This is a genomic window from Streptomyces sp. NPDC016677, assembly GCF_055562815.1.
In genome coordinates, this window is sequence record NZ_JBVHEO010000001.1 from 1 (window position 1) to 57,671 (window position 57,671).

38 protein-coding genes, 1 rRNA gene and 1 pseudogene (1 of these 40 running past the window's edge) are annotated in these 57,671 nt (G+C 73.2%); 16 read left to right on the forward strand and 24 right to left on the reverse strand.

The genetic code is table 11. The features are described 5' to 3' along the window. Positions 1 to 147: 147 nt before the first annotated feature. Positions 148 to 264 (forward strand): 5S ribosomal RNA (gene rrf, locus ACZ3IG_RS00005). Between the two features lie 107 nt (positions 265 to 371). On the opposite strand, the gene ACZ3IG_RS00010 is transcribed toward rrf, so the two are convergent. From ACZ3IG_RS00010 to ACZ3IG_RS00030, 5 genes are read right to left on the reverse strand one after another with little or no spacing between them, the layout of a single operon-like run. Further along, a complete protein-coding gene (locus tag ACZ3IG_RS00010; RefSeq protein ID WP_467427538.1) occupies positions 372 to 1,682 on the reverse strand; it encodes a DUF58 domain-containing protein in 1,311 nt (436 codons plus the stop codon). Beyond that, positions 1,682 to 2,671, reverse strand: coding sequence for an AAA family ATPase (locus ACZ3IG_RS00015; RefSeq protein WP_467427540.1), 990 nt, complete (start codon positions 2,669 to 2,671; stop codon positions 1,682 to 1,684). The genes ACZ3IG_RS00010 and ACZ3IG_RS00015 overlap by 1 nt, the downstream gene beginning before the upstream one ends. Further along, the gene (locus tag ACZ3IG_RS00020; protein WP_467427542.1) at positions 2,671 to 3,957 is read right to left on the reverse strand and encodes a DUF4350 domain-containing protein; all 1,287 of its coding nucleotides are present in this window, start codon (positions 3,955 to 3,957) and stop codon (positions 2,671 to 2,673) included. Before ACZ3IG_RS00020 ends, ACZ3IG_RS00015 begins: the two co-directional genes overlap by 1 nt. Further along, on the reverse strand, positions 3,954 to 4,727 hold the full coding sequence (locus ACZ3IG_RS00025) for a DUF4129 domain-containing protein (RefSeq protein ID WP_467427544.1): 774 nt from the start codon (positions 4,725 to 4,727) through the stop codon (positions 3,954 to 3,956). The genes ACZ3IG_RS00020 and ACZ3IG_RS00025 overlap by 4 nt, the downstream gene beginning before the upstream one ends. 4 nt (positions 4,728 to 4,731) lie before the next feature. Further along, on the reverse strand, positions 4,732 to 6,114 hold the full coding sequence (locus tag ACZ3IG_RS00030) for a DUF7847 domain-containing protein (protein WP_467427546.1): 1,383 nt from the start codon (positions 6,112 to 6,114) through the stop codon (positions 4,732 to 4,734). Between the two features lie 140 nt (positions 6,115 to 6,254). On the opposite strand from ACZ3IG_RS00030, the gene mtnA reads away from it, so the two are divergent. The 8 genes from mtnA to ACZ3IG_RS00070 all read left to right on the forward strand — a co-directional run bounded on the left by mtnA (position 6,255) and on the right by ACZ3IG_RS00070 (position 16,241). Then, positions 6,255 to 7,397 (forward strand): S-methyl-5-thioribose-1-phosphate isomerase, encoded by a 1,143-nt coding sequence (gene mtnA, locus ACZ3IG_RS00035; RefSeq protein WP_467427548.1) that lies wholly within the window; start codon positions 6,255 to 6,257, stop codon positions 7,395 to 7,397. 545 nt (positions 7,398 to 7,942) lie between these two features. Continuing rightward, positions 7,943 to 8,320, forward strand: coding sequence for a DUF6083 domain-containing protein (locus ACZ3IG_RS00040; protein ID WP_467429123.1), 378 nt, complete (start codon positions 7,943 to 7,945; stop codon positions 8,318 to 8,320). 105 nt (positions 8,321 to 8,425) lie between these two features. Further along, positions 8,426 to 9,115 carry a two-component system response regulator MtrA gene (gene mtrA, locus ACZ3IG_RS00045; RefSeq protein ID WP_003990656.1) on the forward strand — a complete coding sequence of 230 codons (690 nt, stop codon included), beginning with the start codon at positions 8,426 to 8,428 and terminating at the stop codon, positions 9,113 to 9,115. A 1-nt stretch (position 9,116) separates the two neighbouring features. Continuing rightward, positions 9,117 to 11,159 (forward strand): MtrAB system histidine kinase MtrB, encoded by a 2,043-nt coding sequence (gene mtrB / locus ACZ3IG_RS00050; protein WP_467427549.1) that lies wholly within the window; start codon positions 9,117 to 9,119, stop codon positions 11,157 to 11,159. Next, positions 11,149 to 12,984: an LpqB family beta-propeller domain-containing protein gene (locus ACZ3IG_RS00055; protein WP_467427552.1), complete on the forward strand. Its 1,836-nt coding sequence runs from the start codon at positions 11,149 to 11,151 to the stop codon at positions 12,982 to 12,984. Before mtrB ends, ACZ3IG_RS00055 begins: the two co-directional genes overlap by 11 nt. A gap of 165 nt (positions 12,985 to 13,149) precedes the next feature. After that, positions 13,150 to 14,283 (forward strand): ComF family protein, encoded by a 1,134-nt coding sequence (locus ACZ3IG_RS00060; protein ID WP_467427553.1) that lies wholly within the window; start codon positions 13,150 to 13,152, stop codon positions 14,281 to 14,283. 315 nt (positions 14,284 to 14,598) lie between these two features. Beyond that, a complete protein-coding gene (gene hpf, locus ACZ3IG_RS00065; protein WP_467427556.1) occupies positions 14,599 to 15,288 on the forward strand; it encodes a ribosome hibernation-promoting factor, HPF/YfiA family in 690 nt (229 codons plus the stop codon). 206 nt (positions 15,289 to 15,494) lie between these two features. Then, a complete protein-coding gene (locus ACZ3IG_RS00070; protein ID WP_467427557.1) occupies positions 15,495 to 16,241 on the forward strand; it encodes a response regulator in 747 nt (248 codons plus the stop codon). A gap of 122 nt (positions 16,242 to 16,363) precedes the next feature. Here the strand turns inward: ACZ3IG_RS00070 and ACZ3IG_RS00075 are convergent, their stop codons facing one another. Beyond that, positions 16,364 to 17,539 carry a winged helix-turn-helix domain-containing protein gene (locus ACZ3IG_RS00075; RefSeq protein ID WP_467427558.1) on the reverse strand — a complete coding sequence of 392 codons (1,176 nt, stop codon included), beginning with the start codon at positions 17,537 to 17,539 and terminating at the stop codon, positions 16,364 to 16,366. A 92-nt stretch (positions 17,540 to 17,631) separates the two neighbouring features. Next, entirely contained in the window at positions 17,632 to 18,201 is a 570-nt protein-coding gene (locus ACZ3IG_RS00080; protein WP_467427560.1) for a GNAT family N-acetyltransferase, read from the reverse strand. 288 nt (positions 18,202 to 18,489) lie between these two features. Here ACZ3IG_RS00080 and secA point away from each other — a divergent pair, with 288 nt between their 5' ends. Further along, positions 18,490 to 21,309, forward strand: coding sequence for a preprotein translocase subunit SecA (secA, locus tag ACZ3IG_RS00085; protein ID WP_467427561.1), 2,820 nt, complete (start codon positions 18,490 to 18,492; stop codon positions 21,307 to 21,309). Positions 21,310 to 21,431: 122 nt separating this feature from the next. On the opposite strand, the gene ACZ3IG_RS00090 is transcribed toward secA, so the two are convergent. Further along, complete coding sequence (locus tag ACZ3IG_RS00090) at positions 21,432 to 21,893, reverse strand: Rv3235 family protein (RefSeq protein WP_467427563.1); 462 nt, start codon at positions 21,891 to 21,893, stop codon at positions 21,432 to 21,434. 773 nt (positions 21,894 to 22,666) lie between these two features. On the opposite strand from ACZ3IG_RS00090, the gene ACZ3IG_RS00095 reads away from it, so the two are divergent. The 4 genes from ACZ3IG_RS00095 (at position 22,667) to ACZ3IG_RS00110 (ending at position 30,933) form a co-directional block, all read left to right on the forward strand. Next, a complete protein-coding gene (locus ACZ3IG_RS00095) occupies positions 22,667 to 23,182 on the forward strand; it encodes a DUF6912 family protein (protein WP_467427565.1) in 516 nt (171 codons plus the stop codon). 76 nt (positions 23,183 to 23,258) lie between these two features. After that, positions 23,259 to 23,933, forward strand: a complete 675-nt coding sequence (locus ACZ3IG_RS00100) for an HAD family hydrolase (protein WP_467429125.1) — start codon at positions 23,259 to 23,261, stop codon at positions 23,931 to 23,933. A gap of 467 nt (positions 23,934 to 24,400) precedes the next feature. Then, the gene (locus tag ACZ3IG_RS00105) at positions 24,401 to 29,344 is read left to right on the forward strand and encodes an NAD-glutamate dehydrogenase (protein WP_467427567.1); all 4,944 of its coding nucleotides are present in this window, start codon (positions 24,401 to 24,403) and stop codon (positions 29,342 to 29,344) included. A 53-nt stretch (positions 29,345 to 29,397) separates the two neighbouring features. Next, complete coding sequence (locus ACZ3IG_RS00110) at positions 29,398 to 30,933, forward strand: hypothetical protein (protein WP_467427569.1); 1,536 nt, start codon at positions 29,398 to 29,400, stop codon at positions 30,931 to 30,933. A gap of 77 nt (positions 30,934 to 31,010) precedes the next feature. Here the strand turns inward: ACZ3IG_RS00110 and ACZ3IG_RS00115 are convergent, their stop codons facing one another. The 4 genes and pseudogenes from ACZ3IG_RS00115 to ACZ3IG_RS00130 all read right to left on the reverse strand — a co-directional run bounded on the left by ACZ3IG_RS00115 (position 31,011) and on the right by ACZ3IG_RS00130 (position 36,911). Beyond that, positions 31,011 to 32,627: a glycosyltransferase family 2 protein gene (locus ACZ3IG_RS00115; RefSeq protein WP_467427571.1), complete on the reverse strand. Its 1,617-nt coding sequence runs from the start codon at positions 32,625 to 32,627 to the stop codon at positions 31,011 to 31,013. After that, a complete protein-coding gene (locus ACZ3IG_RS00120) occupies positions 32,624 to 34,846 on the reverse strand; it encodes a CDP-glycerol glycerophosphotransferase family protein (RefSeq protein ID WP_467427572.1) in 2,223 nt (740 codons plus the stop codon). The genes ACZ3IG_RS00115 and ACZ3IG_RS00120 overlap by 4 nt, the downstream gene beginning before the upstream one ends. Positions 34,847 to 35,140: 294 nt before the next feature. Next, positions 35,141 to 36,010 (reverse strand): annotated as a pseudogene (locus ACZ3IG_RS00125) (ABC transporter ATP-binding protein); the annotation flags it as partial. Continuing rightward, positions 35,985 to 36,911, reverse strand: a complete 927-nt coding sequence (locus ACZ3IG_RS00130; protein ID WP_467427573.1) for an ABC transporter permease — start codon at positions 36,909 to 36,911, stop codon at positions 35,985 to 35,987. The pseudogene ACZ3IG_RS00125 and the gene ACZ3IG_RS00130, both read right to left, overlap by 26 nt. 140 nt (positions 36,912 to 37,051) lie before the next feature. Here ACZ3IG_RS00130 and ACZ3IG_RS00135 point away from each other — a divergent pair, with 140 nt between their 5' ends. Next, complete coding sequence (locus ACZ3IG_RS00135; protein ID WP_403538388.1) at positions 37,052 to 37,678, forward strand: TetR/AcrR family transcriptional regulator; 627 nt, start codon at positions 37,052 to 37,054, stop codon at positions 37,676 to 37,678. A 163-nt stretch (positions 37,679 to 37,841) separates the two neighbouring features. Here ACZ3IG_RS00135 and galE read toward each other — a convergent pair whose 3' ends face one another. The 3 genes from galE to ACZ3IG_RS00150 are packed head-to-tail and all read right to left on the reverse strand — an operon-like array spanning position 37,842 to position 41,057. Further along, positions 37,842 to 38,858, reverse strand: coding sequence for a UDP-glucose 4-epimerase GalE (gene galE / locus ACZ3IG_RS00140; RefSeq protein ID WP_467427575.1), 1,017 nt, complete (start codon positions 38,856 to 38,858; stop codon positions 37,842 to 37,844). Between the two features lie 60 nt (positions 38,859 to 38,918). After that, positions 38,919 to 40,547: a glycosyltransferase family 2 protein gene (locus tag ACZ3IG_RS00145; protein ID WP_467427576.1), complete on the reverse strand. Its 1,629-nt coding sequence runs from the start codon at positions 40,545 to 40,547 to the stop codon at positions 38,919 to 38,921. A 45-nt stretch (positions 40,548 to 40,592) separates the two neighbouring features. Then, a complete protein-coding gene (locus ACZ3IG_RS00150; RefSeq protein ID WP_467427577.1) occupies positions 40,593 to 41,057 on the reverse strand; it encodes a MarR family winged helix-turn-helix transcriptional regulator in 465 nt (154 codons plus the stop codon). A gap of 121 nt (positions 41,058 to 41,178) precedes the next feature. Here ACZ3IG_RS00150 and ACZ3IG_RS00155 point away from each other — a divergent pair, with 121 nt between their 5' ends. Further along, positions 41,179 to 41,592, forward strand: coding sequence for an organic hydroperoxide resistance protein (locus ACZ3IG_RS00155; protein WP_467427580.1), 414 nt, complete (start codon positions 41,179 to 41,181; stop codon positions 41,590 to 41,592). Here the strand turns inward: ACZ3IG_RS00155 and ACZ3IG_RS00160 are convergent. The 9 genes from ACZ3IG_RS00160 to ACZ3IG_RS00200 all read right to left on the reverse strand — a co-directional run. Next, a complete protein-coding gene (locus tag ACZ3IG_RS00160; protein WP_467427582.1) occupies positions 41,582 to 43,165 on the reverse strand; it encodes a hypothetical protein in 1,584 nt (527 codons plus the stop codon). The two genes, ACZ3IG_RS00155 and ACZ3IG_RS00160, sit on opposite strands and share 11 nt — an antisense overlap. Before the next feature lie 92 nt (positions 43,166 to 43,257). Then, positions 43,258 to 44,517 carry a hypothetical protein gene (locus ACZ3IG_RS00165; protein ID WP_467427584.1) on the reverse strand — a complete coding sequence of 420 codons (1,260 nt, stop codon included), beginning with the start codon at positions 44,515 to 44,517 and terminating at the stop codon, positions 43,258 to 43,260. A gap of 26 nt (positions 44,518 to 44,543) precedes the next feature. Continuing rightward, positions 44,544 to 46,769: a bifunctional glycosyltransferase/CDP-glycerol:glycerophosphate glycerophosphotransferase gene (locus tag ACZ3IG_RS00170; protein ID WP_467427585.1), complete on the reverse strand. Its 2,226-nt coding sequence runs from the start codon at positions 46,767 to 46,769 to the stop codon at positions 44,544 to 44,546. 9 nt (positions 46,770 to 46,778) lie between these two features. Continuing rightward, positions 46,779 to 49,013 (reverse strand): CDP-glycerol glycerophosphotransferase family protein, encoded by a 2,235-nt coding sequence (locus ACZ3IG_RS00175; RefSeq protein WP_467427587.1) that lies wholly within the window; start codon positions 49,011 to 49,013, stop codon positions 46,779 to 46,781. A 286-nt stretch (positions 49,014 to 49,299) separates the two neighbouring features. After that, positions 49,300 to 51,702 carry a bifunctional glycosyltransferase/CDP-glycerol:glycerophosphate glycerophosphotransferase gene (locus ACZ3IG_RS00180; RefSeq protein ID WP_467427588.1) on the reverse strand — a complete coding sequence of 801 codons (2,403 nt, stop codon included), beginning with the start codon at positions 51,700 to 51,702 and terminating at the stop codon, positions 49,300 to 49,302. A 186-nt stretch (positions 51,703 to 51,888) separates the two neighbouring features. After that, entirely contained in the window at positions 51,889 to 52,767 is an 879-nt protein-coding gene (locus tag ACZ3IG_RS00185; RefSeq protein ID WP_467427590.1) for a carbohydrate ABC transporter permease, read from the reverse strand. Further along, complete coding sequence (locus ACZ3IG_RS00190) at positions 52,764 to 54,110, reverse strand: carbohydrate ABC transporter permease (RefSeq protein WP_467427592.1); 1,347 nt, start codon at positions 54,108 to 54,110, stop codon at positions 52,764 to 52,766. Before ACZ3IG_RS00190 ends, ACZ3IG_RS00185 begins: the two co-directional genes overlap by 4 nt. Positions 54,111 to 54,114: 4 nt before the next feature. Further along, the gene (locus tag ACZ3IG_RS00195; RefSeq protein ID WP_467427593.1) at positions 54,115 to 55,503 is read right to left on the reverse strand and encodes an ABC transporter substrate-binding protein; all 1,389 of its coding nucleotides are present in this window, start codon (positions 55,501 to 55,503) and stop codon (positions 54,115 to 54,117) included. Positions 55,504 to 55,747: 244 nt separating this feature from the next. Next, positions 55,748 to 57,671: the 3' portion of an FHA domain-containing protein gene (locus ACZ3IG_RS00200; RefSeq protein ID WP_467429127.1), read on the reverse strand. Its footprint extends 1,742 nt past the window's final position; the window shows 1,924 of its 3,666 coding nt (coding positions 1,743-3,666); its start codon lies off the right edge, out of view — the gene reads right to left on this strand; it ends in the stop codon at positions 55,748 to 55,750.

Here is a 57,671-nt window from a genome sequence, read left to right on the forward strand (position 1 = left end):
GTTGATAGGCCAGATATGGAAGCCTGGTAACGGGTGGAGTTGACTGGTACTAATAGGCCGAGGGCTTGTCCTCAGTTGCTCGCGTCCACTGTGTTGGTTCTGAAACCACGAACAGCCGTGTAGTGCCGGTTGTGTGTTTCGTAGTGTTTCGGTGGTCATAGCGTAGGGGAAACGCCCGGTTACATTCCGAACCCGGAAGCTAAGCCTTACAGCGCCGATGGTACTGCAGGGGGGACCCTGTGGGAGAGTAGGACGCCGCCGAACAATTTTTGGAATAGAGGGGAACCCCCGCACCTTTCGGTGCGGGGGTTTTCTGCGTTGTTCGGAAGATTTGAGTGAAGGGGCCCTTGGGGCCCCTTTTTTATTAGGTGCTAGAGACGGCCTGCGGACTTGAGTGCGAGGTAGGCGTCGGAGAGGGCCGGTGGCAGTTCCTCGGGGGTCGCGTCGACGACCGTGACGCCGTGGTGGCGGAGTTGGTCTGCGGTGCGATGACGTTCGGCCTGGGAGTGGGCGGCGGCTGCGGCCTCGTAAACGGAATCCGTGGTGCCGCGTGAAGTGGCCATTCGGGCTACGTGCGGGTCCGCCACCGAGGCGAGCAGGACCGTATGGCGCTGGGTGAGTTGCGACAGTACGGGGAGGAGGCCCTCCTCGATGGGGGCCGCGTCCAGAGTGGTGAGCAGGACGATCAGAGATCGGCGGGGTGTGGTGCGGAGGATCGTGGCGGTGAGGCCGCGGGCGTCGGTCTCGACCAGTTCGGGTTCCAGCGTCGCCATGGCGTTGACCAGGGACGGCAGGACGTCGCCCGCGGTGCGGCCCTGGACCAGGGCGCGTACGCGGCGGTCGTAGGCGAGGAGGTCCACGCGGTCGCCGGCGCGGGTGGCCAGGGCGGCCAGGAGTAGCGCCGCGTCCATGGAGGAGTCCAGGCGGGGAGCGTCGCCCACGCGGCCGGCGGAGGTTCGTCCGGTGTCGAGGACGATGAGTACGTGGCGGTCGCGTTCGGGACGCCAGGTGCGTACGGCGACCGCGGTCTGGCGGGCTGTGGCGCGCCAGTCGATGGACCGGGTGTCGTCGCCGGGGACGTACTCACGCAGGCTGTCGAACTCTGTGCCCTCGCCTCGGGTGAGGACACTGGTGCGGCCGTCGAGTTCGCGCAGGCGCGCGAGTTTGGAGGGGAGGTGCTTGCGGCTGGTGAACGGGGGGAGGACGCGTACCGTCCAGGGGACCTTGTGGGTGGCCTGGCGGGTGAAGAGGCCCAGCGGGCCGTAGGAACGGATCGTCACACGGTCTGCCTGGCGGTCGCCGCGGCGGGTCGGGCGGAGACGGGTGGTGGCGCGTCGGCGTTCGCCGGGTGGGACGGTCAGCCGGTGGCGGGAGGCGGTGATTTCCGTGTCCGGTTGCCAGCTGCTGGGGGGCCAGGCGTCGCGGAGGCGGGCGCGGAGTGGCCTGTTGGAGGGGTTGGTGACCGTGAGGGTGACGTCGGCGCTGTCGCCCAGGCGCACGGAGGTGTCGCCGGAGCGGGAGAGGCGCAGGCGGCGCACCGGGGCGGCCAGGGCGTAGTCGCAGGCGCAAGCCAGGGTGATCGGGCCGTTGACCGCGAGGATGCCGGTCCAGCCGGGATCCCAGATGCCGACGGGGAGGGAGCCCAGGGCCGCGAGGAGCGCGGCGCGTCCGGTGGGTGCCATCAGCGGGGGACGGGGACGTTGGCGAGGATCGCGTTGATGACGGAGTCGGCGGTCACGCCCTCCATCTCGGCCTCGGGCCGGAGCTGTACGCGGTGCCGGAGCGTGGGGAGGGACAGGGCCTTCACGTCGTCCGGGGTGACGTAGTCGCGGCCGGTCAGCCAGGCCCAGGCGCGGGCGGTGGCGAGGAGGGCCGTGGCGCCGCGCGGGGAGACGCCCAGGGAGAGGGACGGTGACTCGCGGGTGGCGCGGCAGATGTCGACGACGTAGGCCGTGATCTCGGGGGAGACGGTGGTCTTGGCGACGGCGGCGCGGGCGGATTCCAGGTCGGCGGCGCTAGCAACGGGGCGTACGCCGGCGGCGTGCAGGTCGCGGGGGTTGAAGCCCGAGGCGTGGCGGGTGAGGACGTCGATCTCGTTCTGGCGGGACGGGAGGGGGATCGTGAGTTTGAGGAGGAAGCGGTCCAGCTGGGCTTCGGGGAGGGGGTAGGTGCCCTCGTACTCGACCGGGTTCTGGGTGGCCGCGACCAGGAACGGGTCGGGGAGGGGGCGGGGGGTGCCGTCGACGGTGACCTGGCGTTCCTCCATCGCTTCGAGGAGGGAGGACTGGGTCTTCGGCGGGGTGCGGTTGATCTCGTCGGCGAGGAGCAGGTTGGTGAAGACCGGGCCGGGCTGGAAGGAGAACTCGGCGGTGCGGGCGTCGTAGACGAGGGAACCGGTGACATCGCTCGGCATCAGGTCCGGGGTGAACTGCACACGCTTCGTCTCCAGGCGGAGGGAGGCGGCGAGGGCGCGGACCAGGAGGGTCTTGGCGACACCGGGGACTCCTTCGAGGAGGACGTGGCCGCGGCAGAGCAGCGCCACGACGAGGCCGGTCACGGCGGCGTCCTGGCCGACCACGGCCTTGGCGATCTCCGCGCGCAGGGCCTCCAGGGACGCGCGGGCGTCGCCCGGGTTTCCGGCCGGCCCGGCGTTGTCAGTGGTCGGGTCCATCATGGACGGCGTACCTGCCTTTCGAGTTCATCGAGTTGATCGGCGAGGGAGACGAGGGCCGCGTCGTCGCCGGGCGGCGGGCCGAAGAGGAGGGTGTGCGGGGACTGCGCGGGGCCGGGTGCCCCGTGTTCGCCGGGTTCGCCGTGGAGGTGGGCGGACAGGGCGGGGAGCAGGGCCTCGGGCGTGTGTGCTTGGGGTACGGGGATGCCTACCAAGGGGGCGAGGCGGGTGCGGGTGGTGGAGCGGAGAGCGGCGGCCGCGCGGTCGCGGGCGTTCACCTTGCGGTAGAGGCGGGCGCGGCCTTCGACGGTTTCGGAGGCGCGGACGGCCACGGGGAGTTTTTCGGGGACGAGGGGGCCGAGTCGGCGTGCCCTCCACAGGGCGGCGACGGCCGCGGCGATGAAGAGCTGCAGGGTGCCCCAGAGCCAGCCGGAGGGGAGCAGGTCGAAGAGGCCGCGTTCACCGTCGTCCGCGGCGGTGGTGTCGGAGAGGGAGGGGAGGTACCAGACGAGATGCGGGCGGGAACCGAGGAGTTGGAGGGCGAGCGAGGCGTTGCCGTGCTCGGCGAGGCGGTCGTTGAGGAGGATGTCGGGGGCGCCGAGGACGATCGTGTCGCCCGTGGAGGGGGCCGACGACCCGTTTCCGGGGGTCTCTTCGGCAAGGTCTTGGGACGGCTGCCCGGCGGCCGGTTCCGGGATGCGCAGGAGGGTGGCCAGGCGCTGGCTGCGGTAGCACGCGTCGGCGCCGAGGTGGGTGGTGGTGTAGCGGCGGCCGCCGGTGTCGGCGGTACCGGCGCGCCGGGCGGCGGGCAGGTCGCAGCCGGTGCCCGGGGACAGCGTCGAGTCGAGGCTGATCGCGGGGTCGGCGGCGACGCCGGGGACGAGATGTTCGACGGACGCGCTGCCTGGGGCGACCAGGACGGTACGTCCGCCGGAGCCGGCGGCGGCCGAGCGCAGCCGGGTCTGCTGGGGTTCCGTCAGGAGGTCGGGGGCGGCGACCAGCAGGGTGGTGTCCGGGCCGGCGGCGGCGCGTGCCTCGGCCAGGGTGGTGACCATGCGGGTGGTCACGCCCCGGTCGGCGAGGAGTTCGGCGACGGCCCGGCTGCCGTAGGGGTCGGCCGAGCGCGGGTCGAGCTCGCCGTGCCGGGCGTCGGAACGGACGACGGCGATCGCGACGGCCCCCGCGAGGAGCAGGACGAGGGCGAGTGCGATGCCGCGCGTGCGGGTCCACAGGTGGCGGGCGGTGGGCGAGGCCGAGGTGGACGGGAGCGTGGCCTCGGTGGTCATCCGGCGGCTCCCTGGCGGGTGTGGCGGTCCGTACTGGGGGCGGTGGTGCCGCTCGCCGGGTGGGGCCGGGTGCGGTCCAGGTCGCGGTCGAGTCCGGCGACGCGCCGGTACGACTCCTCGGTCGCCGCCCGGCCACCGTATGTGACGTCGTCGAAGGACCGGGCCGCGGCGCGGAGCCCGTCGCCGTGGACGGGCAGGGCGCGGCCGGCCTCCGTGGCCGCCTCGTCGGCGGTGCGGCCGGGGCGCGGGTCGAGGAGGGCGCGTTCCTCCAGGGCCCGGACGATGGCCCGCATGCGTTCCTGGACGGCCTGGTTCCAGTGGCCCTGGGCGGCGTGGGCCTCGGCCGCGGCGCGGTGTTCGGCGGCGCTGCGGGGGCGGTCGTCGAAGAGGGAGGCGGTGGTGCCGGGTGTGCGGCGGGGGGTGCCCAGTCGCCACCAGAGGGCGGCGGCGACCAGGACGACGGCGGCGATGATGACGACCAGTCCGAGCGTCCCTCCGGGCGTCGCGGTGGAGGCGGCGCTGAACAGGTCGTCGATCCAGTCCCAGAAGGCGTTGAGGGCGCGGTGGAACCAACTGGGGTCGTTCTCGTGGTACATGCGCTTGGACAGTTCGCGGCGGGCCGCCTCCCGGGCGGGGTCGCGGGGCGTCGTCAGCGGCGGTTCGTCGTCGGAGCGCGACAGTACCGGCGCCAGCCCGTGGCCGGCGCCCAGCACTGTCCGTACGGCGGTGTACGGCAGTACCTCGGTGAGGACTCCCCCCGTCCTGCTCACCGCATCAGCTCCCCGGGGTCGTGCCGGGGACGCCGTAGCCCTGGACGCCGGCGGCGCGGGCCAGTTCGAGGTCGAGGGCCTCGCGGCGGATGCGCTGGTCGATGTAGAGGAGCACGGTGACCCCTGCCGTGATCGGGAAGGTGATCATGGAGCCGATCACCGAGCCGATCCCGCTGATCACCAGGAAGGTCCAGCCGAGGTCGCCGCTGCCGTCGACCAGGCCGCTGAACCCGTCGCCGTTGAAGGCTGCGGCGACGAAGGTGAAGGGGATGACGACGATCGAGGCGACGACGTTCGCGATGATCGCGGCCAGCAGCTGGATGCCGAAGATCCGCCACCAGGAGCCCCGCACGAGCTTGGTGGAGCGGCTCAGCGCCTTCATGACGCCCTGCTTCTCCAGCATCAGCGCGGGCGAGGCCAGGGAGAAACGGATCATGAGCCACACGGCGACGACCACGGCGGCGATGACGCCGATGACGCCGATCGCTACGGCGGCTCCGCCGCCCGCGGTGAAGGCGACGAGGATGCCGGGCAGGGCGCCGACCATGACGATTCCGACGGTGATGACCAGCAGCAGGAGCACCAGGCCGAACAGCTTCAGCACCTGGGGGCGGGCGTCCCGCCAGGCTTCGCCTGTGGTCACCGGTTTGCCGAGGACGGCACGGCTGGTGACGGTCGTCAGCAGGGCGGTCGCCAGGACCGTGCCGACCAGGGAGATCACGAAGAGGACGGCCGAGCTGACCATGGTGGCGGCCATGGCGTCGCCCAGTTCGCTGAGGGTCGCGTCGGGGTCGTTCAGGGCGTCGGTCCGCGCGCTGTCCAGGACCAGGCCCTGGACCAGGACGACGATGACTTGCGTGACGACCGCGACGGTCAGCGAGATGCCGAGGACCGTGCGCCAGTAGGCGCGCATGGTGGAGACAGCGCCGTCGAGGATCTCGCCGATGCCGAGCGGGCGCAGGGGGATGACGCCGGGCTTGGCCGCGGGCGGGGGGCCGCCCCAGCCCGCGCCCCAGCCGCCGTGTCCGCCTGGGCCGCCGTATCCGCCGCCCCAGCCGCCGCCGGGGACGCCGCCAGGACCGCCGGGCGCACCGCCGTGTCCGCCGGGGCCCTGTGGGCCTTGGCCCGGGGGCGGTGTGCCCCAGCCGGGGCCGGGGGGCGGCGGAGGCGGTGGGGTCTGGCCGGTGCCCGTGGGGCCCGTGGGCGCGGACCACTGGCCGGGCGGCGGCTGCTCCTTGGACCACTTCGTGCCGGGGCCTGTCGGGTCCGCGCCCGGCTGGTCCGTCGGCCGGCCGGGGCCGGGGCGGTCGGCGGGGCCGGACGCGCCGGGCTGCCGCCCGTCGGACGGGGCGGATCCGGGCGAGGTCCAGCCCGGAGTGTCGTTCATCGTCGCTCCTTCACGGTGCCCGTCCGCGGTCGCGGCGGCAGGTTGGCAGCCATCGTGCCATGGGGTGGTCGGATGGTGACCGGCCGCGGTAGGTGCTGCGCACCTTCAATTGTCCGACGGATAGGGGGAAGACTGACCCCATGGCTGATCAGTACGCGCAGACCGGCGAGGACAAGCGGCCGACCGACATACCGGCCCTCCGCTGGGAGGAACCACCCGAGGGACCGGTCCTGGTCCTGCTGGACCAGACCAGGCTGCCGGCCGAGGAGGTCGAGCTGGTCTGTACGGACGCGCCCGCCCTCGTGGAGGCGATCCGTTCGCTGGCCGTGCGCGGGGCGCCGTTGCTCGGTATCGCCGGTGCGTACGGGGTCGCGCTCGCCGCCGTACGGGGCTACGACGTGGACGACGCCGCGAACGCGCTGGCGGGAGCCCGTCCCACCGCGGTGAACCTGGCCGTCGGCGTGCGCCGGGCGCAGGCCGCCCACCGGGCCGTGCTCGCCCGGGGCGGCGGTGCCCCGCAGGCCGCCGAGGCGGCGCTGGCCGCGGCGCGGGCGCTGCACCGGGAGGACGCCGAGGCCAGTGCCCGCATGGCCGGGCACGGGCTGGCGCTGCTGGACGAGCTGCTGCCCGGGGGCGGGCACCGCGTCCTCACCCACTGCAACACCGGGTCGCTGGTGTCCGGCGGCGAGGGCACTGCGTTCGCGGTGGCGCTCGCGGCGCACCGGGCGGGACGGCTGCGGCGGCTGTGGGTGGACGAGACACGGCCGTTGCTGCAGGGCGCCCGGCTCACGGCGTACGAGGCGGCCCGCAACGGCATGGCGTACACGTTGCTCACCGACAACGCGGCGGGTTCGCTGTTCGCTGCCGGCGAGGTCGACGCGGTGCTGATCGGGGCGGACCGGATCGCGGCGGACGGGTCGGTGGCGAACAAGGTGGGGAGTTATCCGCTGGCGGTGCTGGCGCGGTACCACCATGTGCCGTTCATCGTGGTGGCGCCGGTGACGACGGTGGACCCGGACACGGCGGACGGGGCGGCCATCGAGGTGGAGCAGCGGCCCGCGTACGAGGTGACGGAGGTGTCGGTGCCGCAGGTGCCGGTGTCCGGGGCGGGCGGCGGCGTTCCGATCGCCCCCTTGGGGACGCAGGCGTACAACCCGGCGTTCGACGTGACCCCGCCCGAGCTGGTGACGGCGGTCGTCACGGAGGAGGGCGTGGTCTCGCCCGTGACCGCGGAGGCCCTCGCCGGGCTGTGCGCGCGGGCGCGTCGGGTGACGGCCGGCTGACGGGGCCGTCGGAGCGTCCGCTCTGTACAGCGCACGCCGAAGGGGCGGGACGCGGCCGGCCGGGACCGGACCGGACGGCGGCGGCGAGAGTCCGCGGGCTGCCGGTCGCGCGCGGGTCGTGGCGGGGCACGGTGGAGGCCGGCCGGTCGCAGGGGGGGGCGGCCGCCGGTGCGGGGCTGGTCGCGGCGTTGTCTCCAGCGTGAGGGCTTCCTGATCCCGGTGGATGCCCGGGCCAGGGCACCGGGGCAGACAGTCACCGTCCCCTACGGCTGGGCTCGATGTGCGGGAGAGCGATGTCCACAATCGTCGCTGCCGGTACCACCGTGAGTCGGCAGGCCGTGAAAACGGAGTCTCTTGGGAGCGGTGCGAAGGGTGCGTTCAGCTCGTGAGCTGCCAAGAAGGCCAATTCGCGCTCTACCGGCATCCCGGCGGATTCACTCACTCTCGGGCATATGGCGGTCGCAAGCGAGCGAGACGTGTGTCAGCTCTGCCAAGGGCGGGACTCCACCGTTGCCAGCCGGGGACGTATTGATCTCATAGCCGAGATGTGCGAAGGGTGCTGGAACCGTTTCGCCAACGACCTTGCGGCGGTCGAGGGAGCGACAGCGCCCCCGTGCCTGGTCCCGGACGAGGACGAGCACGAGGCAAGCGGTCCGTCGACGTGCCTGAGGTGCGGCGGACGGGTTCGCCGGCTGCCGACCTACTATGACCGGTGGGTGGACCTGGCGACCGTCGAGCTGCCGGCGAAGCAGGTACCCGAGCGCTACCGGTGGCGCCTCATGAAGGTGCCGGTCGCGTACGCTCCGGTCATCATCGCCGTCCACATCCGGATCATCGACCCACTGCCGAGCGATCCGGTCATCCCCGCTCATGCCTTGCTGTGTCCTGCCGAGCGGGCGGAGATGCCTGACATCCGCGCCTGACATCAACGTCGGCGGACCGGGGCAGACAGTGACGGTCTCCTACGACTATCGTCACAGGCCAGTGACCTGCCTCACCTGCGCCTCTGTGTCCGTTATGAGAATGGGATGATGTCGTTTATGAAGGGACGAGTCCTTGTCGTCGACGACGACACCGCACTGGCCGAGATGCTCGGCATCGTGCTGCGTGGTGAGGGTTTTGAGCCGTCTTTCGTAGCCGACGGCGACAAGGCGCTGGCCGCCTTCCGGGAGAGCAAGCCCGATCTGGTGCTGCTGGATCTGATGCTGCCGGGCCGCGACGGGATCGAGGTGTGCCGTCTGATCAGGGCGGAGTCCGGGGTGCCGATCGTGATGCTGACGGCCAAGAGCGACACCGTCGATGTGGTCGTGGGCCTGGAGTCGGGCGCGGACGACTACATCGTGAAGCCGTTCAAGCCGAAGGAGCTGGTGGCCCGGATCAGGGCCAGGCTGCGCAGGTCGGAGGAGCCGGCGCCGGAGCAGCTCGCCATAGGCGACCTGGTCATCGACGTGGCCGGGCACTCCGTGAAGCGGGACGGGCAGTCGATCGCGCTGACGCCGCTGGAGTTCGATCTGCTGGTGGCGCTGGCCCGTAAGCCGTGGCAGGTGTTCACGCGCGAGGTGCTGCTGGAGCAGGTGTGGGGGTACCGGCACGCGGCGGACACCCGGCTGGTGAACGTGCATGTGCAGCGGCTGCGCAGCAAGGTCGAGAAGGACCCCGAGAAGCCGGAGATCGTGGTGACCGTCCGGGGTGTCGGTTACAAGGCGGGACCGAGCTGACGTGTCCGGGGACAGTGCCGCTTCGGCGCCCGGAACGTCCGGAACCCGCGCCGGGCGGCCTGTCGGCCGCAAGCCGGCCGGCTCCCGCTGGGGACGCCTGCTGGAGGACGGGCTGTTGAACGGCGGGGTGCAGGGCAGTCCCGTACTCCGCCTCGTGATGCGCTGGGTGCGGCGGCCGCTGCTGCCCGTGATGCGGTTGTGGCGGCGCAACATCCAGCTCAAGGTGGTCGTCACCACCCTGCTGATGTCGCTGGGTGTGGTCCTGCTGCTCGGGTTCGTCGTCATCGGGCAGGTCCGCAACGGGTTGCTGGACGCCAAGGTCAAGGCCTCGCAGTCGCAGGCGACCGGCGGGTTCGCGGTGGCCAAGCAGAAGGCCGAGGAGGCGGCGACCGTGACGGGCGACGACGCCGCCGCGGTGGACGGCCGGCCCGCGCAGAACGTCATCCAGTGGATGAGCGACCTGGTGAAGTCGCTCTCCAGCGGCGGCCAGGGCGCCTTCGACGTGGTCACGCTGCCCGTCGGCGGTGAGAGCGGCAGCGGGCGCGGGCCGCGCGCCTCCGGGCTGGTGGACCCGTCGTCCAGCGTTCCCGAGGAACTGCGGGAACGGGTCGACAGCAGTACGGTCGCGGCGCAGAGCTACACCCGCATCGTCTACAACTCCGCCCAGGAGTCCCAGCCGGCCCTGGTGATCGGCAAGCGGGTCAACGATCCGAACGGCCAGCCCTACCAGCTGTACTACCTCTTCCCGCTCACCCAGGAGGAGAAGTCGCTGAGTCTGGTGAAGGGCACTCTGGCGACGGCGGGGCTGTTCGTCGTCGTGCTGCTCGGGGCGATCGCCTGGCTGGTCGTGCGGCAGGTCGTGACGCCCGTGCGGATGGCGGCGAGCATCGCCGAGCGGCTGTCCACCGGGAAGCTGCAGGAACGGATGAAGGTCACCGGCGAGGACGACATCGCGCGGCTCGGCGAGGCCTTCAACAAGATGGCGCAGAACCTCCACTTGAAGATCAATCAGCTGGAGGACCTGTCGCGGATGCAGCGGCGGTTCGTGTCGGACGTGTCGCACGAACTGCGGACGCCGCTGACGACCGTGCGGATGGCGGCCGATGTCATCCATGACGCGCGCGCGGACTTCGACCCGGTGACCGCGCGGTCGGCGGAGCTGCTCGCCGACCAGTTGGACCGGTTCGAGACGCTGCTCGCGGACCTGTTGGAGATCAGCCGGTTCGACGCGGGCGCGGCGGCGCTGGAGGCGGAGCCGATCGACCTCAGGGAGGTCGTGCGGCGGGTGGTCAGCGGGGCCGAGCCGCTCGCGGAGCGCAAGGGGACGCGCCTGCGGGTCGTCGGTGATCAGCAGCCCGTGGTCGCCGAGGCGGACGGCCGGCGGGTGGAGCGGGTGCTGCGCAACCTCGTGGTCAACGCTGTCGAACACGGTGACGGCAAGGACGTCGTCGTCAAGCTCGCCGCGGCGGGCGGGGCCGTGGCGGTGGCGGTGCGCGACTACGGCGTGGGGCTCAAGCCCGGTGAGGCGACCCGGGTCTTCAGCCGCTTCTGGCGGGCCGACCCGGCACGCGCGCGTACCACCGGCGGTACGGGACTGGGCCTGTCCATCGCCCTGGAGGACGCGCGGCTGCACGGCGGCTGGCTTCAGGCGTGGGGTGAGCCGGGGGGCGGGTCGCAGTTCCGGCTGACCCTGCCGAGGACCGCCGACGAGCCGCTGCGGGGCTCGCCGATCCCGTTGGAGCCCGGTGACTCCCGGCGCAACCGGGGGCTCGGCGACGCGGGCTCGGCGCACGCCGCGGACCGGTCGGCGACCGGTCCGGGCCAGGCGGCGGTCCCGTCCCGGGACGCGATCCCGCCCCGGCCGGGCGCGGCGGTCGCCACGGCCGATCCGACAGCGCTGCCCGGCAGCGGCGCGCGGGTGGTGCCCCGGCACGTGCCGGAGGCCCGGAACCAGGAGGGCCGCGCCGGTCTGCCGGAGACGAGCCGTACGGCCACCGGGTCCGAGGACGCGAACAGGCAAGGGGAGGGGACTCGTGGGCGCTGACCGTGAGGGGGGCCGGCGGGCGACGCCGGTCCGCGCGGTGGTGTACGCCGCCTGCGGCGCCGTACTGCTGGCGGGGTGCGCGTCGATGCCCGACAACGGGGACCTGCGGGACGTGGCGTCGACGCCGCGGCAGGACACTCAGGTACGGGTGTTCGCGATGCCGCCGGCGAAGGACGCCTCCGCCACGGACATCGTGCAGGGCTTCCTGGAGGCGCTGACCAGCGACGACCCGGATTATGAGACGGCGCGGAAGTACCTGACCGGCAAGGCTGCCAAGAGCTGGCGGCCGAAGCGGTCCACGACGGTGCTCGCGGACGGGCCGGGCACCGTGGTCGACCCCGCGGGGAGCCGTGAGGAGGGCAGCGACTACTCGGTCACCCTCACCGGTACCAGGGTCGCCACCGTGGACGCGCAGCAGTCGTACGCGCCCGCCGAGGGGGACTACCGGCAGCCGGTGCATCTGACGCGGGACGCCGAGACGGGGCAGTGGCGCATCGACGCGCCGCCGTCCGGCGTCGTGATGGGCAAGTCGGACTTCCAGCGCAACTACATGTCCGTCAACAAGTACTACTTCGCCTCGGACAGCGGGGCGGAGGACGCCGCCGCCGGGGCAGGGCGGAGCACGGCGGTCGCCGATCCCGTCTATGTACGGCGGCGGGTGGAACCTCTGGCGCAGGCGGTGCGTTCTCTCCTCGACGGGCCGACGAGTTCGCTCGGATCCGTCGTCAGGTCGAGCTTCCCCGCAGGTTCTGACCTGGCGGAGGACGTCACCGCGCTGACCCCCGACGAACACAGCAAGCTGACGGTGCCGTTGAACGGCAAGGCCGCCCGGGCCGGTGCCGACGAGTGCGCCGAGATGGCCACGCAGCTGCTGTTCACGCTGCAGAGTCTGACGCCGGCGGTGGACGAGGTGGAACTGCGCTCCGGCGACGAGCAACTGTGCTCGCTCACCGACGACCGGGCCGAAACGGTCGCGTCCCGCGGCTCGGCCGAGCACCCGGACTACCTGTACTTCGTCGACGACGAGCAGCGCCTGGTACGGCTGCCGGCCGGCGGCAACGCCACGGCGGCGGAGCCCGTCCCGGGGGCGCTGGGCGAGGGCGGTACGGCCCTGCGGTCGGTGGCGGTGTCGCGTGACGAGCACTCGGCGGCCGGGGTCGGGCTCGACGCCCGGTCGCTGTATGTCGGATCGCTGGTGTCGGGCGGTTCGCTCGGGGAGCCCGTGCTGGTCAGCCAGGGGGCGACGGAGGACGAGCGGCTGGCGCCGCCGAGCTGGGACGCGCGGGGAGACCTGTGGGTCGCCGACCGGAACCCGGACGACCCGCGGCTTCTGGTGCTGGAGAAGGGGTCGGAGGAGCCGGCGGAGGTGCGCGTCTCGGGACTGGACGGGCGGGTCCAGGCGGTACGGGTGGCCGCCGACGGGGTGCGGATCGCGCTGATCGTGGAGAAGGACGGCGACCGGTCGCTGTTCATCGGGCGGATCGAGCGGGGCGCGAGGGCCGGCGACCCGCCGACGGTACGGGAACTGCGGTCGGCCACTCCCGAGTTGGAGGAGGTCACGGCCATGTCCTGGGCCGGTGACAGCCGCCTCGTGGTGGTCGGGCGCGAACACGGGGGCGTGCAGCAGATCGGATACGTCCAGGTCGACGGGTCCGCGCCGGAGACATCGGCGCCGGCCGCGCTCACCGGGGTGAAGGACATCGCCGCGTCCGAGGACGACGGGGTGCCGCTGGTGGCGTACTCGGAGGACGGGATCGTCCGGCTGCCGTCCGGGATGCAGTGGCAGAAGGTCACGAAGGGGACGGCGCCGGTCTATCCCGGGTGAGCCTGGGGGAGGGCAGCCCGCGGGCGGTCGTTCTTCCGGGACGGGTGGGTGGCCGGCCGGCGGTGTTGTCGCTGGTGCGGGAGTTGTCACAGGTCCGCAGGCGCGGCGGGCCGCCGTTTTCCACAGGGCTGGCAGGGCTGTGCGGAGGGCGGCACAGTGGTGGACATGCGGGGCTGGTGGCAGGACCTCACCGACCTGGTACTGCCGACCGAGTGCGGAGGGTGCGGCAGGCCGCGCACGGTGCTGTGCCGCGAGTGCCGCGCCGTGCTCGGCGGGGGCGCGCCGCGCCGGGTGCGGCCGGTGCCGGAGCCGCCCGGGCTGCCGGTGGTGTACGCGGCGGCGGCGTACGCCGACGAGGTGCGGGCGGTGCTGCTGGCCCACAAGGAGAGAGGAGCGCTGTCTCTGGCGGGGCCGCTCGGCGCGGCCCTAGCGGGCGCGGTGCGGGCGGGACTGTGCCGGGCGGAGGAGGACGAGGGTGCCCCGCCGGGGCGGGCGGTTGGGTCGGTGCGGGCGGGCCGATCGGGGGACGGTGCCCCGGGGGCTGGTCGGGAGACGCCGTCGGCTCGGCCGGCTGGGCAGGCTCAGTCGGGCTGGTCGGGCTGGTCGGGCTGGTCGGAGGGGTCGGCGGGGCCGGCCGCGCGGGTGCGGGCCGACGTGGGCGCGAGTGTGCGGTGGCCGAGAACGGGGGCGGCGCGGGCGCCGTGTGCCGCGGGCCGGACAGGGCCGGTGCTGCTGGTCCCCGTGCCGTCCGCGCGGCGGGCGGTGCGGGCCCGGGGGCACGATCCGGCGCGGCGGATCGCGCTGGCGGCGGCGGGTGAGCTGCGGCGGACCGGGACGCCGGCCCGGGTGGCGGCCGTACTGCGGCAGCGGCGTGCCGTGGCCGACCAGTCGGGGCTCGGGTCCCGGCAGCGGTCGGACAACCTCGCCGGGGCGCTGACCGTGGTGCCCGGTGCCGCCCGGCTGCTGTGCGACGGGGGACCGGTCGTGCTCGTCGACGACCTGGTGACGACGGGGGCGTCCCTCGCGGAGGCGGCGCGTGCCGTGCGGGCGGCGGACGGGGTGGCTGAGCGGGAAGCGGGGGCGCGTCCGTACAGAACGGCGACGCCGCCCGTGTATCCCGGAGCGGTGTGGGAAGGCAGAGGGGAACGGAGAGCCGGAGTGACGGAAGTGAGGGCGGACGCGGCGCCCGCCGGGCCGGGAACGACGGGCGTGACTCGAACGGGTGAGGCCATCCGTGGCGTGATCCAGGCGGCTGTGGTCGCCGCTTCACCAGAGTCTTTCGAAATAAACCGGAACTGATTGAGAACTTGCTTCGTTGCAGGTAATAAGCGAATCAATTCACTTGAACGGAGGTAGGGAGCTGTAGAGGGTGACGACATCCGTCCGGGCGAGATATGTTCGGTTGTGAGGGAAAGCCGCAGGCCACACCTCTCTTGTCCGAATGCCGAGTCGCGGGTCCATTCGGAAATCACCCGCGCCGGTGGAGTGGAGGTCTCGCCCCTGGGGGAGGAGGTGGGCGTCACCGAGTCCGAGGTTCCGGGGTTCACCGGAATCTGGTGCGAAAGGGAGATGCTCCGCCCAGCTGAGCGGAGTGATCCGGGAACGGAGTTCTGCGTGGACATCGTCGTCAAGGGCCGCAAGACCGAGGTGCCCGAGCGGTTCCGGAAGCACGTGGCCGAGAAGCTGAACCTGGAGAAGATCCAGAAGCTCGACGGCAAGGTGATCAGCCTCGACGTCGAGGTGTCCAAGGAGCCCAACCCCCGACAGGCGGACCGCTGTGACCGAGTGGAGATCACGCTCCGCTCCCGCGGTCCGGTGATCCGGGCGGAGGCGGCGGCGAGCGATCCGTACGCGGCGCTCGACCTGGCGGCGGACAAGCTCGGCGCCCGACTGCGCAAGCAGCACGACAAGCGCTTCTCGCGGCGCGGCGCGGCGCGGCTCCCGGCCGCCGAGGTCCCCAACCACGTCCCGGGCGTGGCGACGCTCAACGGAAACGGTGCCGCCGACGAGCGGGAACAGGGCGGCGTGCCCACCAAGAAGGTCGGTTCGCTGGAGGTCCAGGGTGACGGGCCGCTCGTCGTGCGCGAGAAGACCCACGTGGCCGCCCCGATGAGCCTCGACCAGGCGCTCTACGAGATGGAACTGGTCGGGCACGACTTCTACCTCTTCGTCGACGCCGAGACCAAGGAGCCCAGCGTCGTCTACCGGCGGCACGCGTACGACTACGGCGTGATCCACCTCAGGACGGACACGATGGTCGCGCAGACGCCCTCGCCTGACGCGGGCGGCGCACTCGGCGGCTGATCTCACCGGTGCGTGGTACGGCCGGTGCCCCTGGAGCGTCTGTGCGCCCCCAGGGGCACCGGTGTGCGACCCCGTTCGCGCCCCGCGCCGTCGTCCCGAAGTCGGCCGGGCATGGAATCATGGCCGCAACGGCCCAACCGGTGGGCCGTTGCCTTGGGTTGGCGCTGGCCCGGGTTTCATGGCCACAGCCTTCAGGGGGAGGAACGATGGCGGACAGCTTCGGACCGATGCGGGACGGGGATGCCCACGGCGGCGTCGTCGGCATGGGCCCGGAGGCGGGTGCTCCACGCAAGGAGCCGATCAGAGTCCTGGTCGTGGACGATCACGCCCTGTTCCGCCGCGGCCTGGAGATCGTGCTCGCCGCCGAGGAGGACATCCAGGTCGTCGGTGAGGCGGGCGACGGTGCCGAGGCCGTCGAGAAGGCCGCGGACCTGCTCCCCGACATCGTGCTGATGGACGTACGGATGCCCCGGCGGGGCGGTATCGAGGCCTGCACCTCCATCAAGGAGGTGGCTCCCAGCGCGAAGATCATCATGCTGACGATCAGCGACGAGGAGGCCGACCTCTACGACGCGATCAAAGCGGGTGCCACCGGCTATCTCCTCAAGGAGATCTCGACCGACGAGGTGGCCACCGCCATTCGCGCCGTCGCCGACGGCCAGTCGCAGATCAGCCCTTCGATGGCGTCAAAACTGCTCACCGAGTTCAAGTCGATGATCCAGCGGACCGACGAACGCCGGCTGGTGCCCGCGCCGCGGCTCACCGACCGGGAACTGGAAGTCCTCAAACTCGTCGCCACGGGGATGAACAACCGCGACATCGCCAAGGAACTGTTCATCTCCGAGAACACCGTGAAGAACCACGTGCGCAACATCCTGGAGAAACTGCAACTGCACTCCCGGATGGAAGCGGTGGTCTACGCGATGCGGGAGAAGATCCTCGAAATCCGCTGACGGGCGAATCCCTCCCGGGCGAATCCCTCCCGGGCGAATCCCTCCCGGGCGAATCCTTCCCGGGCGGCTCCTTCCCGGGCGGCTCCTTCCCGGGCGGCTCCTTCCCGGGCGGCGGCCTCGGTTCAGGCCAGGAGACGGGCCAGTTCCCCGGCGAGCGGCTCGCGCAGGTCCGGTGCGGCCACCCGTTCCACCCGTACGTCCGTGCAGTCCACCCAGCCCGCAGCCTCCACCAGGGCCTGGGCCACCGCCGGGACCGCCTTGCGGCCGTCCAGGGTGACCTGCTTGGCCACCAGCGTGCGGCCCTCGCGGGCCGGGTCCACCCGGCCGACCAGCCGGCCGCCGGCCAGGACGGGCATCGCGTAGTAGCCGTGCACCCGCTTCTGCCGGGGGACGTACGCCTCCAGGCGGTGGGTGAAGCCGAAGATCCGCTCGGTGCGCGCCCGCTCCCAGACCAGGGAGTCGAAGGGGGACAGCAGCGTCGTGCGGTGACGGCCGCGCGGCGGTGTCCGAAGGGCCTCGGGGTCGGCCCAGGCCGGCTTGGACCAGCCCGCCACCGTGACCGGCACCAGACCCGAGTCGGCGATCACCGCGTCGACCTGCTCGGCCTTGAGCCGGTGGTAGTCCGCGATGTCCGCGCGGGTGCCGACGCCCAGGGACTGACCGGCCAGACGGACCAGGCGGCGCAGGCACTCGGTGTCGTCCAGCCGGTCGTGCAGCAACTCCTCCGGGACGGCGCGCTCGGCCAGGTCGTAGACCCGCTTCCAGCCCCGGCGCTCGACGCAGACCACTTCGCCGTACATCAGCGCGCGTTCGACGGCGACCTTCTCGCCCGACCAGTCCCACCACTCGCTGGTCCGCTTGGCGCCGCCCAGCTCCGTGGCGGTCAGCGGGCCCTCGGCGCGGAGCTGCTTGATCACCTGGTCGTAGGCGCCGGCCGGCAGGTCGTGGTTCCAGTGCGGGCGGGCCCGGTAGGCGCGGCGGCGGAAGGCGAAGTGGGGCCACTCCTCGATGGGCAGGACACAGGCGGCGTGCGACCAGTACTCGAAGGCGTGGGTGCCCGTCCAGTAGGCGTCCTCGACCGTGCGGCGGCCCACCGCGCCCAGGCGGGCGTACGGCACCAGCTCGTGGGAGCGGGCGAGGACCGAGATGGTGTCGAGCTGCACCGCGCCGAGATGACGGAGGACACCGCGGACACCGGCGCGGCGGTCGGGGGCGCCGAGGAAGCCCTGGGCCCGCAGGGTGATGCGGCGGGCCTCGTCGGCCGACAGTTCCGTGGCAGCGCGCGGGAAGGTCGTCATACGTCCGCACGATAAGGGGTGGCACTGACAGCGAGGTCGGCCGTGCGCGCTCAGGACCTGCCGTCACATTCCCGGCTGCCTGGCGACAGGCCCTACGACCGGGCGGGTATGTAGGAGGCCGTCGACGGCAGGCCCAGGTCGGACGGGAGCAGGGAGCCGACCCAGCAGTCGCGGCGTACGCCCTTGTTGTCGATCGCCGAGCGCAACGTGCCCTCCAGGGTGAACCCGGCGCGCTCGGCCACCGCGCGGGAGGCCGTGTTGCCCACCTCGGCGCGCCACTCCACGCGGTCGACCGACAGCCGGGTGAAGGCCCAGCGGGAGACGGCCAGGACGGCCTCGGTGACGTAGCCGTTGCCCCGGTGCTCCTTGGCGCCCCAGAAACCGATCTCGGCCGCGCCCGGGGAGAGCATGGTGAGGCCGACCATGGCGACCAGGTCTCCGGTGGGCAGGAAGACGCCGAAGGTGAACATCGTGGCGTTCGCCCAGCCGGCCGGGACCATCTGTTCCGTGAAGGCACGCGCGTGTTCCGGCAGATACGGGGAGGGGACCACGGTCCAGCGCTGGATGTCGGGGTCCTGACAGGCGGCGAGGACGGCGTCGGTGTCCCGGGGGCCGACCGTGCGCAGCAGGAGCCGTTCGGTGGTGAGCGTGTGGGGTTCCATCGGCCGATTCTGCGCGCGGTGCGCGCGGGGCGCCATCACTTTGCCGTGCGTGCGCGGCCGGTCACGTTTCGCGCAAATCGTCGGCGCCGCGCGGCACCATCGGCCCGGCCCGCACGTTGTCATGGGTGAGAGCGGATCGGAGCGGGCCCGGAGCGGACCGGAGGCGGGCGGTAGTCGTCGCGGCAGGCCTCCCGGCGTGACGGTGTCCTCGCTTACGATGGCCGTTGCTCACTCACGTCCAATGGAAAACGACCGTCCCAGGCCCGACCGGCAAGGAGACCAACCCCCGTGTCCGTCCTCTCGAAGATCATGCGTGCAGGCGAAGGCAAGATCCTGCGCAAGCTGCACCGCATCGCGGACCAGGTCAACTCCATCGAAGAGGACTTCGTCGACCTCTCCGACGCCGAGCTGCGGGCCCTCACCGATGAGTACAAGCAGCGCTACGCCGACGGCGAGAGCCTCGACGACCTGCTGCCCGAGGCCTTCGCCACCGTCCGCGAGGCCGCCAAGCGCGTCCTCGGCCAGCGCCACTACGACGTGCAGCTGATGGGCGGCGCCGCCCTGCACCTGGGCTACGTCGCCGAGATGAAGACCGGTGAGGGCAAGACCCTCGTCGGCACCCTGCCCGCGTACCTGAACGCGCTGTCCGGTGACGGCGTCCACATCATCACGGTCAACGACTACCTGGCCGAGCGCGACTCCGAGATGATGGGCCGCGTCCACCGGTTCCTCGGCCTGGAGGTCGGCTGCATCCTCGCCAACATGACGCCGGCCCAGCGCCGCGAGATGTACGGCTGCGACATCACGTACGGCACGAACAACGAGTTCGGCTTCGACTACCTCCGCGACAACATGGCGTGGTCCAAGGACGAACTCGTCCAGCGCGGCCACAACTTCGCCATCGTCGACGAGGTCGACTCCATCCTCGTCGACGAGGCCCGTACGCCGCTGATCATCTCCGGCCCGGCCGACCAGGCCACCAAGTGGTACGGCGACTTCGCCAAGCTGGTCACCCGCCTCAAGCGCGGCGAGGCCGGCAACCCGCTCAAGGGCGTCGAGGAGACCGGCGACTACGAGGTCGACGAGAAGAAGCGCACGGTCGCCATCCACGAGTCCGGCGTCGCCAAGGTCGAGGACTGGCTGGGCATCGACAACCTCTACGAGTCGGTCAACACCCCGCTCGTCGGCTATCTGAACAACGCCATCAAGGCGAAGGAACTGTTCAAGAAGGACAAGGACTACGTCGTCATCGACGGCGAGGTCATGATCGTCGACGAGCACACCGGCCGTATCCTCGCCGGCCGCCGCTACAACGAGGGCATGCACCAGGCGATCGAGGCGAAGGAAGGGGTGGACATCAAGGACGAGAACCAGACCCTCGCCACGATCACCCTGCAGAACTTCTTCCGCCTCTACGACAAGCTCTCCGGCATGACCGGTACGGCGATGACCGAGGCCGCCGAGTTCCACCAGATCTACAAGCTCGGCGTGGTCCCGATCCCGACCAACAAGCCGATGGTCCGCAAGGACCAGTCCGACCTGATCTACCGCACCGAGGTCGCCAAGTTCGAGGCGGTCGTCGACGACATCGCCGAGAAGCACGAGAAGGGCCAGCCGATCCTGGTCGGCACCACCTCGGTCGAGAAGTCCGAGTACCTCTCGCAGCAGCTCTCCAAGCGCGGCATCCAGCACGAGGTGCTCAACGCCAAGCAGCACGACCGGGAGGCGACGATCGTCGCCCAGGCCGGCCGCAAGGGCGCCGTGACGGTCGCCACCAACATGGCCGGCCGCGGTACGGACATCAAGCTCGGCGGCAACCCCGAGGACCTCGCCGAGGCGGAGCTGCGCCAGCGCGGCCTCGACCCCGAGGAGCACATCGAGGAGTGGGCGGCGGCCCTGCCCGCCGCCCTGGAGCGCGCCGAGCAGGCCGTCAAGGCCGAGAAGGAAGAGGTCGAGCGGCTCGGCGGGCTGTACGTGCTCGGTACCGAACGGCACGAGTCGCGGCGTATCGACAACCAGCTGCGCGGTCGTTCCGGCCGTCAGGGCGACCCCGGCGAGTCCCGGTTCTACCTCTCCCTCGGCGACGACCTGATGCGCCTGTTCAAGGCCCAGATGGTCGAGCGCGTGATGTCCATGGCGAACGTGCCGGACGACGTGCCGATCGAGAACAAGATGGTCACGCGCGCGATCGCGTCCGCCCAGTCGCAGGTCGAGCAGCAGAACTTCGAGACCCGCAAGAACGTCCTGAAGTACGACGAGGTCCTCAACCGGCAGCGCGAGGTCATCTACGGCGAGCGGCGCCGCGTCCTGGAGGGCGAGGACCTCCAGGAGCAGATCCAGCACTTCATGAACGACACGATCGAGGCCTATGTCCGGGCCGAGACCGCCGAGGGCTTCCCGGAGGACTGGGACCTGGACCGGCTGTGGGGCGCCTTCAAGCAGCTCTACCCGGTGAAGGTCACCATCGAGGAGCTGGAGGAGGCGGCCGGCGACCGGGCCGGGCTGACCGCCGAGTACATCGAGGAGTCCATCAAGGACGACATCAGCGAGCAGTACGAGGCGCGGGAGAAGCAGCTCGGCTCCGAGATCATGCGGGAGCTGGAGCGCCGGGTCGTGCTGTCGGTCCTGGACCGCAAGTGGCGCGAGCACCTCTACGAGATGGACTACCTCCAGGAGGGCATCGGCCTGCGCGCCATGGCGCAGAAGGACCCGCTGGTCGAGTACCAGCGCGAGGGCTTCGACATGTTCACCGCCATGATGGACGGCATCAAGGAGGAGTCCGTCGGCTACCTGTTCAACCTGGAGGTCCAGGTCGAGCAGCAGGTCGAGGAGGTCCCCGTCGAGGACGAGAAGCCGTCCCTGGAGAAGGGCCCGCAGGACGCGGTGCCGGCCCAGGCGAGTGCCTCGCGGCCCGAGATCCGCGCCAAGGGGCTCGACGCCCCGCAGCGGCGCAACCTCCACCTGTCCGCGCCGACCGTGGACGGCGAGGGCGGTGTCGTCGAGCGCGAGGAGCGCGCCGACGAGGAGCCGGCCCGCTCCGAGAGCGACGGCCTGACCCGCGCGGAGCGCCGCAAGCAGGCGAAGGGCGGGCGGCGCCGCAAGAAGTGACGGCGGTGTCCGCGGCGGTCCGGCCGTCGCGGGCCGCCGCCCTACGGAGGGCCGGGTCACCCGAGGGTGCCCGGCCCTCCGGGCGTTCACGCGGGGCATTCTGATCAGCGCGGTCAGCCCGGTCAGCGGAGGTCCTCTCGGGGCGGGCGGGGGCCGCCCAGTTCCACGGCGGTGCAGCGCCAGCGCAGGTCCGGTCCGCACTCCAGGCGGAAGGCCATCGCCCGCAGCCGGTCGCCCGCGCCGATGCGGGCGAAGACCTCCACGGCGCCGGGACGCGGTTCGAACCAGCCGATGTCCCGGACGACGGGCCGGGCGCCGCGGGTGCGCAGGGGGCCGCGCTCGGCGAGCCGCACCAGGTCGTCGTAGGCCTGGCCGACGGTGTGCCGGAGCATGGAGTGGACCGGGCTGCGCCCGCTGAGCACCGCGAGGAGCCGCTCCGCGAAGAGATCGGCGGGGTGGGGCTGCGGGACGGCGTGCCGTGCCCGCCGGGCGGGGACGAGGGGCGTCGGGGGCCAGGAGACGGCCGCCGGGGCGGGGCGGGCCTCCTGACGGCCTCCGGCGGCCCGCCGGCCGGGGGTGGCCACGCGTGCGTTCCGGGTGGCTGCGAGGGCGGCTGGGGTGGCTGTGCGCGTGGCTGGGGTGGCTGGTGTGGCCACGCGTGCGGATGGGGTGGCTGCGGGGGCGGTCGGGGTGGCCGCGCGTGCGGTCCGCTTCCGGCCCGGGGTGGCCGCGCGGCCGGTGGCCGGAGGGCCGCCCGGGGAGCCCGGCGGGCGGGTGTCCTGGGGGCGGGTGCGGCGCTGGACGGGCCCCGGGGAGGAGCCGGGAGGCCGCTCCTCGGGCACCGCGGTCCAGGTGGCGGCCGTACCGGGGCCGCGCGGCGGGGTGCCGGCGGGGCGGCGGGAGTCGTGGCGGCCGGGCGGGCGTGAGCCAGGGTGCCCGGGCGGGCGTGAGCCGGGGTGTCCGGGCGGGCGGGTGCCCGGGTGGCGGTGCTGTGCCCTGTTCGTGGTCCGGCTCATGGCCCTGCTCATGACCTTGTTCATGGGATCCCCGTTCGGTGGCCCGTGGCATACCGGGCGGTAACTTGCTGTTGCGGACCTTGTACGGGGTGTGGTGGTGCGCTGGCAAGGGGGTGGGGACGGGTCCGACCGGGGCGCGAAGTTCACCTGTCCGGGTGGCCGGACCGGTGCCGGTCCCGGGATGGCGAGGGTGCGCCGGGTGAAGTTCCGGCGCGAAGTTGACACCTGCGGCGATTCGGCGGGAACTCGATGGGGGACCCCCGGCGCGTATCCTGATGACTCTTCCGCCCCGCCTCGACCTGAGCGGACCCGACCGGACCCGACCACGAAAGCGGCCAGCCATGCGCGTCTACGTCCCCCTGACCCTCCCCGGTCTCGCCGGGGCGCACCGGTCGGGGCATCTGGGGAGCGGGCCGTTCACCGCCTACGCCGTCACGCCCGCGCTGCGCGAGTGGTACCTCTCGGACGACATCGAGGAACTGGAGTACGCCGCCCTCAACCGGGCCGCCCTGGCCTCGCTGCGGCTGCTGGCCGGGGACGCCGCGGCCCCCCGGCGCCGGGTCGTGGTCGCCGTCGACGTGTCCGACGGCGCCGCGGCGGCCGATCCCGGCCGGGGACCGGACCCGGCCGCGCTCGGTGAGGTCCGGGTCGCCGGGAGCGTGCCGCTCGGCAAGGCGGCGGCGGTGCACGTCGACTCGGCCGACGCGGAGGCGGACGTGAGCGCCGCGGCGGACGCGCTGGCGGCGGCGGACGGCGGGGACGACGACGCCCAGTTCGTGGTGGACGGGGCCGAGGACCACGAACTGCTCTGGTACGCGACGCAGGAGATCCCGAACCTGGTGGGACTCGCCGGCTGACACCGCCCCGGGCCCGGCGGTTACTCACGGTGACCCTTGATTGTCAGTGGCGGCGGGTACGTTTGCGGGCATGGGGATGCGAACGCGGACAGGGGCGCACATCGTCTGGGACTGGAACGGCACGCTGTTCCACGACAACGACGCCATCATCGGGGCGACGAACGCGGCCTTCGCCGAGCTGGGCCTGGAGCCCATCACGCTGGAGCGGTACCGGGCGCTGTACTGCGTGCCGGTGCCCAAGTTCTACGAGCGGCTGATGGGAAGGCTGCCCACCGACGCCGAATGGCAGGTCATGGACGAGGCCTTCCAGCGCCACTACACCGCGCACCGGGTGCGGTGCGGCCTCGCCGACGGGGCGACGGAGCTGCTCGCGGGGTGGCGGTCGGTGGGACACAGCCAGTCGATCCTCAGCCTGTACGGCCATGAGGAACTGGTCCCGATGGTGCGGGGGTTCGGGATCGAGACGCACTTCATACGGGTCGACGGGCGCACCGGTCCCTCCGGCGGCGGCAAGGCCGAGCACATGGTGCGGCACCTGGCGGCGCTGGCCGGGGTGGCCGGGGTGGACCCCGCCCGGACGGTCGTCATCGGGGACGCCGTCGACGACGCGACCGCCGCGCGGCACGCGGGGGCGCGGGCGGTGCTGTACACCGGTGGCTCGCACAGCCGTACGAGCCTGGAGGCGGCGGGCGTGCCCGTGGTGGACACGCTGGCGGAGGCGGTCAAGGAGGCCGAGCGGCTGGCCGCGTGAGCGGCCCGCGTGCGCCCCACGCGGGCCGCCGGCGCCCGTCGCTGTGCGGAACGTCAAAGTTCCGCCCCCGGTTTTGTACACATGCGGCTCATGACGGGTTCCGGGGAAGGAGCGATAGCCTTATGGCGTGATCAGCGCGATAGCTCGCGGGGGCATCCGTGTCCCTGCCCTGCGCCCGGAGAGCACGGACGACATCCGTGACCGGGCGGCGGTCGCTGGTCCTCGCGGGCGGGACGGGGTGTCGAGGAACCCCGAGGCGCCGAGCATCCCCCGGACGGTGACACCGACGAGAGCGGTATCACACCCGGCGGACGCGTCGGACATGGCTGATATGCCCCCGCTCCTCTCACCTTGCGGCATAGCGTCGGATCAGAACGGACACCCCGCGTCTGGGCGTTGCGTCGGAAGGCAGGAGACCGTACTTCCTTCTACGTCACGCAACGGCGCGCGACAGGAGCCAGAGGACAATGCAGACCAAGCTGGACGAAGCAAAGACCGAGCTGCTCGACAGGGCCGCACGGGTAGCTGAGAACAGCCCGGTCGGGGGGTACCTACCGACTGGGACGACGGACGAGGGCTCCCCGGACACCCCGGACCGTGAATCCGTGTTCGCGTTCCTCCAGCGCTACTACCGGCACACCGCCCCGGAGGACCTGGGCGACCGCGAACCGGTCGACGTCTTCGGAGCGGCCGTCTCGCACCACCGGCTGGCCGAGAACCGCCCGCAGGGCACGGCCAACGTCCGGGTGCACACCCCGACGGTCGAGGAGAACGGCTGGACGTGCAGCCACTCCGTGGTCGAGGTGGTCACCGACGACATGCCCTTCCTGGTCGACTCCGTCACCAACGAGCTGACCCGGCAGGGACGCGGCATCCACGTCGTCGTCCACCCGCAGTTCGTGGTGCGGCGCGACGTCACCGGCAAGCTCGTCGAGGTGCTCACCACCTCGCCCGGCAAGGACCTCCCGCACGACGCGCACGTCGAGTCCTGGATCCACGTCGAGATCGACCGCGAGACCGACCGCGCCGACCTGAAGCAGATCACCGCCGATCTGCTGCGGGTGCTGTCCGACGTGCGCGAGACCGTCGAGGACTGGGGCAAGATGCGCGAGGCGGCCGTCCGCCTCGCCGAGGGCCTGCCCGCCGAGCCCGCCCCCGACGACCTCGACCCGCAGGAGCTGGAGGAGGCCCGCGAGCTGCTGCGCTGGCTGGCCGACGACCACTTCACCTTCCTCGGCTACCGCGAGTACCAGCTGCGCGGCGACGACTCCCTCGCCGCCGTCCCCGGCTCGGGCCTGGGCATCCTGCGCGCCGACCCGCACCACGAGTCGGGTGAGGACCACCCGGTCAGCCCGTCCTTCGAGCGGCTGCCCGCCGACGCCCGGGCCAAGGCCCGCGAGCACAAGCTGCTGGTGCTGACCAAGGCCAACAGCCGGGCGACCGTGCACCGGCCCTCCTACCTGGACTACATCGGCGTCAAGAAGTTCGACGCCGAGGGCAATGTCGTCGGGGAGCGCCGGTTCCTCGGACTGTTCTCCTCCGCCGCCTACACCGAGTCCGTCCGCCGGGTGCCGGTCATCCGGCGCAAGGTGCGGGAGGTGCTGGAGCGGGCCGGGTTCTCGCCCAACAGCCACGACGGCCGCGACCTGCTCCAGATCCTGGAGACGTACCCGCGCGACGAGCTGTTCCAGACGCCGGTCGGTGAGCTGCAGACCATCGCGACCTCCGTGCTCTACCTCCAGGAGCGCCGCCGGCTGCGGCTCTACCTGCGCCAGGACGAGTACGGGCGCTACTACTCCGCCCTCGTCTACCTCCCCCGGGACCGCTACACCACCGGCGTCCGGCTGCGGATCATCGACATCCTCAAGGAGGAACTCGGCGGCATCAGCGTCGACTTCACCGCCTGGAACACCGAGTCGATCCTCTCCCGGCTGCACTTCGTCGTCCGCGTCCCGCAGGGCACCGAACTGCCCCAGCTGTCCGACGCCGACAAGGACCGCATCGAGGCCCGTCTCGTGGAGGCCGCCCGGTCCTGGGCGGACGGCTTCGCCGAGGCGCTCACCGCGGAGTTCGGCGAGGAGCGCTCCGCCGAGCTGCTGCGCCGCTACGGCAGCGCCTTCCCCGAGGGCTACAAGGCCGACCACGGCCCCCGCTCGGCCGTCGCCGACCTCGCCCACCTCGAAGCGCTGGACGAGGAGCGCACCTTCGCGCTGAGCCTGTACGAGCCGGTCGGCGCCGCGCCCGAGGAACGCCGGTTCAAGATCTACCAGAAGGGCGGCTCGGTCTCCCTCTCCGCCGTCCTGCCGGTGCTCAGCCGGCTCGGCGTCGAGGTCACCGACGAACGCCCGTACGAGCTGCGCTGTGCCGACCGCACCACCACGGCCTGGATCTACGACTTCGGCCTGCGCATGCCGAAGGTGGTGGCCGGCGGCGCCGACTACCTCGGCGACGACGCCCGTGAGCGCTTCCAGGACGCCTTCGCCGCGGCCTGGAACGGCAAGGCGGAGAACGACGGCTTCAACGCCCTGGTGCTCAGCGCGGGCCTGACCTGGCGGCAGGCGATGGTGCTGCGCGCGTACGCCAAGTACCTGCGGCAGGCCGGGTCGACGTTCAGCCAGGACTACATGGAGGACACCCTCCGCAACAACGTCCACACCACCCGGCTGCTCGTCTCGCTGTTCGAGGCGCGGATGTCGCCCGACCGGCAGCGCGCCGGGCACGAGATCGTCGACGCCCTCCTCGAAGAGCTGGAGGCCGCCCTCGACCAGGTCGCCAGCCTCGACGAGGACCGCATCCTGCGGGCCTTCCTCACCGTCATCAAGGCGACGCTGCGCACCAACTTCTTCCAGCGGACCCAGGCGGGCCGGCCGCACGACTACGTCTCGATGAAGTTCGACCCGCAGGCCATCCCCGACCTCCCCGCGCCCCGGCCGGCGTTCGAGATCTGGGTGTACTCGCCGCGCGTCGAGGGCGTGCACCTGCGGTTCGGCAAGGTCGCGCGCGGCGGCCTGCGCTGGTCGGACCGCAGGGAGGACTTCCGTACCGAGATCCTCGGCCTGGTCAAGGCGCAGATGGTGAAGAACACCGTCATCGTGCCGGTCGGCGCCAAGGGCGGCTTCGTCGCCAAGCAGCTGCCCGACCCGAGCGTGGACCGGGACGCGTGGATGGCGGAAGGCATCGCCAGCTACAAGTGCTTCATCTCCGCCCTGCTCGACATCACCGACAACATGGTGGCCGGCGAGGTCGTCCCGCCCGCCGACGTGGTCCGGCACGACGGGGACGACACCTACCTGGTCGTCGCCGCCGACAAGGGCACCGCCACCTTCTCCGACATCGCCAACGAGGTCGCCGAGAGCTACGACTTCTGGCTCGGGGACGCCTTCGCCTCCGGCGGTTCGGCCGGTTACGACCACAAGGGCATGGGCATCACCGCGCGCGGTGCCTGGGAGTCCGTCAAGCGGCACTTCCGGGAGCTGGGCACGGACACCCAGAGCGAGGACTTCACGGTCGTCGGCATCGGTGACATGTCCGGCGACGTGTTCGGCAACGGCATGCTGCTCAGCGAGCACATCCGCCTGGTCGCCGCCTTCGACCACCGCCACATCTTCATCGACCCCAAGCCCGACGCGGCCGTCTCCTACGCCGAGCGCCGCCGCCTCTTCGAGCTGCCGCGCTCCTCCTGGGCCGACTACGACAAGGAGCTGCTGTCGGCGGGCGGCGGGATCTTCCCGCGGTCGGCCAAGTCGATCCCGGTCAACGCGCACATCCGGGAGGCCCTGGGCATCGAGGGCAAGGTCTCCAAGATGACCCCGGCCGACCTGATGAAGGCCATCCTCCAGGCGCCCGTCGACCTGCTGTGGAACGGCGGCATCGGTACGTACGTGAAGGCGTCCACCGAGTCCAACGCCGACGTCGGCGACAAGGCCAACGACGCCATCCGCGTCGACGGCAAGGACCTGCGCGTCCAGGTCGTCGGCGAGGGCGGCAACCTGGGCCTGACCCAGCTCGGCCGGATCGAGTTCGCCTCGAAGGGCGGCCGGGTCAACACCGACGCCATCGACAACAGCGCGGGCGTCGACACCTCCGACCACGAGGTGAACATCAAGATCCTGCTCAACGGCCTGGTCGCGGACGGCGACATGACGGTGAAGCAGCGCAACAAGGTGCTCGCCGGGATGACCGACGAGGTCGGCCGGCTGGTGCTGCGCAACAACTACGCGCAGAACACGGCGATCGCCAACGCGCTGGCCCAGTCCAAGGACATGCTCCACGCGCAGCAGCGGTTCATGAAGCACCTGGTGCGCGCGGGCCACCTGGACCGGGCGCTGGAGTTCCTGCCCACCGACCGCCAGATCCGCGAGCGGCTCAGCAACGGCCGCGGGCTGACCGGCCCGGAGACGGCCGTGCTGCTGGCGTACACGAAGATCACGGTCGCCGAGGAGCTGCTGCACACCTCGCTGCCCGACGACCCGTACCTGCGGACGCTGCTGCACGCGTACTTCCCGACCGCGCTGCGCGAACAGTTCGCCGACCGGATCGACAGCCACCCGCTGCGCCGCGAGATCACCACGACCGTGCTGGTCAACGACACGGTCAACACGGGCGGTACGACGTATCTGCACCGGCTGCGCGAAGAGACGGGGGCCTCGCTGGAGGAGATCGTGCGGGCGCAGACCGCGGCCCGCGCCATCTTCCGCTCGTACCCGGTGTGGGACGCGGTGGAGGGCCTGGACAACACGGTCGAGGCCGCCGTCCTGACCCGGATCCGGCTGCACTCGCGCCGCCTGGTCGAGCGCGGCACGCGCTGGCTGCTGAACAACCGGCCGCAGCCGCTCCAGCTCGCCGAGACGGTCGACTTCTTCGCCGAGCGGGTCGAGCAGGTCTGGTCGCAGCTGCCGAAGCTGCTGCGCGGCGCGGACGCCGACTGGTACCAGCGCATCCACGACGAGCTGACCGGCGCGGGCGTCCCGGACGAGGTGGCGACCCGGGTGGCCGGGTTCTCCTCGGCCTTCCCGACGCTGGACATCGTCTCGGTGGCCGACCGCACCGGCAAGGAGCCGCTGGACGTCGCCGAGGTGTACTACGACCTCGCCGACCGGCTGACCATCACCCAGCTGATGGACCGCATCAGCGACCTGCCGCGCGCCGACCGCTGGCAGTCCATGGCCCGCGCGGCGATCCGCGAGGACCTGTACGCCGCGCACGCGGCCCTCACCGCCGACGTACTGGCGGCGGGCAACGGGACGTCGACGCCGGAGCAGCGGTTCGAGGTGTGGGAGCGGAAGAACGCGGCGATCCTCGGGCGGGCGCGGGCCACGCTGGAGGAGATCCGGAGTTCGGACGCGTTCGATCTGGCCAATCTGTCGGTGGCGATGCGGACGATGCGGACGCTGCTGCGCACGCATTCATGACCGGTGACCCCCAGCTGACCGGACATTCGGGGCAACCCGGATAAAGTGGCCGGATGGCTGGGTGGTCCGGGTCCGCGTCGGGTTCCAGGCCGAGCACGGTGGCCGTCCCTTGGGCGGTCGCCGTGCTCGTGCTTTTTCTGCTGCTGCTGGTCGTGGTCCGGCTGCCGTGGGCCGGTGACCTCGGGCTGCACGCCGCCACCGTCGAACGGCTGCGGCACAGCCTGACCGACCCCGGCAACCCGCTGGTCGACGCGGACACGCCGAGCCCGTACTACTCGCCATGGACGGTCGTCCTCGGGGCCGTCGCCAAGGTCAGCGGGGCCTCGGTCTTCGTGGTGCTGCGGCTGGGCGCGCTGGCCGGGCTGGGGCTGCTGGTGACGGGCGTGTGGCGGTACGTGCGGACGCTCAGCGCGCACCGGGCGGCGCCGGCGCTGGCGCTGCTGTGTCTGATGCTGCTGTGGGGTACCGAGGTGTTCGCGTGGAGCGGGTTCCTCGGGCTGAACTCGCTGGCGCTGACGGTGGCGTACCCGAGTGTGCTCGCCCTGGGGCTCGCCTTCCACCTGTGGGCCGGGCTGGCGTCGGCGGCCGGCGGCGGGGGCGGGGGCGGGTGGGGGGAGTGGCTGGGGCTCGGGGTGCTGTGGGCGGTGGTCCTGCTGTGCCATCAGTTCACGGGGGTGGTGGCCTCGCTGGGGGCCGTCGCCGTGCTGGTCGCGGGGCGGCGGGTGTGGCCGGTGGCCTGGGTGCGGATCGTGGGCGGGGTGGCGCTCGGGGCGGGGGTGCTGTGGGGGTGGCCGTACTACGACTTCTTCGCGCTGTTCGGGGCGGGGGGCGGGCTGGAGGCGGTGCACCGGCCGTTGTACGAGGACGTGGCCGGGCGGTACTGGCTGGTGCTGGTGGGGGTCGTCGCGCTGGGGGTGCGGTGGGGCCGGGACCGGTGGGACGCGCTGGTGCTGTTCTTCGTGCTGGGGGTGGTCCTGGTCGGGGCGGGGGGAGTCGGCGGGCACTGGTCGTGGGGGCGGGCGTTGCCGGCGGTGGTGATCCCGGCGCAGGTCGCGGCGGCGGTGGAGGTGGCGGGAGCGGGGCGGCGGGGGGTACGGGCCGGCTCCGCGTGCGTGCTGGCCGGGGCGTTGGCGGTGGGGGCGTGGACGCAGGCGGGGACGGTGGGGTACGTGGTCGGGCGGGGGGTGTTGCCGGGGGCGGTGGAGGCCAAGTACCGGGAGCCTTGGAAGGGGTACCACTGGATCACGCCGTGGGTGCGGTACGGGGACGTGGTGATGGCGCGAGTGCGGGCGGCGCGGCAGATTCCGGCGTACGGGGCGTACACGGTGGCGCCGGGATATCCGGACTTCTTCCTGCCGGACGAGGAGGAGCGGGGGCAGGCGGTGCGCAGGTATTTCTCCGACGGGGCGTCGGACCGGGAGCGCAGGGAGGTCGAGCGGCGGTACGGGGTGCGGTGGGTGGTGGGAGAGGCGGGCGAGGAGGGCGAGGCGGGCGAGGAGAGCGAGGCGGGCGAGGGTCAGTCGGTCGGGGCGTTGCGGGCGGTGGTGCGAGGGCCTGGTGGGCAGGTGCTGTACGCGGTGGTGCCGTGAGGTGGGCGCGCGGCCCGGCGTGTGGCGGGGTGCCGCAGGCTGGGCAGGCTGGGCAGAGTGCGGTGGAGCGGTGTGGGTCAGCGCAGGTGGTGGATCAGGGGGCGTACGGCTGATGCCAGTGCGCCCACCGGCTGCCAGCGGAGCTGGAGGCGGCCCGGGGCGTGGCCTTCCGGTTCGACGGTGAGCCGGTGAGGTGTGGTGCCGGAGCGGTAGGGGACGCGGGCCGTGAAGGGCGGGAAGGCCGGCGGGGCCAGGAGGAGGCCCGTGTGGGCACGGCCCTCGTGGCGGAGGCGGAGCACGGGGTGCCGTACGCCGTCGAAGCCCCACAGGGGCAGGCGGGCCGCCGCCAGGTCCAGGCGGACGCGGCCCTCGAAGACACCGGGGCTGACGGGGGAGAGGCGGAAGGGGACCGTCATCCGGCGTCTGCCCGGGGTGAGGAGGAGGGTGGCGCGCCGGGGGCCGACCGGGAGGCGCAGGGCCGGGTCGTAGGTGCGGACGGTCAGGTCGACCGAAGCGCCCGGGCCCCGGCCGACGTCCGTGATCTCGTGCCGGAACGGGGCGTCGAAGAACGGCCGGGTGTCCAGTTCCAGGTCGGTGAGGTCCAGCTCGCGGCGGGCCGCGGCACCCTCCGGAACCCGGTCGCCCCAGTACGTCCGGCCGTCGGGGCCGGTCGTGACCCGCCGGGGTGCCACGTCGTGCCCCAGGCCCCGCGCGGCCTGCCGGGCGTCGGCGAACCGGCGGTCGCGGACGAGCTGGACGACGACCCGTTCGGCGCGCGGCAGCCGGGCGTACGCCCCCGGCGCGAGGGTGTCCAGGTAGGGGACGACGAGGTCCGCGAAGGAGGCGAGCCACGCCTCGTCGCGGTAGGGCAGGTCACCGGCGTACATCCGGAAGTCGTGCTTGAGGAACTTGTGGTCCTTGTCCTCCCGCAGCGACTCGTGTCCGCTCTCGGCGAGGAACGCGTCGATCAGGCGTTGCACGTGGACGCGGTCGGCGACGTTGGCCAGCCGGTCGCGCTGGTTGGAGATGGAGGCGGCGGAGGCGGCGGCGTACGGGGCGATGTACCAGAGGTAGACCGGCTCCGGGACGATCGTGAACGTCTTGGCCAGGCAGTACGCCTGGGCCGAGAAGAGCTGGTCCTCGTAGTGGATGCCCTCGGGGAAGCGGAGGTGGTGCCGGTCGAGGAAGGCGCGGGCGTACATCTTGCTGGTGGCGAGGTGCTCGAAGAAGAGGCGGGGGTCGGCCTCGATGCCGTCGAGGGTGCGGTGCTCGGCGACCAGGTGGGGCATCCAGGTGGAACGGCGGCCGTTGTCGACGCGGATCCGGCGTACGGCGCCCATCGCGAAGTCGAGGTCGCGGGCGCGGTGGGCGGCGAGCAGGGTCTCGACGGCGCGTTCGGGGAGTTCGTCGTCGCTGTCCAGGAACATCAGGTACGGGGCACGGGAGATCTCGATGCCGCGGTTGCGCGGGGCGCTGCAGCCGCCGCTGTTCTCGGGCAGGCGGACGTACACGATGCGCGGGTCCTCGGCGGCCAGGGCGCGGGCGACGGCCGGGGTGCCGTCCGTGGAGTGGTCGTCGCTGATGACGATCTCCAGGCCGGCGTGGGTCTGGCGGCGGACGGAGGCGACGGCCCTCGGCAGGCGTTCGGCGTCGTTGTGGACGATGACGGTGACGGTGACGTCGGGGCGGGTCACGCGGCCTCCTCGGGGGTCGGTGCCGGGGTGCGCTCCGCCAGCGGCAGCACCGGGGGCAGCGCGTCCTCGTCCTGGCCGAGGAAGACCCGGCGTACGACGCGTTCGGCGGCGCGTCCGTCGTCGTACTCGCAGAAGCGGCGGCGGAAGGCGGCCCGCGCCTTCGTCGCGTTCGCGTCGCGCCAGGCGTCCGTGGTGAGGATCTCCGTCAGGTCGGCCTGGGTGCGGGCGACCGGCCCCGGCGGTTCGGCCAGGAGGTCGAAGTAGACGCCGCGGGTCTCCCGGTAGACCTCCCAGTCGTCGGCGTGGATGACGATGGGGCGGTCCAGGTTGGCGTAGTCGAACATGATCGACGAGTAGTCGGTGACCAGCGCGTCGGCGGCCAGGCACAGGTCCTCGACGGGCTCGTAGGGGGAGACGTCGATGACGCGTCCGGTGCGGCGCGGGCCGGTGAGGGGGGAGGGGGCGGAGCCGTAGAAGTAGTGGGCGCGGACCAGGAGAACCGTTTCCTCGCCGAGGTCGCGGGCGAGGGCGGCGAGGTCCAGGCGGGGCGTCCAGCCGGCCTCGTAGTCGCGGTGGGTGGGGGCGTACAGGACGGCGCGGCGGCCGGGGGCGATGCCCAGGCGGGCGCGGATCGCGCGGATGCCGGCGGCGCGGGCGGTGTAGTAGACGTCGTTGCGCGGATAGCCGTGGTCCAGGGAGACCCAGCGCGACGGGTACGCCCGCTGCCACATACGGGTGGAGTGGCTGTTGGCGCTGACGCTGAAGTCCCATTTGTCGACGCGCTCCAGCAGGGCCTGGAAGTCGAGGCCCCGGGCGGCGGCCGGGTAGGGGAGCTGGTCCAGGCCCATGCGCTTGAGGGGCGTGCCGTGGTGGGTCTGGAGGTGGACCGCGTCCGGGCGTTTGACCACGGAATTGGGGAAGTTGACGTTGTTGACCAGGTACGTGGCGCTCGCCAGCGCCTGCGCGCAGCGGCGGGTGCCGGGGACGACGTGGTCGGTGCCGGGCGGGAGCAGGGCGGCGTCGGCGGCGTTCACGACCCACACCGGGCGGATCCACGGGGCGAGTTCGCCGAGCTTGGCGGCGATCGCGGCCGGGTTGCAGGCCACGCCGCGGTTCCAGTACGCCGAGAAGACCGCGAGGCGGGGGTCGGCCGGGGCGGTGAGCGCGCGCCGGTAGTGGTGGTCGCGGAGCAGGGCGGCGGCCTGGCGGCGGCGGGTGCGGACGGTCCCGCGGACGGCGCGGCGGGCCTTGTTGGCGGTCTGGAAGGCGCGGTACTTGGTGTAGGCGCCCTCTTCGAGGAGCGAGCGGCGCAGGCCCTCCGGGCCGGGCGGGCGCCGGTACCCCTCGGGGCGGCGGCGCAGGGCGGCCAGCGAGGCGCGGCGGAAGAACTCGCGGGCGACGGGCTCGGGCAGGCCGGCGCGGACGAAGGTGCGCAGGCAGTCGCGGACCATGAGGTCGTAGAGGACGGCGTACGGGGCCGGACGGCCGCGGGCGAGATCGAGCAGCGCCTCGTAGCGGTCGACCAGGGCGTAGTGCTGCTCGGCGGTGACCGGCGGGAGGCTCTCGGGGCGCGGCGGGCGGTGCTCGTACGCGGGGTGCGGCAGGGTGGCGACCCGGTCGGCGAGGAGCAGCGCGGCGCGGGCGGCGAACGGCTCGTCGCGGCCCGACGTCAGGAACGGTGCGTGCGCCCGCCAGAACGCGGCCCGGACCACCCGGGTGCCGAGCAGCGGAGCCGCCCTGAGCAGGGGCGCGTGGTCGTCGAGGGCGAGTGGTGCGCGGGCCGCGCGGTCAGTGTGGTCCGCGCGGCCCGTTCGGGCCAGCAGGGGGCCGTCGGGGGAGGGGAGGCCGGAGGTCCGCCAGGTGGAGCGGACGTGGTCGAGGAGGAGGATGTCGACCGGGGCGGGCAGGGCGGCGGCGCGCTCGGCGACGGCGCGCGGGGCGCCGGCGGGGAGCCCGTCCCCGGCGTGGACGAAGTGCAGCCAGCGGCCCGTCGCCCGGGCCGCCCCCGCCGCCCGGGAAGCGGCACCGTCCGTCCCGTCCGGCAGCGGCACCACCTGGAAGGCGGGGGTGTGCCGCTCGGCCGCCTCCCGCGCCCAGTCGCCGACGGCGGCGACGACGACCTCGGTGTCCGGGTGCGGGTGGGCGGCCAGGGAGGCGAGGAGCCCGGTCAGGTGGTCCCGGGTGTCGGGCCCGTGGACGACGACACTGAGTTCGGGCATCTCGGTGGTCTCCTTCGTCCGCGACGCTCCCCGGCACACCTGTCCGTCCGGACATAGTGGCATCAAACGGACGGAAGGGTTGAGCCGGGCTGCGCCTCACGAGGGAACCGAGGTGGCCGCCTTCGGGTCGGGGGCGGCGTCCGGCTTCGGGGCGGTCGTGTCGGTTTCCGGGGCCGGCTTGGGGGTGGTCGCTCCGGTCTCCGGGGTCGGCTTCGGGGCGGGGGCGGGTTCCGGCTTCGGGGCGGTCGTGTCGGTTTCCGGGGCCGGCTTGGGGGTGGTCGCTTCGGTCTCCGGGGCCGGCTTCGGGGCGGTCTTCGGCTTCGGTTTCGGCTTGGGCTTCGGCTTGGGCCGTGCCTTGTCGGGGCCGCCGGTGAACGCCTCGTACTCCTTGAGCACCTCGTCCGTCGGGCCGTCCATGCGCAGTTCGCCGCGCTCCAGCCACAGGACGCGGTCGCAGGTGTCGCGGATGGACTTGTTGCTGTGGCTCACCAGGAACACCGTGCCCGCGTGCTTGCGCAGCTCGCGGATGCGGGCCTCGGAGCGCTTCTGGAAGGAGCGGTCGCCGGTGGCGAGGGCCTCGTCGATGAGGAGGACGTCGTGGTCCTTGGCGGCGGCGATGGAGAAGCGCAGGCGGGCGGCCATGCCGGAGGAGTACGTGCGCATCGGGAGGGTGATGAAGTCGCCCTTCTCGTTGATGCCGGAGAAGTCGACGATCTCCTGGTAGCGCTCCTTGATCTGCTCGCGGGACATGCCCATCGCGAGGCCGCCGAGGTACACGTTGCGCTCGCCGGTGAGGTCGTTCATCAGGGCGGCGTTGACGCCGAGGAGGGACGGCTGGCCGTCGGTGTAGATCTTGCCGTTCTCCACCGGCAGCAGGCCGGCGACGGCCTTGAGCAGCGTCGACTTGCCGGAGCCGTTGGTGCCGATCAGACCGATGGCCTCGCCCCGGTACGCGGCGAAGGACACGTTCCGCACGGCGTGCACCCGGCGGACGCCGGACGCCTTCTCGGTCTGCTTGCGGCGGAGGATCCGGTTGAGGGCGGCGGTGGCGGTGCCCCGTCCCGCGCCGGTGCCGTTGACCCGGTAGACGATGTCGACGCCGTCCGCGACGACGGTGGGAACGCGCTCGTCAGTGTGCTCAGCCACGGCCGTAGGTCTCCTCAGCCTTCCAGAAGTAGATGAAGCCGCCGATCCCGGCGAGCAGGGCCCAGCCCAGGGCGAGCGCCCACACGTGCGAGGGGAGCTGGCTCGCGTGGAAGGTGTCGATCAGGGCGAAGCGCATCAGGTCGATGTAGACGGCGGCGGGGTTCGCCTGGAGGACCGGGCCGACCCAGGACGGCAGGTCGCCGTGCTTGTCGATGAGCTGGTCGATGCTCCACATCACGCCGGAGATGTACATCCAGGTGCGCAGCGCGAACGGCATCAGCTGGGCGATGTCGGGGATCTTGGACCCCAGCCGGGCCATGATCATCGCCACACCGGCGTTGAAGGTGAACTGGAGCACCAGGGCCGGGACCGCCAGCACCCAGGAGGGGGCCGGCGGCACACCGAAGGCCAGCAGGATGACGACCAGGGCGGCCATCGAGTACAGCAGCTGCTTGAGCTGCTGGAGGCAGAACGAGACCGGCAGCGCGGCGCGCGGGAAGTGCAGGGCCCGCACCAGGCCGAGGTTGCCGGAGATCGCCTTGGTGCCCGACATGATCGAACTCTGCGTGAAGGTCCAGATGAACACGCCCGTGACCAGGAACGGGACGTAGTCCGGCACGCCCTTCTTGGTCTGCAGCAGCACGCCGAAGATCAGGAAGTACACCGCCGCGTTCAGCAGCGGCGTCATGACCTGCCAGACCTGGCCCAGCTTGGCCTGGCTGTACTGGGCGGTGAGCTTGGCGGTGGAGAAGGCGCCGATGAAGTGCCGGCGGGCCCACAGCCGGCGCACGTAGTCGGGCAGGGAGGGGCGGGCGCCGCTGACCGACAGGCCGTGCCGGGCGGCGAGGGCCGCGAGGTCTTCGGTGCCGGCCGGTGACGGGGCGGTCGGCGGGGGCGGTGTGTGGAGGACCTGGCTCACATCCGCTGCTTTCACTCGGGGGAGGGGTGAGTAGTCGCGGTGCTACGTCGGGACGGGACCGTATCGTCGCAACGGGAGACTAGGCCGAATTGACGTCGGAACGCAACCGTTTCGTCCTCACGCCCCTATGCTTGGGGCGTATGACGACCAACGCCGACGAGCCTCAGCCACGTCCGCGCCGCAGGGCCCCCGCCGGGGCCGCCGTACTGCGGGCGGACGTGACGGAGGCCATCCGGGCGGCCGTCTTCGAGGAACTCGCGGCCGTCGGGTACGCGCGGATGTCCATCGAGGGGATCGCGCGCCGCGCGGGGGTGGGCAAGACGGCGGTGTACCGGCGCTGGCGCTCCAAGCTGCACCTGGTGCTCGACATCGTCTCGGCACTGGCCGTGCAGGGGCTGCCCGCCCCGGACACGGGCACGCTGGAGGGCGATCTGCGGCTGCTCTACGAGGTGACGTCCAGGGCGCTGCGGCATCCGGTCGCCTCGCAGGTCATCCCCGACCTCCAGGCGGAGGCGGCCCGCAACCCGGACATCGCCGAGGCCATGCAGAAGGCGCTGCGGGAGGGGCAGGACGGGGTCGCCAGCTCGATCCTGGCCGCGGCGCGGCGGCGCGGCGAGATCCGCGCGGGCTTCGACCACGACCTGGCGCTGGACCTGATCTCCGGGCCGCTGTACTGGCGGTCGGTGGTGATCAGGGGGCCCAAGCCGCCGAAGGGGTATCTGGGTGCGCTGACCCGGGCGACGGCGGCGGCGCTCAAGGCGTTGTGAGCGGGCAGGGGGGGCGTGAGAGGGGCGGCTGTCGGTCCCTGCCGGTCCCTGCCGGGCCTGCCGGTGCTGTGGGGCGAGGGTGCGCGGTGCGGCCGGGGCGGGTGAACGCCCCGGCTGGAGCGAGCGCGGGCTCGTCGTGCGGACGTGCCGCCGGCCGGGACTCTCAGGCTCCGGCTGTTCCGGTCGCTCCCGTCGGCCCGTCCCCCCGAGCCGCCTCCGGGCGCAGTGCCACCCAGCCCGCCCACGCCGAGGTGATCATGTCCTGGACGTCGTACTTGGCCTTCCAGCCCAGTTCGGCGGCGGCGCGGTCGGCCGAGGCGACGACGCTGGCCGGGTCGCCGGGGCGGCGCGGGTCGACCGTCGGGGGGAGGCCGTAGCCGGTGACGGCGTTGATCCGGTCGATCATCTCGCGGACGGAGACGCCCTCGCCCCGGCCGATGTTCAGGGTCAGGTCGCGGCCCGGGGACGCCTGGAGCGCGCGGGCCGCCGCCACATGGGCCTCCGCCACGTCCACCACGTGGATGTAGTCCCGTACGCAGGTGCCGTCCGGGGTGGCGTAGTCGTCGCCGAAGACGCGCGGGGGCGCGTGCTCCGTCAGCTTCTCGAAGACCATGGGGACGAGGTTGTGCACGCCGGTGTCCGCCAGCTCGGGGGCGCCGGCGCCCGCGACGTTGAAGTAGCGCAGTGACGCCGTCGACAGCCCCGTCGCCCGCCCGGTCGCCCGGACCAGCCACTCGCCCGCGAGTTTGGTCTCGCCGTACGGCGACATGGGCGCGCAGGGGGTCTGCTCGGTGACCAGATCCACGTCAGGCATCCCGTACACCGCCGCCGAGGACGAGAAGACGAACGAGGACACGCCCGTCTCCGTCACCGCCTCCAGCAGGACGCGCAGGCCCTCGACGTTCTCCCGGTAGTAGTGCAGCGGACGCTCCACCGACTCGCCGACCTGCTTCTTCGCCGCCAGGTGGACCACGCCGGTGACGCCGTGGTCGGTCAGGGCACGGCGGACCCGGCCGGCGTCCAGGACCGAGCCCTCGACGAGGGGCACGCCGGCGGGCAGCCGGGCGGCGACACCGGCGGACAGGTCGTCGTACACCACGGTCCGCTCGCCCGCCTCGGTCATCGCCCGTACGACGTGCGCCCCGATGTAGCCGGCGCCGCCGGTGATCAGCCAGGTCATGGTGGCCGTCCCCTCGTCAGTTGCCTGAGTGGCGGTGGTCGCCTCTCCAGTGGTCGCCTCTCAGTGAAGCAGGCGCCGGAGCCTGCCGCGTACCACCGTCGCCACACCCCGCGCCCCGGGCGCCACCCGCAGCGCCAGTGCACCGGAGTGCGTGGCGTACGGCTGGACGAGCACGATGCCGTGCCGGGTGCTGGGCAGGGCGTGGCGGCACAGGTGGCCGCGCGGGTCCGTGCGGGCATGCGCCGTCACCTCGCGCGCGGTGCCGTCCCGGAAGCGGAGGCGCAGCCGCAGCTCCCAGGTGCCGGCGCCGAGGGCGGCGGGGTCGACCGTGACACGGACCGGCCACACCGGCCCGCCGGCCCGTGGTGCGGACCGTGCCGCCGGCCCGAACACCGCCGTACGCCGTCCCCCGCGCCGCCCGTCCTCCCGTCGCCGCCACTCCGCCTCGACGGCCACCGGACCGGCCCGCTCCACCCGGCCGTACAGCTCGTGCAGCCGCAGCGACAGCCGCGTGCCCCGCGCGGACGGGCGCAGTTCCGCGTCCACCGTCAGGGGCAGCAGCCGGGCCGGGCGGGTGAGGAGGGGCTCCAGCGTGACCTGGGGGAGGTCCCGCGACCAGACGGGGAGACCGTCGGCCCCCGTCGCGTACGGCGGGAGCAACCGGGCCGGGCGGGCCGCCAGTTCCCGCAGACGGGGCAGGTCGCGCGGCTCGGGGGAGGCGAGGATCACCCGGCCGATCAGGCGGCCCGGCGCGGTCGGGGAGCGGGTCCAGTCGGCCGCGTCGTACTCCGCGAGGTACGCCCGCGTGTGCGCCCACCACGCGCGCTGGTAGCGCGCGTCCCGTACTTCCAGCTCACGGACGTACATCCGCAGCTCGTGGTCGAGGAACTTGGCGCGGGCCGCCCGTGCCAGCCGCTTCTGCCCGGCGGCGAGCAGGATGTCGTGCGCCGTCCGGCACGCGCGCGTACGGGCCCGCCAGTTGCTCACGTCGGCGCGGTACAGGGAGATCGACAGCCGCTCGGCGGACCGGCGTACGTGCCAGACGTAGACCGGGTCGGGAACGAGCGCGATGCGGGGGGCGGCGGCGAGGACGCGCGCGGTGAAGACGAAGTCCTCGTAGGGGAAGCGGCCGTCGGGGAAGCGGATGCCGTGCCGGCGCAGGAAGGCGGTGCGGTAGAGCTTGTTGACGCAGAGGGTGTCGTGGACCAGGCGGGGGCGCCGGGCGGGGTGCGCGACCACAGTGCGCGTCGCGTACAGCGGCGCCTGCCACGGCACCTCGCGCCCCGAGGGCAGCTCCCGGCGCACGCAGAGCCCGCTCACCACCTCCGCGCGCTCCTCCACGGCTGCGGCGAGCAGCGCGTCCACCGCGCCCGGTGGCAGTACGTCGTCGCTGTCCAGGAACATCACGTACGGCGCGGTCACCGCGGCCAGCCCGGTGTTGCGCGGGGTGCCGCAGCCGCCGCTGTTGACCGGCCGGCGCAGTACCCGCAGCCGGGGCTCCGCCGCGGCCAGCCGGCCGAGCAGTTCCGCGCTGCCGTCGGCCGAGCAGTCGTCCACCGCGACGACCTCGCGGACCGCGGCGCCCTGCGCCAGCGCGGAGCGCACGGCGTCGGTCACATGGGCCGCGTCCTGGTACCCGATGACGACGACGCCGACCTGCTGGGACGGAGGAGGGGGGGATACGGGCATAGCTCAGTAAAACGCCCGCCGTGCCTCCTCGCTCGCCGCTGCGGATCAGGCGCCGTCGGCCGTCGCCCGGTCCAGGGCGGTGGTGAGGCGGTCCAGGCGGGACCGCAGGTCCTGGATCTCGTCCAGGTCGAAGCCGGTCGCGGCGGCGATCCGGCGGGGCACCTCCAGCGCCCGCTCGCGCAGCGCCCGGCCCTCCTCGGTGGGGCGCACCTGGACCGACCGTTCGTCGTGGGCGCTGCGCTCGCGCCGGACCAGACCGGCCGCCTCCAGCCGCTTGAGCAGCGGCGACAGGGTGCCCGAGTCGAGCCTCAGGTGCTCGCCCAGCCGCTTCACCGGCAGCTCGCCGTGCTCCCACAGCACCAGCATCACCAGGTACTGCGGATAGGTGAGTCCGAGGTCCTTGAGGATCACCCGGTAGACGCCGCCGAAGGCGCGTGAGGCGGCGTTCAGGGAGAAGCAGATCTGCTGGTCGAGGCGGAGCCAGTCGGCCGGGGGTGCGGGCGTGGTCATGGCTCCAGGGTAACCGTGAGGCGTGATTTGGTTGTGCCCAATTTAATTGTGTGCTTCACTATTCGTCGTACGAGATCACAAGACCCGGACCGACCCGGACTCTCCTGGAGGGATGTTCTCCATGAACCCGCTCTACACCGCCGTAGCCACCGCCACCCACGGCCGTGACGGCCGCGCCGTCAGCTCCGACGGCAAGCTGGACCTCGCGCTCGGCTTCCCGGTCGAGATGGGCGGCGACGGCAGGGGCACCAACCCGGAGCAGCTCTTCGCCGCCGGGTACGCCGCCTGTTTCGGCAGCGCCCTGGGCGCCGTGGGCCGCGCCGCCAAGGTCGATGTCACCGACGCCGCGGTGACCGCCGAGGTCGGCATCGGCAAGGAGGGCGAGGGCTTCGCGCTGGCCGTCACCCTCCGCGTGGAGCTGCCCGACACCGTCGACCAGGAGACCGGCCGCAAGCTGGTCGAGCAGGCCCACCAGGTCTGCCCCTACTCCAACGCCACCCGCGGCAACATCCCGGTCGAGCTGGTCATCGAGTAACGCCTACCGGGCCCCCGGAGCCCGGCCCCGGTGACCCGACCCGCGCCAGCACCTCCCCCGTCCGCTCGCTCCACGCCACCACCACCGCCTCCTCGGGCACCGGCCGCCAGCGGGTCAGCAGCAGCCAGCGCACGCGGTAGCGGCGGACGACGGCGGCGCGCTCGGCGCGGGTCGAGTCCCGGTCCAGGTACCTCGCCACGTCCGCCTCGCGCCGCTCGCGCTCCCGTTCGTCCAGGGAGGGGTCCGGCCAGGCGGGCGCGGCGAGGTTCGGCCCGTACCCGGCGATGGCGTGACCGGCGTAGTACCCGTCGGTGATCACCACCTCGCCGGGGCCGATGTGCCGCGCCGCCCAGCCGTACGCCGGCCAGCTCGGCGGCTGCGGGAAGCCGGCCGGGATCAGCGCCCCCGCGTGGACGGTCAGGAACCCGAGGGCGGCACCGGCCGCCGCCGCCCACCCCAGGACGCGCCGCGCCGCGCTCCACGGCCGGGGCGCCGCCAGCTCCACCGCGAGCGCGAACTGGAGCGGCACCAGGGTGAGGCCCAGGACGCGGCCGTACGTGTAGTGACCGCTGAGCCCGCCGTACGCCACCACCAGGCAGTCCAGGGCGGACATCAGGACCAGCGGGTCCCGGGGCGAACGGCGCCCGCGCCGCCACAGCGCGGGCAGCCCCACCACCACGGCCAGCCAGAACTCCCCGGCGAGATGCGCGTACAGCGTGCGGTGCACCGCGTCCACGCTGTCGTTCCCGGCCAGCGCGAACACGTCGAAGTACGGCCACGCCGCGCCCGTCAGCGCGGCTGTCGCGCCGGTCAGCGCCCAGCGGCCCAGGACCGGCCCCGGCCAGCGCCGCTGCCACCCCGCGACCAGGGCGACCGCGCCCAGCACCGCCGCCACCGACGTGATCGGGTGGATCAGCAGGACCAGCCCGTACAGCACGCCGAGGGCGGCGTACCCGGGCAGGCTCCGCAGACCGCCCGGCCCGACCCAGCGCACCCGGCGGGTGTCCCGGGCCCGCGCCCCGGTCAGCGCCCAGGCCCAGAAGGTGAGGCCGATCGCGAACGTGGAGGGGTAGCCGAGGTTGCCCGTCATGGACATCAGCCCGAGGTAACCGCTCCACCAGGCCCGCTCGGTGCCCCACAGCAGGGTCATCGCCGGCAGGGCCAGCACCGGCGCCCAGGGGCGGGGGGTCAGGGTCCGGACGAAGCGGTTGACGCCGGTCAGCAGCACCAGCAGGTTCAGCGGGCCGGCCAGCCGCACCACCTCCCAGCCGCCCAGCCCGGTGAGCCGGGCGGCGACGCCCTGCGCCAGCGCGTACGGCGAGTAGTACGCGCTGCCCGCGCCGGGCAGGTCGGCCATCGGGTGACGGGGGTGGAACAGGTCGGCCTTGAGGCGTTCGACCACCGCCGCGTGCTGACCGGCGTCGCAGCACAGCGGCACCCGCCAGTACGCCAGCGACACCACCAGCCAGAACAGGAAACCGGCCGCCTGGCAGGGAGTGGGGCGCCAGACGCGGCCGCCGCGCAGCGCCGTGGCACCGTGCGCGGCCCGCCGGACGAGGACTCCGGCGCTCACCGGAGGAACGAGGTGGGGAGCGTCTGGGGCATTTGCCGTATGTTCCCGGTCGGGTCAACGGCATGACCCGCCGTCACCGCATCGAGTGACGGTCAGTTGGCCGCGGGGGCCGCCCGGCCGACCTGGCCCTGCGCGGGAACCGCCACCCGGCCGCGCACCACCGGCTCCAGCAGCAGCGGCAGCCCCACCACCGGCAGCAGCCAGGCCAGCACGATCAGCCGGCCGCCCCAGATGTTGATGTCCGGGTGCCCGGCCTGGGTGAGGACGCCGGTGGCCGCCGCCGCGATCAGGAACGCGCCGAACGCGGGACGCCGCAGCGCGCCCCACGCACCCGCCGCCAGGGCGGCGACGAACAACGGCTCCCGCAGCTGCCGGCGCGACCACTCGGTCCAGAAGTTGCCCTGCAACTGGAAGAACTCCGGCCACGGACGCTCCCGGTCGGGCCGGGCGAAGTGGTCGGCCAGCAGGTCCTGGAGGCTCTCCGACTCGGACGGGTAGTGCAGCAGCCGGGCCAGGACGACGGTGGCGAGGGCGGCGCACAGCCCCGCGCCCGCCAGTCGCAGTACGCCCCGCCCCGGTGCCTCGCCCCGGCGCACCCGCCGGAGCGCGACTGCCGCGCCCGCCACCGCCAGACACCCGCCGAGGAACAGCGCCTGCGAGTGCTTCACGGTGAACAGCAGCGCCAGCGCCCCGCCGACCAGCCAGTACCCCCGCCGTTCCCGCCCGCCGCCCGACACCAGCGCGCAGCCCCACACCGCCGCCAGCGTCAGCGCCATCAGCAGCCCCTCGGTCATCGGCCGCATCGCCACCGCCCCGCACGGCAGCACGTAGTACAGCGCCTGACCGGTCAGCGCGAGCGGTACCGGGAGGGCGAGGGCGCGCAGGATCAGGAAGACCAGCACCCCGCCGGCCGCCGCGACCAGCGCGCTCGCCGTCCACACGCCCCAGGTCACGCCGAGCACGGTCACGAACGGCACCAGGAACGCCGGATAGCCGGGCCGCGCCTCGAAGATCCGCATGAACCGCTCCGGCATGAACGGCACCGTGTGCCCGCCGGTCTGCCCGGCCCGCAGCCGCCGTTCCACGTTCCGCCACTCCCGCTCCCGGCACTCGGCCGTCACCCGGGCGGTGGGGTCGGCCCGGTGGAAGCGGACCACGTGCACGCTCTGCGCCCGCTTCGCGCTCGACGCCCGGCTGGCGCAGTAGTGCTCGATGGCGCCCGCCGCCGCGCCCCGCTTGTCCTCGCCGGACAGGCTCAGGGCGTAGGACAGGTAGTTCTTGGTGTCGGGGGTGTCCCGGCCGGTGACGTTGGCCAGCTGGAGGAGGGCGAAGAGCAGTGCCAGCAGCAGCACCCGCGTACGTACCCCGCCACGCCGCCTCACGAGGGGGTCAGCAGGTCGCGGCCGGACGGCACCGCGCGGGCCCCGGGCACGGCGACCGGACCCGGCATCGTCTCGCCCAGCATCAGCGTGCGCACCACCCGCTCGGCGGCCCGCCCGTCGTCGAACGCGCAGAACCGCGCCCGGAACGCCGCCCTCAGCCGCGCCGCCTCCTCGTCCCGCCAGGTCCCCGACGCCAGCAGCCACGCCAGCTCCCGGTAGGAGCGGGAGACGTGGCCCGGCGGCGCGGCGGTGATGTCGAAGTACAGACCGCGGCTCGCCGCGTACGCGTCCAGGTCGTCGGCGTGGACCACGACCGGCCGGTCCAGGGCGGCGTAGTCGAACATCAGGGCGGAGTAGTCGGTGATCAGGAGGTCGGCGGCGAGCAGGACGTCCTCGACGTGCGGTTCGTCGGTGGCGTCGACCAGCACGCCCCGCCGGTGCAGGTCGGCCAGGCCCATGCCGCGCGCGGGGCCGGTGGCGAGGGACGGGTGCAGCCGGACCACGAGGGTGTGCCCCGCGCCGAGGTCGGCGGCGAACCGGGCCAGGTCGATCCGGTCCACGTGCCCGCCGCGCCGGTAGTCGCGGCGGGTCGGCGCGTACAGCACGACCGTGTGCCCGGCCGGGATGCCGCGCCGCAGCCGGAACCCGGCCCCGGCCGCCTTGTCGTTCCGCGCCCGGACCAGCACGTCGTTGCGGGGGCTGCCGGTGCGCGCCGAGGCGAAGTGGCAGGGGTAGGCCCGCTCCCAGACCAGCTCCGAGTGCAGGTTGGCGACCAGGCTGTGGTCCCAGCGGTCGGCGCGGCGCAGCATCTGCGGCACGTCGATCCCGTGCCGGGCGCCGGGCTTGCCGAGCAGGTCGGCGCCCATGTACTTCAGCGGGGTGCCCTGATGGGTGTGGATGTGGACGGTGCCGGGACGCTTGGGCACCGTGCCCGGCCAGTTGACGTTGTTGACGAAGAACGTGGCCCGCTCGGTCACCCGGCGCCAGGCCGCGCTGCCGAGGATCACGTGCTCGGTGCCGGGCGGCAGCGACGGCACCAGGTCCTCGTCCCGCAGCACCCACACCCCGCGCAGGTGCGGGGCGATGCGGCGGGCCTCGTGGTAGACCGCCGCGGGGTCGCCGAGGACGCCCCGGTGCGAGAAGGCCGAGTACACGGCGAGGTCCGGGTCGAGGGGGCGGCGGGTGCGGAGCGCCGACCCGGCGCGGTGCAGGCGTGCCGCAGTCGCCGTACGGGCCCGCACGGCGCGTCGCGCCAGCGCTCGCCCGGCCCGCGCGCCCTGGCTGCGTGCCACGTACGCCGGGTAGCCGCCCTCCAGCACGCGCAGGTCCGCCGGGGTGCGGGCCCCCTCGGGCCGGTGGGCGCGGAACAGTTCGGCGGTGCGGTGGAAGAACTCGGCGCGGTCGGACGGGGGCAGCCGGTCCGGCTTGGCCAGGATGTCCAGACAGTGCTCGCCCATCTTGGTGTGCAGGAACGGCCGCCACCGGGCCAGCTCCGGGTGGGCGTCGACGAACGCGAACACCCGCTCGTACTGGGCGTGGACGTCGAAGTGCTTGCGGCTGGTGGTGGACAGGATGCTGCCCTGGCGGCGCTGCCGGTAGTTCAGGCAGATCCGGTCCAGCGTCGCGATCCGCCCGGCGCTCAGCAGCACCGGGAAGGTCCAGGGCGTGTCCTCGTAGTAGCCGGGCGGGAAGGCGAAGCCCTCCCGCTCGACGAAGGAGCGCCGGTAGACCTTGTTCCACACCACCATCAGCAGGTCGAGGATCTCCGGGCGTTCGACGGCGGTGAAGGTGCCCTCGACGGACTCCGCCAGGACGTGGGCGAGGACGTTGCGGCGCGTGCCGCCCCACCAGTACGTGCGGGCGTAGTCGAAGACCAGCACGTCCGGGTCGCCGGTCTCGGCCAGCCGGTCGGCCAGCGCGCGCAGCGCGCCCGGGGTGAGGGTGTCGTCGCTGTCGAGGAAGAGGAGGTGGTCGCCGGTGGCGTGCGCCAGTCCGGCGTTGCGGGCCGGGCCGAGCCCCACGTTCTCCGGCAGGTGCAGCACCCGCACCCGGTCGTCGCGGGCCGCGTACGCGTCCAGGATCGCGCCGCTGCCGTCCGGTGAGCGGTCGTCCACGGCGATCACCTCGATGTCCCGGTACGACTGCTCCAGGACCGAGTCGAGGCACTCGCGCAGGAAGCCCTGCACCTTGAAGCAGGGGATGATGACGCTGAAGCGGGGCACGTCAGCTCCTTACGAGAGGGGCGCGAGAGGGGCGTGGGGGAGGCCGGTGGCCGAGGGCGCGGCGGCGGGCGCCGGCGTGCGCTCCGCGAGCGGGACGACCCGCGGGAGCGCCTCGGGCGGCTCGCCCAGGAGCACCCGGCGCACCACGCGCTCGGCGGCCCGGCCGTCGTCGAACTCGCAGAACCGCTCCCGGAAGGCGGCCCGCAGCGCGGCCGACCCGGCGTCCGCCCAGGTGCCGTCGCGGAAGATGCGGGCCAGTTCCTCCGGGGTGCGGGCGACCGGCCCCGGCGGTTCGGCCAGGAGGTCGAAGTAGACGCCGCGGGTCTCCCGGTAGACCTCCCAGTCGTCGGCGTGGATGACGATGGGGCGGTCCAGGTTGGCGTAGTCGAACATGATCGACGAGTAGTCGGTGACCAGCGCGTCGGCGGCCAGGCAGACGTCCTCGGCGCTGCGGTGCGCGGTCACGTCGATGATCCGGCCGCCGCCGAGCGCCTCCCCCCGGTCGTAGAAGTAGTGGGCGCGCAGCAGCACCACCACGTTCTCGCCGGCCGCCTCGCAGAACGCCGCCAGGTCCAGGCCGCCGGCGCCGAACCCAGTCTCCCAGTCGCGGTGGGTGGGCGCGTACAGCACGGCCGTCGCCCCCTCGGGGACGCCCAGCTCCGCGCGGACGCGCGCCACGTCGTCGGCGGTCGCCGCGTAGTAGGCGTCGTTGCGCGGATAGCCGTACTCCAGGTGCTCGTAGGAGCCGGGGAAGGCGCGCTCCCACATCTGGGTGGAGTGCCGGTTCGAGGAGAGGTTGAAGTCCCAGCGGTCCACCCGGCCCAGCAGCTTGCCGAAGCTGCCGGTGGCCGCGGCCACCACCGGGTACGTCGACTGGTCGACGCCCATCTTCTTCAGCGGGGTGCCGTGCTGGGTCTGGAGGTGGACGCTGCCGGGCCGCTTGACCACGCCCTCCGCGAAATTGGCGTTGTTGATCAGGTACTTCGCCCGCGCCAGCACCTCCCAGTACCGGCGGCCGCCGATCACCGCGTGGTCGACGTCCGGCGGCAGCGTGTGCTCCTGACCGGCCTCCACCAGGAACACCGAGCGGATGTGCGGGGCGAGTTCGCGGGCCTTGGCGTGGATCGCGGCCGGGTTGCAGGCATAGCCGCGGCCCCAGTACGCGCAGTAGACGGCGAGGTGCGCGTCGAGCGGGCGGAGCAGGTGCGCGCGGTACAGCAGGCGGGTGCGCAGCCCGCGCGGGTTCGGCAGCGCGCCCCGCGCCGCCGTCAGCGCCCGGTTGGCGCCCCGCAGCGCGCGGAACGCCGTGTACGCCCCCCGGGCCAGCAGCCGGTGCTGCACCCCGAGGCTGCCGCCGGGCACCTGGAAACCGGCCGGGCGGTGGGCGGCGTACAGCGCGCTCGCCCGGCGGAAGAACGCGGCCCGGCCGGACGGCAGCCGGCGCGGGTGGGCGGCCGTCTTCAGGACCGCCGCGAACAGCTGCTCGAACAGCGCCGCGCGCCGTACGTCGGACAGGCCCGGCCCGGCGGCCCGGGTCAGCACCCGTTCCACCTGGTCGAGCAGCTCGGCGTGGTGGTCGCCGGGCCGGTTGAGCCGGCTGCCCTGGCGCCGCACCAGGTGCCGTACGACGACGGAGCGCAGCACCGCCATCCGCTCGGCCTCCGCGGCGACCAGGCCGCCGAAGCCGACGTCGGTGAAGTGCCCGTCGGGGAAGGCGATCCGGCGCTCGGTGAGGAAGGCGCGGCGGTAGGCGGCGCTCCACGCCGGGAGCTGGACGCCGGTCAGCCGGGGCGCGGCGTCGGGGGCGAAGGCGCCGTCGGGTGTGCCGGTCAGCAGCGGGGCGGCCGGGTTGGCCGGTTCGCCCTCCCACCAGGGGGTGCGCTCGTGCTCGAAGTAGAGGACGTCGACGTCGCCGGTCCGGGCCAGCCGGGCGTCGAGCGCGGCGAGCGCGCCGGGGACGAGGACGTCGTCGCCGTCGAGGAACAGCAGGTACGCGCCGGTCGCCGCCCGCGCGCCGGTGTTGCGCGCCCCGGCCAGGCCGTCGGCCGGCGGGGAGTGCACGGGCGCCACCCGGGTGTCCCGCCCGGCGAGGGCGGCGGCCACGTCGGCCGCGGAGCAGTCCGGTGTCCGGCACACCGGGATCAGCTCGAAGTCGCCGAAGGACTGGGCGAGCACCGAGTCCAGGGCCTGGGACAGCCGTCCCGCGACCCCGTGGGACGGGACGATGATGCTGAAGCGCGGCATGCTGCTCTCTCCGTCGTCGTGCTGTGCTGCTGTTCTGGCTTCGTCGTTCTCGCTGTCGCTGTCGCTGTCGCTGTCGCTGTCGCCGGTTCTCAGGTGCCGCCTCCGCTCCTGCCGCGGCGGCCGGGCCGTCCCGTCGGCCGCCGCCCGGGCGGGCGGGTCGGAGCGGGCCGGGACGGGCTGCGGGGCATACGGACTCCCGGGGGAAAGCGGTCGGTCGGCGGCGGTCGGCGGCGTTCGGGGATTGGTCAGAGAGGTTCGGGGTCTGGTCACCGGCGTTCGGGGGTGGTCAGCAGAGGTCGGAGAGGGGCGGGCGTGGCCGGAAGACGCCGGAGGCGGAGGCGGCGTCGCCGGGACCGGCCGGCCCCGGCAGGGTGACCAGGGGCGTGCGCGCGGGCGGGGCGGGCGCGGGGTGGCGGGCGTCGAGCGGTACCACCGGCAGCGGCGCGCGCTCCCCGAGCACGATCCGGCGCACGGCGCGTTCGGCGGCGTGGCCGTCGTCCCAGGGACAGAACCGCTCACGGAACGCCGACCGCAGCTGGGCGGCGCGCGATCCGCACCAGTGCCCGGTGGCGAAGACGTCGATCAGCTCGTCCTCGTCGCGGGCGCTCACGCCCGGTGGGACGGCGCGCAGGTCGATGTAGAGGCCACGGGCCGCCTCGTACGCCTGGTGGTCCTCGGTGTGCAGCACGATCGGCCGGTCCAGGACCGCGTAGTCGACCATCAGCGGCGCGTAGTCGGTGACCAGGACGTCCGAGGCCAGGCAGAGCGACGGCAGCCGCGGGTGAGCGGTGACGTCGATGACCCGGGCGGCGCGCGGGACCGGGGGCGGGGCGTCCGCGGCGCCCGGCCCGGCCTCGCCCCGGGCGAGCACCACGAAGCGCGGGCCGAGGCGGCGCACGACACGCTCCAGGTCGAGGGGGAAGCGCTGGGTGCGCCGGTGGTCGCGGCGGGCCGGCGCGTACAGGATGGCGACCGTGTCCTCGGGGATGCCGAGCCCGTCCCGCAGCCGGGCCACGTCCGCAGCCGTCGCCCGGTGGAAGACGTCGGTACGGGGCTGGCCGCACTCCACGACCGTGTAGCCGCCGGGGTGGACGCGCTGCCAGGTCAGGGTGGAGTGGCGGTTGGCGGACAGCACGTGGTCCCAGCGGTCGACGTCGCGCAGCAGTGCCGCGAAGTCGGTGGAGCGGGCGGCGGCCGGGCGCTCCTGACGGTCCAGGCCCTCGTGGCCCAGTGGCGTGCCGGCCTGCGTCTGGACCAGCACCTGGCCCCGGCGTTTGACCAGCCGCGGGTCGAAGGGGGCGTTGTCGACCAGGTACTTGGCGCGGGCCAGCTCGGTGAGATGGCGGGCGGTGCCGGGGGAGACGCGGCTCGGGCCGGGCGGCACCGTGTGGTGGAGCGCGGGGGCGGCCACCCAGGCCGTGCGGATCCGCGGCACGACGGACCGGAACGCCTCCTCCAGCGCCCCCGGGTTGCAGCCGTAGCCACCGTAGCCGCCATAGCCGCCGTGTCCGCTGCGGTCGCCGTGACCGCCGTTCGCCTGCCCGGCGTGAGTGACCTGACCGGCGTGAGCGGCCTGCCCCGCGTGCGCGGCGTGCGCGGCGAAGAGCGCGCGGTCGGCGCGCAGCGGGAGCAGGCGCTGCGTCCGGTAGTGCAGGCGCAGTACGCCGGAGCGCACGGCGCGCAACGCCTTGACGCCGATCCGCAGGACGCGGCGGCATCCCGCCGAGGCCGGCCGCAGCGCCCGGTAGGTGCGGTGCAGGCCCAGCCGGAGCAGGCCGTGCCGCAGCCGGACGGGCAGCGGGGCAGGTGCGCCGGGGACGTGGTAGCGGCGCAAATGGGCGCGGGCCCGGCGCAGGAACTCGGCGCGCACGCCGCGCGGCAGGCGGTCGCGCCGGGAGAACACCACCGCCAGATGGTCGGCCATCCGGCGGAACAGCACCGGCCGCCAGCGCGCCAGCTCCGGGTCGCTCTCCAGGAACGCGAAGACCCGGTCGTACTGGGCGAAGACGTCGAGGTGGCGTTCGCTGGGCGTGCCCAGGATGGAGCCCCGGCGGCGCTGCCGGTAGTGCACGCAGACCAGGTCGAGGGTCGCGATCGACTCCGCCCGCATCAGCAGCGGGTACGTCCACGGGGTGTCCTCGTACAGGCCCGGCGGGAAGGTGAGGCCGGCGCGTTCGACGAACTCCCGGCGGCAGGTCTTGTTCCAGGCCACCATCAGCAGGTTCAGCAGGCCGGGGCGGTCGGTCAGCCGGAACGGGGCCGGGCCGTCCTCGGTGAGGCGGGCGGCGGCCTGGTTGCGGACGGTCTCGCCGGTCCAGTACGTGCGCGCGTAGTCGTAGACGAGGACGTCCGGGTCGCCGGTCTCCTTCAGCCGGTCGGCGATCGCGCGCAGCGCGCCCGGGGTGAGGGTGTCGTCGCCGTCGAGGAAGACCAGGTAGTCGCCGGTGGCCTGGGACATCCCGGCGTTGCGGGCCGGGCCCAGGCCCTGGTTGGCGGGCAGGTGGACGGGTCGGACGCGCGGGTCGCGGGCGGCGAACTCGTCGATGATGTCGCCGCAGGCGTCCGGCGAGGCGTCGTCGACCGCGATCAGTTCCAGGTCCGGGAACGACTGGGAGAGCACCGACTCCAGGCACGCGTGCAGGTACTCCTGGACCTGATGGGCGGGGACGATGACACTGAACCGGGGCACGGGACATCCATGGGTCGGCGCGGGCGTTCGGCCCGGGAACGGCCGATGGAGTGACTTGGTTACGCCCCCTGCGGCATTCGGGGGACCACAGCCCGCACACGACCACGGCCCGCACACGACCACGGCCGCGCACACGACCGGGGGCGGACCGCGACCGGTCCGCCCCCGACGACCCGTGCGGGTCGGTTACTTGACGGCGCCCGCCATCACCCCGGACACGAACTGCCGCTGGAACGCGAAGAACACGACCAGCGGGACCACCATCGAGATGAACGCGCCGGGCGCCAGCACGTCCACGTTGTTGCCGAACTGCCGTACCTGCGTCTGCAACGCGACCGTGATCGGCTGGTTCCCCGAGTCGGTGAAGATCAACGCGACCAGCATGTCGTTCCACACCCACAGGAACTGGAAGATGCCCAGGCTGGCGATGGCCGGACCGCCCAGCGGCATCACCACCCGCGTGAACAGCCGCAGTTCACCCGCCCCGTCGAGCCGGGCCGCCTCCAGCAGCTCCCGGGGGATCTCGGCGAAGAAGTTCCGCAGCAGGAACACCGCGAACGGCAGCCCGAACCCGACGTGGAACAGGATCACGCCGAGCAGCGAACCGAACAGCCCGACGCTGCCGAAGAGTTCGGCGATCGGGATCAGCGCCACCTGCACCGGCACCACCAGCAGCCCGACCACACCGAGGAACCACCAGTCGCGCCCCGGGAACTCCATCCACGCGAACGCGTACCCCGCCAGCGAGCCGATGACGACCACCAGCACCGTCGCCGGCACCGTGATCAGTACGGTGTTGACGAGCGAGTCGGTGATGTCGCCGTTGGCCAGCAGGTCGGAGTAGGCGGAGAAGGTGAGCCGCGACGGCTCGCTGAACACCTTCCACCAGCCCTCGGCCGCCATGTCCTCGGGACTGCGCAGCGAGGACAGCAGCAGCCCGATCGTCGGCACCAGCCAGAACAGTCCTACGACGATCAGGCCCACCCGCACCAGACCGCCGCTGACGCCCCCGGCGAGCCGGGAACCCAGCGACCGCCGGGGTTTCGCGAAGGATTCCGCGCTCATCGCCGCACCTCCCGCCGCAGCCGCCGTACGTTGAACCACATCACCGGGATGACGAGCAGCAGCAGGAACACCGAGATCGCGCTCGCGATGCCCGGCTGGTCCTCGGAGAAGCCCTTGCGGTACAGCTCCAGCGCGAGGACGTTGGCGTCGTCCTGCGAGGACCCCGGCGCGATGATGAAGACCAGGTCGAAGATCTTCAGCACGTTGATCATCAGGGTGACGGTGACGACGGCGAGCACCGGCGCCAGCATCGGCACCGTGATCCGGCGGAACACCTGCCACTCATTGGCGCCGTCCACCCGCGCCGCCTCCAGCAGCTCCCGCGGCACCCCCGCGAGCCCCGCCGCGATCAGCACCATCGCGAAGCCGGCCCACATCCACACGTACGAGCCGATGATGGCCGGGGTGACCAGGGACGGGCCGAGCCAGTCCAGGCCGTTGTACGGCTCCTTGAAGTTGTCGGCGGGCAGGCGCAGCAGAGCCCCGTCGGCCGCGGCGGGCAGGGTGAAGGTCCCGTCGTCGGCGGCCGTGGTCGAGGCCACCACCTTCCCGTCCTTGACGGCCTCGATCTTCATCCCCGCGTAGCCGACCTCCGTGCCGTCGACGCCGTTGAGCGTGCCGACGCCCTTGCCGCGGGTGAAGTCCTGCCAGGTGGTGCCGGTGACCTTGCCGGACTCGGCCCGGGGCGCGGCGGCCTTCGCCACCCCGTCGGGCAACTGGTCGGGCGCGACCCCGACGAGCGGCAGCGCGACCGGCGTACCGGCCCGGACGGCCTCCTTGGTGACGAACACCCCGCCGCCCGCCGCTTCCAGCGGCGACTCGCGGCCCGGGTGCGCCTTCGGGAACGCCGACGCCTGCGCGAAGGTGTCGTGCACCCCGACCCACACCGCGTTGGCGACGCCCTTCTCCGGGTCCTGGTCGTACACCAGCCGGAAGATGATGCCCGCGGCGAGCATCGAGATGGCCATCGGCATGAAGACGACCAGCTTGAACGCCGTGCCCCAGCGCACCCGTTCGGTCAGTACGGCGAAGACCAGCCCGAGCGCGGTGGCGACCGTGGGCGCGAACACGACCCACAGGACGTTGTTCTTCAGCGCCGTGCGGATGCCGTCGTCGGTGAACAGGGCCTGGTAGTTGTCGAATCCGGCGAAGCCGTCCCCGGACTGGTCGTAGAAGGAGCGGATGACGGAGTACCCGATCGGGTAGACCACGAGCGCGCCGAGCAGCACCAGGGCGGGCAGCAGGAACAGCACCGCCACGGCCCTGCGCGTACCGGTCACGCTCTTGCGCGAGGTGGGAGCGGAGGGGCCCGGTGGGGCCCCCGCCGCCGCGGTCGACGCCATCGCGTCAGTCCCCGTAGGCGGCCGCCGCGTCCGCCTCCAGCTTCCGCTGGGCGCCGGCGACGTCCTTCGGATCGCTCAGGAAGTCCTGGAGCGCCTTCCACTCGCCCTTGCCGGGCGTGCCGCCGAACGCCTGCGGGGCCTGGTCGGACATGTCGAAGCGGAAATCGTCACCGGCCGCGATCAGCGCCTCGGCCATCTTGCGCTGCACGTCGTTGGGGTACGCCGAGGCGTCCACGTTCTTGTTCGGCGAGAGGTACCCGCCCAGCTTCGCCTGCACCGTCGCCGCGTCCGGCGAGGCCAGGAAGGTGGCCAGGGCCTGCGCCGCCTCCGAGTCCTCCAGGATCACGGCCGCGTCGCCGCCGGAGACCACGGGCGCGCTGTCGCCCACGGCCGGGAACGGGAACACCTTGGCGTCGGTGCCGACCTCCGCCTTGGTCTGCACGATGTTGACCTGCGCGAAGTCGCCCTCGTAGACCATGCCGGCCTTGGGCTGGTCGCCGCCGGTGAAGGTCTGCGTCACGGAGGCGGGGAAGTCCGTCTGGAGCGCGCCGCTCGCGACGTAGTCCTTCTTCCCCCAGATCTCGGCGAGGGTGGTCAGCGCCTCCTTCACCGACGGGTCCGTCCACTTGATCTCGTGCCGCGCGAGCTGGTCGTACTTCTCCGGACCCGCCTGCGAGAGGTAGACGTTCTCGAACCAGTCGGTGAGGGTCCAGCCCTCCGCGCCGCCGACGGAGAACGGGGTGACCCCGGAGTCGTAGACCATCTGCGCGGTGTCGAGGAGTTCGTCCCAGGTCTTGGGCTCGGCCGCGCCCGCGTTCTCGAAGACCTGTGCGTTGTACCAGATCAGCGACTTGTTGGCGGCCTTGTAGTAGACGCCGTACTGCTGGTCGCCGACCTTGCCGATGTCCTGCCAGCCCTGGGAGTAGTTCTCCGCCAGCTCCTTGCGCGCCTCGGCGCCCAGCGGCTTGGCCCAGCCCTTGTCGACGGCCTGCGCGATGGCTCCGGGCTGCGGCAGCATGGCCACGTCCGGCGGGGCGCCGCCCGCGATCTTCGACCCGAGGAAGTTGATGATCGGGTCCTGGGCGGGCACGAAGGTCACCTTGGCGCCGGTGCGCTTCTCGAACTCCGCCAGGACCCGCTTGAAGTTCTTCTGCTCGTCCCCGGTCCAGACCGCGGCGACCTCCAGGGTCTCGCCGTCCAGCTTGGGGAGGGTGACGGTGGCGGCCGTCTCCTCGGCGTTCTTGTCCGCACCGCCCCCGTCGTTGTCGTCGTCGCCCCCGCACGCGGTGAGCGAGAGGGCGAGGACGCCCGCGACGACGGCCGCGGCGGCTCGTGCGGTTCTGCGGGTCCGTGTCCGTGTCCCGATGGTGCTGGTGGTGCTGCTCGTGCGCATCACTGCCCCGTTCTTCGTTCCTCGTCGAACGCCGTGCGCTGTCCCGTGCGCTCTGGTGTACGCCAGGGGGGTGAGGGCGGCAAGAGCGCGTCCCACGCCGGGCGGGAGATCGTGACCGCGTCGTGACTGTGCGGGGCGCTCGGGGCTTTCGGAGCGTCCGGTGCGGACAGGACGGCCGGGGTCGGCCGGAGCCGCGGTGTGACCGGGTGCGGCCGGGGCCGCGGCGCGACCGGGCAGGCAAGGCCTACAGCAGCGACGGCACCTGTGCCGCCGACACCTCCCGGGCCGCCCGTTCCAGCGCGCTGGCGAGCAGGGCCAAGTCGGTGGGGCCGTTGCCCAGTTCGCGGACGGGGCGGCGGGCCGGGGGGTCGCCCATGCGGTGCCAGTCCAGGGGGACGACCGTGGGGCGCAGGGTCGCCGTGCGGGGGATGCGGCCGGTGACCCGGCCGCCCTGGAAGGCGACGGTACGGCCGTCCGGGCACGTCAAGTGGCCGCGTCCGGGGGCCGGTTCGTCCGGGCCGGGGACGGGGGCGTCGAGGGTCACGCGGAGCGTGGCGCGCAGCGCCGGTTCCGTCTGGGCCGTACGGCCGCCGGGGCCGGTCGCGGCCACCAGGTGCACGCCGAGCCGCTCGCCCTCCCGCGCGACCGCCTCCAGCGCCCGCATCACCGACCCCGCCGCGGGCCGGCCGGGCGACCCCAGCGAGGGCGTGACCAGCGCGTCCAGGTCGTCGACGACCACGACCAGGCGGGGCAGCGGCGGCGCCGGTTCGGCCGGCCGGCGGGACGCGGCCGGGCGGAGCCGGATCGTCGTGCTGGGCGGTGTGTCGAGGTCGGCCGCGCCCGCGCCGGACGTACCCGTGCTCCGGGACGTCGCGGTCCGCTGGGCGACCATCCGGCCGGACACCTCACGGCCGGTGTGCCACTCCGTGAAGTGGGACCGGCCGAGCAACTCCGCGCGCCGCTTCAGCTCGGCGCTCAACGACTGGGCGAACTCCCGCATCCGCAGGGGGTCGTTGGCGGTGAGGTGGGTGGTCACATGGGGTACGTCCGTGCAGACCCGCAGGCCCTCGCCGGGGCCCTTGTCCGTGCCGGTGCCGTCCCTGCCGTCCATCAGCACGACGCCGAGGCGGTCGGGGCGCTCGGCGGAGGCCAGCGAGGCGACCAGGGCCCGCAGCAGCTCCGTACGGCCGCTGCCGGGCGGTCCCTCGATCAGCAGGTGCGGTCCGTCGGCCGCGAGGTCCACGGCGACCGGGCCGCGCGGTCCGGCGCCCAGCACGCCGTGCGCCCGGCCGCCGAGGGACCGGGGGTCGTCGGCCGCGTCGGCCCAGCGGGCCATCAGGGACGCCGGGGTGGCGCGGGCGAGGCCCAGTTCGTCGAGGAGGCGGGCGGCCTGGGGGAGCGGTGCCGACACGCGCGCGTGCCGTTCGCCCGAGCCGCCCTCGGGGCGCAGAGGGGCCAGGGCCCGCGCGAACCGCTCCGCCCACGGCAGGGAGACCGCGTCGACCGTGGCCAGGGTGCCGTGGCCGACCGGGCCGGCCGGGGCCGCGCCCTCGGGGGCGACGCGCAGCAGCCGCAGGGTCGTCGCCACGTCCCCGCTGAGCAGCGCGACGGCCCCGCAGCGCCGGAACACCGGCGACACCGCGCAGGCCGCCTCGTACGTCCGCGTCACCGGCGAGGCGGGGGACGCGGCGGGCGTCTCCGCCAGGCACACCACATGGATGCCGGCCCGCGGCCCCTCCAGGGCGAGCCGCTCCACCGCCTCGTGCACGTCCGCGCTGGGGAGGCCGCCGTCCACGACGACCACGGTGAACGGGCCGGGGACGCCGGTGGCGAAAGCCTCGCCGTCGTCCGGGTGGGCCCAGGCGGGGCGCCGGTCCCCGTCGGGCGCGGGGTGCGGGGCGCGGGCCGCCGCGCGGGCGCCGGTACGGGTGTCCGTCAGCTGGTCCTCCAGGCGGCGCACCAGCTCCTGGGCGCGGGCCGCGGCCTGGTCGTGGTCGAAGGCGAGCAGCAGGCGGCAGTCCTGGCCGTGGCCCGGACGCAGATGGGGCAGCCAGCCCAGCCAGGACCACTCCGCGGTGCGCCGCGGCAGCGGACGCCCGCGATCCGCGCTGATCAGCACGATCTCCAGCGCGTCGGGGGAGTGCAGCGCGGCGAGCTGGGCCAGCACC

Excerpts from the sequence above, each read along its gene's own strand:
- ACZ3IG_RS00010 (WP_467427538.1), bottom strand. The coding sequence starts at position 1,682 with ATGGCACCCACCGGACGCGCCGCGCTCCTCGCGGCCCTGGGCTCCCTC.
- ACZ3IG_RS00015 (WP_467427540.1), bottom strand. The coding sequence starts at position 2,671 with ATGGACCCGACCACTGACAACGCCGGGCCGGCCGGAAACCCGGGCGAC.
- ACZ3IG_RS00020 (WP_467427542.1), bottom strand. The coding sequence starts at position 3,957 with ATGACCACCGAGGCCACGCTCCCGTCCACCTCGGCCTCGCCCACCGCC.
- ACZ3IG_RS00030 (WP_467427546.1), bottom strand. The coding sequence starts at position 6,114 with ATGAACGACACTCCGGGCTGGACCTCGCCCGGATCCGCCCCGTCCGAC.
- mtnA (WP_467427548.1), top strand. The coding sequence starts at position 6,255 with ATGGCTGATCAGTACGCGCAGACCGGCGAGGACAAGCGGCCGACCGAC.
- ACZ3IG_RS00040 (WP_467429123.1), top strand. The coding sequence starts at position 7,943 with ATGTGCGAAGGGTGCTGGAACCGTTTCGCCAACGACCTTGCGGCGGTC.
- mtrA (WP_003990656.1), top strand. The coding sequence starts at position 8,426 with ATGATGTCGTTTATGAAGGGACGAGTCCTTGTCGTCGACGACGACACC.
- ACZ3IG_RS00060 (WP_467427553.1), top strand. The coding sequence starts at position 13,150 with ATGCGGGGCTGGTGGCAGGACCTCACCGACCTGGTACTGCCGACCGAG.
- ACZ3IG_RS00070 (WP_467427557.1), top strand. The coding sequence starts at position 15,495 with ATGGCGGACAGCTTCGGACCGATGCGGGACGGGGATGCCCACGGCGGC.
- ACZ3IG_RS00075 (WP_467427558.1), bottom strand. The coding sequence starts at position 17,539 with ATGACGACCTTCCCGCGCGCTGCCACGGAACTGTCGGCCGACGAGGCC.
- ACZ3IG_RS00080 (WP_467427560.1), bottom strand. The coding sequence starts at position 18,201 with ATGGAACCCCACACGCTCACCACCGAACGGCTCCTGCTGCGCACGGTC.
- ACZ3IG_RS00095 (WP_467427565.1), top strand. The coding sequence starts at position 22,667 with ATGCGCGTCTACGTCCCCCTGACCCTCCCCGGTCTCGCCGGGGCGCAC.
- ACZ3IG_RS00100 (WP_467429125.1), top strand. The coding sequence starts at position 23,259 with ATGCGAACGCGGACAGGGGCGCACATCGTCTGGGACTGGAACGGCACG.
- ACZ3IG_RS00105 (WP_467427567.1), top strand. The coding sequence starts at position 24,401 with ATGCAGACCAAGCTGGACGAAGCAAAGACCGAGCTGCTCGACAGGGCC.
- ACZ3IG_RS00110 (WP_467427569.1), top strand. The coding sequence starts at position 29,398 with ATGGCTGGGTGGTCCGGGTCCGCGTCGGGTTCCAGGCCGAGCACGGTG.
- ACZ3IG_RS00120 (WP_467427572.1), bottom strand. The coding sequence starts at position 34,846 with ATGCCCGAACTCAGTGTCGTCGTCCACGGGCCCGACACCCGGGACCAC.
- ACZ3IG_RS00135 (WP_403538388.1), top strand. The coding sequence starts at position 37,052 with ATGACGACCAACGCCGACGAGCCTCAGCCACGTCCGCGCCGCAGGGCC.
- galE (WP_467427575.1), bottom strand. The coding sequence starts at position 38,858 with ATGACCTGGCTGATCACCGGCGGCGCCGGCTACATCGGGGCGCACGTC.
- ACZ3IG_RS00145 (WP_467427576.1), bottom strand. The coding sequence starts at position 40,547 with ATGCCCGTATCCCCCCCTCCTCCGTCCCAGCAGGTCGGCGTCGTCGTC.
- ACZ3IG_RS00150 (WP_467427577.1), bottom strand. The coding sequence starts at position 41,057 with ATGACCACGCCCGCACCCCCGGCCGACTGGCTCCGCCTCGACCAGCAG.
- ACZ3IG_RS00155 (WP_467427580.1), top strand. The coding sequence starts at position 41,179 with ATGAACCCGCTCTACACCGCCGTAGCCACCGCCACCCACGGCCGTGAC.
- ACZ3IG_RS00175 (WP_467427587.1), bottom strand. The coding sequence starts at position 49,013 with ATGCCGCGCTTCAGCATCATCGTCCCGTCCCACGGGGTCGCGGGACGG.
- ACZ3IG_RS00185 (WP_467427590.1), bottom strand. The coding sequence starts at position 52,767 with ATGAGCGCGGAATCCTTCGCGAAACCCCGGCGGTCGCTGGGTTCCCGG.
- ACZ3IG_RS00190 (WP_467427592.1), bottom strand. The coding sequence starts at position 54,110 with ATGGCGTCGACCGCGGCGGCGGGGGCCCCACCGGGCCCCTCCGCTCCC.
- ACZ3IG_RS00195 (WP_467427593.1), bottom strand. The coding sequence starts at position 55,503 with ATGCGCACGAGCAGCACCACCAGCACCATCGGGACACGGACACGGACC.